Annotated in this window: 49 protein-coding genes (2 of these 49 only partly in view); 26 read left to right on the forward strand and 23 right to left on the reverse strand. The window is 70.1% G+C overall.

From position 1 onward, the window contains the following. The 4 genes from CDN99_RS04890 to CDN99_RS04905 form a co-directional block, all read right to left on the reverse strand. Positions 1-1099: the 5' end (the start) of a 3-hydroxyacyl-CoA dehydrogenase/enoyl-CoA hydratase family protein gene (locus CDN99_RS04890; protein WP_088383039.1), read on the reverse strand. The gene continues 1298 nt to the left of window position 1, outside the view; the window shows 1099 of its 2397 coding nt (coding positions 1-1099); the start codon lies at positions 1097-1099; its stop codon lies beyond the left edge, outside the window. A 58-nt stretch (positions 1100-1157) separates the two neighbouring features. Further along, complete coding sequence (locus tag CDN99_RS04895) at positions 1158-1613, reverse strand: DUF2147 domain-containing protein (RefSeq protein WP_088383041.1); 456 nt, start codon at positions 1611-1613, stop codon at positions 1158-1160. Between the two features lie 155 nt (positions 1614-1768). Beyond that, a complete protein-coding gene (locus CDN99_RS04900) occupies positions 1769-3559 on the reverse strand; it encodes an acyl-CoA dehydrogenase C-terminal domain-containing protein (RefSeq protein ID WP_088383043.1) in 1791 nt (596 codons plus the stop codon). Between the two features lie 54 nt (positions 3560-3613). Then, positions 3614-4363, reverse strand: coding sequence for a TetR/AcrR family transcriptional regulator (locus CDN99_RS04905; RefSeq protein WP_238139357.1), 750 nt, complete (start codon positions 4361-4363; stop codon positions 3614-3616). Between the two features lie 270 nt (positions 4364-4633). Between CDN99_RS04905 and CDN99_RS04910 the strand changes: the two genes are divergently transcribed. The 10 genes from CDN99_RS04910 to CDN99_RS04955 all read left to right on the forward strand — a co-directional run bounded on the left by CDN99_RS04910 (position 4634) and on the right by CDN99_RS04955 (position 17068). Beyond that, on the forward strand, positions 4634-5128 hold the full coding sequence (locus CDN99_RS04910) for a chemotaxis protein CheW (protein ID WP_088383045.1): 495 nt from the start codon (positions 4634-4636) through the stop codon (positions 5126-5128). Next, on the forward strand, positions 5125-6573 hold the full coding sequence (locus tag CDN99_RS04915; protein ID WP_088383047.1) for a CheR family methyltransferase: 1449 nt from the start codon (positions 5125-5127) through the stop codon (positions 6571-6573). The genes CDN99_RS04910 and CDN99_RS04915 overlap by 4 nt, the downstream gene beginning before the upstream one ends. Further along, entirely contained in the window at positions 6570-7166 is a 597-nt protein-coding gene (locus CDN99_RS04920) for a chemotaxis protein CheW (protein ID WP_088383049.1), read from the forward strand. Before CDN99_RS04915 ends, CDN99_RS04920 begins: the two co-directional genes overlap by 4 nt. Before the next feature lie 14 nt (positions 7167-7180). Continuing rightward, positions 7181-8641 (forward strand): CHASE3 domain-containing protein, encoded by a 1461-nt coding sequence (locus CDN99_RS04925; protein WP_088383051.1) that lies wholly within the window; start codon positions 7181-7183, stop codon positions 8639-8641. Between the two features lie 45 nt (positions 8642-8686). After that, positions 8687-10756, forward strand: a complete 2070-nt coding sequence (locus CDN99_RS04930; protein WP_088383053.1) for a hybrid sensor histidine kinase/response regulator — start codon at positions 8687-8689, stop codon at positions 10754-10756. After that, on the forward strand, positions 10753-11907 hold the full coding sequence (gene cheB / locus CDN99_RS04935; RefSeq protein WP_238139358.1) for a chemotaxis-specific protein-glutamate methyltransferase CheB: 1155 nt from the start codon (positions 10753-10755) through the stop codon (positions 11905-11907). The genes CDN99_RS04930 and cheB overlap by 4 nt, the downstream gene beginning before the upstream one ends. Beyond that, positions 11904-14879, forward strand: a complete 2976-nt coding sequence (locus CDN99_RS04940) for a response regulator (protein ID WP_088383055.1) — start codon at positions 11904-11906, stop codon at positions 14877-14879. Before cheB ends, CDN99_RS04940 begins: the two co-directional genes overlap by 4 nt. Positions 14880-14899: 20 nt before the next feature. After that, complete coding sequence (locus tag CDN99_RS04945; RefSeq protein WP_158218758.1) at positions 14900-15661, forward strand: response regulator; 762 nt, start codon at positions 14900-14902, stop codon at positions 15659-15661. A gap of 191 nt (positions 15662-15852) precedes the next feature. Continuing rightward, positions 15853-16413: an HNH endonuclease gene (locus CDN99_RS04950; protein ID WP_088383439.1), complete on the forward strand. Its 561-nt coding sequence runs from the start codon at positions 15853-15855 to the stop codon at positions 16411-16413. 187 nt (positions 16414-16600) lie between these two features. Further along, positions 16601-17068 (forward strand): outer membrane lipoprotein, encoded by a 468-nt coding sequence (locus CDN99_RS04955; protein WP_088383059.1) that lies wholly within the window; start codon positions 16601-16603, stop codon positions 17066-17068. Positions 17069-17152: 84 nt separating this feature from the next. Here the strand turns inward: CDN99_RS04955 and CDN99_RS04960 are convergent, their stop codons facing one another. The 7 genes from CDN99_RS04960 to cyoA form a co-directional block, all read right to left on the reverse strand. Continuing rightward, complete coding sequence (locus tag CDN99_RS04960; RefSeq protein WP_088383441.1) at positions 17153-17704, reverse strand: response regulator transcription factor; 552 nt, start codon at positions 17702-17704, stop codon at positions 17153-17155. 7 nt (positions 17705-17711) lie between these two features. Beyond that, positions 17712-19118: an ATP-binding protein gene (locus CDN99_RS04965; protein WP_088383061.1), complete on the reverse strand. Its 1407-nt coding sequence runs from the start codon at positions 19116-19118 to the stop codon at positions 17712-17714. 10 nt (positions 19119-19128) lie between these two features. Continuing rightward, positions 19129-19884 carry an SURF1 family protein gene (locus tag CDN99_RS04970; RefSeq protein ID WP_088383063.1) on the reverse strand — a complete coding sequence of 252 codons (756 nt, stop codon included), beginning with the start codon at positions 19882-19884 and terminating at the stop codon, positions 19129-19131. Then, on the reverse strand, positions 19884-20294 hold the full coding sequence (cyoD, locus tag CDN99_RS04975; RefSeq protein WP_088383065.1) for a cytochrome o ubiquinol oxidase subunit IV: 411 nt from the start codon (positions 20292-20294) through the stop codon (positions 19884-19886). Before cyoD ends, CDN99_RS04970 begins: the two co-directional genes overlap by 1 nt. Continuing rightward, entirely contained in the window at positions 20291-20899 is a 609-nt protein-coding gene (cyoC, locus tag CDN99_RS04980) for a cytochrome o ubiquinol oxidase subunit III (RefSeq protein WP_238139387.1), read from the reverse strand. The genes cyoD and cyoC overlap by 4 nt, the downstream gene beginning before the upstream one ends. 38 nt (positions 20900-20937) lie before the next feature. Further along, positions 20938-22929 (reverse strand): cytochrome o ubiquinol oxidase subunit I, encoded by a 1992-nt coding sequence (gene cyoB, locus CDN99_RS04985; RefSeq protein ID WP_088383069.1) that lies wholly within the window; start codon positions 22927-22929, stop codon positions 20938-20940. Positions 22930-22993: 64 nt separating this feature from the next. Then, positions 22994-24070: a ubiquinol oxidase subunit II gene (cyoA, locus tag CDN99_RS04990; RefSeq protein WP_088383071.1), complete on the reverse strand. Its 1077-nt coding sequence runs from the start codon at positions 24068-24070 to the stop codon at positions 22994-22996. Positions 24071-24277: 207 nt separating this feature from the next. On the opposite strand from cyoA, the gene CDN99_RS04995 reads away from it, so the two are divergent. The 6 genes from CDN99_RS04995 (at position 24278) to CDN99_RS05020 (ending at position 31566) form a co-directional block, all read left to right on the forward strand. Continuing rightward, complete coding sequence (locus CDN99_RS04995) at positions 24278-25645, forward strand: MFS transporter (RefSeq protein WP_088383073.1); 1368 nt, start codon at positions 24278-24280, stop codon at positions 25643-25645. A gap of 279 nt (positions 25646-25924) precedes the next feature. After that, positions 25925-26431, forward strand: coding sequence for a MarR family winged helix-turn-helix transcriptional regulator (locus CDN99_RS05000; RefSeq protein ID WP_238139359.1), 507 nt, complete (start codon positions 25925-25927; stop codon positions 26429-26431). A 64-nt stretch (positions 26432-26495) separates the two neighbouring features. Then, on the forward strand, positions 26496-28805 hold the full coding sequence (locus CDN99_RS05005; protein ID WP_375134416.1) for an FUSC family protein: 2310 nt from the start codon (positions 26496-26498) through the stop codon (positions 28803-28805). After that, positions 28802-29020 carry a DUF1656 domain-containing protein gene (locus CDN99_RS05010; protein ID WP_088383075.1) on the forward strand — a complete coding sequence of 73 codons (219 nt, stop codon included), beginning with the start codon at positions 28802-28804 and terminating at the stop codon, positions 29018-29020. The genes CDN99_RS05005 and CDN99_RS05010 overlap by 4 nt, the downstream gene beginning before the upstream one ends. Before the next feature lie 4 nt (positions 29021-29024). Next, positions 29025-30023: an efflux RND transporter periplasmic adaptor subunit gene (locus CDN99_RS05015; protein WP_375134411.1), complete on the forward strand. Its 999-nt coding sequence runs from the start codon at positions 29025-29027 to the stop codon at positions 30021-30023. A 28-nt stretch (positions 30024-30051) separates the two neighbouring features. Further along, on the forward strand, positions 30052-31566 hold the full coding sequence (locus CDN99_RS05020) for an efflux transporter outer membrane subunit (RefSeq protein ID WP_088383077.1): 1515 nt from the start codon (positions 30052-30054) through the stop codon (positions 31564-31566). Between the two features lie 221 nt (positions 31567-31787). Here the strand turns inward: CDN99_RS05020 and CDN99_RS28075 are convergent, their stop codons facing one another. The 4 genes from CDN99_RS28075 to CDN99_RS05040 form a co-directional block, all read right to left on the reverse strand. Next, positions 31788-34259, reverse strand: coding sequence for a CehA/McbA family metallohydrolase (locus tag CDN99_RS28075; protein WP_141100638.1), 2472 nt, complete (start codon positions 34257-34259; stop codon positions 31788-31790). A 100-nt stretch (positions 34260-34359) separates the two neighbouring features. After that, complete coding sequence (locus CDN99_RS05030; RefSeq protein WP_238139361.1) at positions 34360-35058, reverse strand: PEP-CTERM sorting domain-containing protein; 699 nt, start codon at positions 35056-35058, stop codon at positions 34360-34362. 312 nt (positions 35059-35370) lie between these two features. Further along, complete coding sequence (locus tag CDN99_RS05035) at positions 35371-36693, reverse strand: type II toxin-antitoxin system HipA family toxin (RefSeq protein ID WP_088383081.1); 1323 nt, start codon at positions 36691-36693, stop codon at positions 35371-35373. Between the two features lie 32 nt (positions 36694-36725). Further along, on the reverse strand, positions 36726-37028 hold the full coding sequence (locus CDN99_RS05040) for a helix-turn-helix domain-containing protein (protein WP_088383083.1): 303 nt from the start codon (positions 37026-37028) through the stop codon (positions 36726-36728). 242 nt (positions 37029-37270) lie between these two features. Here CDN99_RS05040 and CDN99_RS05045 point away from each other — a divergent pair, with 242 nt between their 5' ends. Next, complete coding sequence (locus tag CDN99_RS05045; protein ID WP_088383085.1) at positions 37271-38335, forward strand: flavodoxin family protein; 1065 nt, start codon at positions 37271-37273, stop codon at positions 38333-38335. Between the two features lie 205 nt (positions 38336-38540). Further along, positions 38541-38828 (forward strand): hypothetical protein, encoded by a 288-nt coding sequence (locus tag CDN99_RS05050; protein WP_088383087.1) that lies wholly within the window; start codon positions 38541-38543, stop codon positions 38826-38828. Between the two features lie 160 nt (positions 38829-38988). On the opposite strand, the gene CDN99_RS05055 is transcribed toward CDN99_RS05050, so the two are convergent. From CDN99_RS05055 to CDN99_RS05065, 3 genes are all read right to left on the reverse strand, one after another. Continuing rightward, complete coding sequence (locus CDN99_RS05055; RefSeq protein ID WP_088383089.1) at positions 38989-40896, reverse strand: S8 family serine peptidase; 1908 nt, start codon at positions 40894-40896, stop codon at positions 38989-38991. An 11-nt stretch (positions 40897-40907) separates the two neighbouring features. Next, positions 40908-41597, reverse strand: coding sequence for a PEP-CTERM sorting domain-containing protein (locus CDN99_RS05060; RefSeq protein ID WP_088383091.1), 690 nt, complete (start codon positions 41595-41597; stop codon positions 40908-40910). A 359-nt stretch (positions 41598-41956) separates the two neighbouring features. Beyond that, positions 41957-43159 carry an AraC family transcriptional regulator gene (locus tag CDN99_RS05065; RefSeq protein WP_088383093.1) on the reverse strand — a complete coding sequence of 401 codons (1203 nt, stop codon included), beginning with the start codon at positions 43157-43159 and terminating at the stop codon, positions 41957-41959. A 135-nt stretch (positions 43160-43294) separates the two neighbouring features. Here CDN99_RS05065 and CDN99_RS05070 point away from each other — a divergent pair, with 135 nt between their 5' ends. Then, positions 43295-44491 (forward strand): MFS transporter, encoded by a 1197-nt coding sequence (locus tag CDN99_RS05070; RefSeq protein ID WP_088383447.1) that lies wholly within the window; start codon positions 43295-43297, stop codon positions 44489-44491. Between the two features lie 121 nt (positions 44492-44612). Here CDN99_RS05070 and CDN99_RS05075 read toward each other — a convergent pair whose 3' ends face one another. The 4 genes from CDN99_RS05075 to CDN99_RS05090 form a co-directional block, all read right to left on the reverse strand. Continuing rightward, positions 44613-46190, reverse strand: coding sequence for a methyl-accepting chemotaxis protein (locus CDN99_RS05075; protein WP_088383095.1), 1578 nt, complete (start codon positions 46188-46190; stop codon positions 44613-44615). 263 nt (positions 46191-46453) lie between these two features. Further along, on the reverse strand, positions 46454-48322 hold the full coding sequence (locus CDN99_RS05080; protein WP_158218759.1) for a sensor domain-containing diguanylate cyclase: 1869 nt from the start codon (positions 48320-48322) through the stop codon (positions 46454-46456). Between the two features lie 28 nt (positions 48323-48350). Further along, positions 48351-48764 carry a response regulator gene (locus CDN99_RS05085; protein WP_088383099.1) on the reverse strand — a complete coding sequence of 138 codons (414 nt, stop codon included), beginning with the start codon at positions 48762-48764 and terminating at the stop codon, positions 48351-48353. Positions 48765-48983: 219 nt separating this feature from the next. Further along, a complete protein-coding gene (locus tag CDN99_RS05090) occupies positions 48984-51572 on the reverse strand; it encodes an excinuclease ABC subunit UvrA (protein ID WP_158218760.1) in 2589 nt (862 codons plus the stop codon). Positions 51573-51928: 356 nt separating this feature from the next. On the opposite strand from CDN99_RS05090, the gene CDN99_RS05095 reads away from it, so the two are divergent. The 7 genes from CDN99_RS05095 (at position 51929) to CDN99_RS05125 (ending at position 57024) form a co-directional block, all read left to right on the forward strand. Further along, positions 51929-52498, forward strand: coding sequence for a hypothetical protein (locus CDN99_RS05095; protein WP_141100639.1), 570 nt, complete (start codon positions 51929-51931; stop codon positions 52496-52498). Between the two features lie 21 nt (positions 52499-52519). Next, on the forward strand, positions 52520-52903 hold the full coding sequence (locus CDN99_RS05100) for a HEPN domain-containing protein (protein ID WP_141100640.1): 384 nt from the start codon (positions 52520-52522) through the stop codon (positions 52901-52903). Between the two features lie 96 nt (positions 52904-52999). Continuing rightward, complete coding sequence (locus CDN99_RS05105; RefSeq protein WP_169727027.1) at positions 53000-53461, forward strand: hypothetical protein; 462 nt, start codon at positions 53000-53002, stop codon at positions 53459-53461. Continuing rightward, entirely contained in the window at positions 53458-54462 is a 1005-nt protein-coding gene (locus CDN99_RS05110) for a DUF2145 domain-containing protein (RefSeq protein ID WP_238139362.1), read from the forward strand. Before CDN99_RS05105 ends, CDN99_RS05110 begins: the two co-directional genes overlap by 4 nt. A gap of 233 nt (positions 54463-54695) precedes the next feature. Continuing rightward, positions 54696-55007, forward strand: coding sequence for a hypothetical protein (locus CDN99_RS05115; protein ID WP_141100641.1), 312 nt, complete (start codon positions 54696-54698; stop codon positions 55005-55007). 10 nt (positions 55008-55017) lie between these two features. Then, positions 55018-55554, forward strand: a complete 537-nt coding sequence (locus CDN99_RS05120) for a glycine-rich domain-containing protein (RefSeq protein WP_088383111.1) — start codon at positions 55018-55020, stop codon at positions 55552-55554. Positions 55555-55800: 246 nt separating this feature from the next. Further along, positions 55801-57024 (forward strand): glycerophosphodiester phosphodiesterase, encoded by a 1224-nt coding sequence (locus CDN99_RS05125; RefSeq protein ID WP_088383113.1) that lies wholly within the window; start codon positions 55801-55803, stop codon positions 57022-57024. A 111-nt stretch (positions 57025-57135) separates the two neighbouring features. Here CDN99_RS05125 and CDN99_RS05130 read toward each other — a convergent pair whose 3' ends face one another. Further along, positions 57136-57671 carry the 3' portion of a M15 family metallopeptidase gene (locus CDN99_RS05130; protein WP_088383115.1) on the reverse strand. Its footprint extends 2146 nt past the window's final position, so 536 of the gene's 2682 nt are visible here — the last part of the coding sequence; its start codon lies beyond the right edge, outside the window; it ends in the stop codon at positions 57136-57138.

Here is a 57671-nt window from a genome sequence, read left to right on the forward strand (position 1 = left end):
TGTCGGCGACGGTGTCCAGGTGCACGGCCACGTACTGGAACGAGTCGCGCAGGATGGACCACAGGAACTGCGCCTGCGGGTTGGTCGATTCGCGCAGCAGCTTGATGCGGTCGGCGGCCGGCTTCTTCAGCATGCGCGCGACGATCTCCTCGGCCTTGCCGCCGCCGGCGACGTATTCACCGGTGGCGAAGTCCAGCCGCTGGATGTCCTTGCCGACCTTCTTGTAGAAGCCGGCGCCGGCCTTCTGGCCCAGCGCGCCCTTCTCGATCAGGCCCGCCAGCACCTTGGGCGTGGCGTAGGTCGAATAGAACGGGTCGTCCTTCAGGTTGTCCTGCATCGTCTTGACGACGTGCGCCATCGTGTCCAGGCCCACCACGTCCGCGGTGCGGAAGGTGCCCGACGAGGCGCGACCCAGCTTCTTGCCGGTCAGGTCGTCGACGACGTCGACGGACAGGCCGAACTTCTCGGCCTCGATCATCGTGGCCATCATGCCGGCGATGCCGACGCGGTTGGCGACGAAGTTGGGCGTGTCGTTGGCGCGCACGACGCCCTTGCCGACGGCCGAGGTCACGAAGCTTTCCAGCTGGTCGATGACTTCCGGGTTGGTGGTCGGCGTGTTGATCAGCTCGACGAGGTACATGTACCGCGGCGGGTTGAAGAAGTGGATGCCGCAGAAGCGCGGCTTGATCGATTCCGGCAGGACTTCGGACAGCTTCGTGATCGACAGGCCCGAGGTGTTGGACGCCACGATCGCGTGCGGCGCGACGAACGGCGCGATCTTCGTGTACAGGTCCAGCTTCCAGTCCATGCGCTCGGCGATGGCCTCGATGATCAGGTCGCAGTCCTTGAGCAGCTCCAGGTGCTCCTCGTAGTTGGCCTGCTGGATCAGCGCGGCGTTCTCCGCCACGCCCAGCGGCGCCGGCTTGAGCTTCTTCAGGCCCTCGACGGCCTTGGTCACGATGCCGTTCTTGGGACCTTCCTTCGCGGGCAGGTCGAACAGCACGACCGGCACCTTCACGTTGACCAGATGGGCGGCGATCTGCGCGCCCATCACGCCGGCGCCGAGCACGGCGACCTTGCGAACTTGGAATCGACTCATGGTTTCTCCAATGAACATCTTGGGAATGCAGGGATTGCGGCGATGACGCGACGCGGCGTCACTCCACGCGGATCCACGTCTGTGTACGGCCGAGCAGTGGCATGCCGATGAATCCACGCACCTCGAGCTTCTGGCCGCCGTCGATCGGACGCAGCCGCACGCGGTAGACCTTGCCGTTGCTCGGGTCGAGGATGTCGCCGCCGTCCCAGAGCTCGGTGTCGCCGGTGTTCTTCTTGACGTTGCGGATGATGGTCAGGCCGATGATGGGCTGGCCCTTGCGATCGTCGGCGCACTCGTCGCACTTGGCGCCCTGCTTGGTGGGGTCGGTGATCTTCTCGATCTTGCCGGTCATGACGCCATTGACCTCGCTGATGCGCACGGTGGAGCGCTCCTGCTTGGACTCGTCATCGATCGTCTTCCAGACGCCGACCGGCGACGTGGCGGTCTGCGCCAGCGCCAGGTTGGCGGACAGGCCGAGGCCCAGGGCGACAGCGGTGGCGAACAACGGTTTCATCGTGTCTCTCTCCAATTTTTCTGTACGGCGGAAGGTGGCGATGTTGCGGGGACCGACGGCGCCGCGTCAAACGCGGCCGGCGGATCCCCGCGCGCCATCAGGGGCGTCGGGGGGACGCGGGCGCCCCGCTCGGGGGACGCCCGCGCCGCTGCGGGTCAGAACAGCGCCTCGTCCATTTCCATCAGCGGGTTCAGGCCGGCCCGGGCGGTGCGGATCAGGCTCGCGGTCTCCGGCAGCAGCTTGGCGAAGTAGAAGCGCGCGGTCGCCAGCTTGGCGGTGTAGAACGGATCGCCGCCGTCCTTCTTCTCCAGCGCCAGCTTGGCCATGCGCGCCCACATGTAGGCGAAGCACAGGTGGCCGACGACGCGCAGGTAGTCCACCGCGGCCGCGCCCACTTCGTCGGGGTTCTGGAAGGCCTTCATGCCGATCTCGGTGGTCAGCTTGGTGACCTTGTCGCCGATGTCGGCCAGCGGGTTGATGAACTCCTGCATCGCTTCGCTGGTGCCCTCTTCCTCGACGAACTCGGCGATCTTCTTGCCGAATTTCTTCAGCGTCGCGCCGTTGTTGCCCAGGATCTTGCGGCCCAGCAGGTCCAGCGACTGCACGGTGTTCGTGCCTTCGTAGATCATGTTGATGCGGGCGTCGCGGACGTACTGCTCCATGCCCCACTCGTGGATGTAGCCGTGGCCGCCGAAGACCTGCATGCAGTGCGAGGTGGCGATCCAGCCGTTGTCCGTGATGAAGGCCTTGATGATCGGGGTCAGCAGCGCGACTTCGTCCTCGCAGGCCTTGGCCTCGTCGGCGTCGTCGCTGGACAGCGCCTTGTCCAGCTGCAGCGCCACGTAGGCCGACAGCGCGCGGCCGCCTTCGGCGTAGGCGCGCGCGGTCAGCAGCATCTTGCGCACGTCGGGGTGGACGATGATCGGATCGGCCGGCTTGTCCGGCGCCTTCGGGCCCGACAGCGCACGCATCTGGATGCGGTCCTTGGCGTAGGCGACGGCGTTCTGGTACGCCACCTCGGTCAGGCCCAGCGACTGGTTGCCGACGCCCAGGCGGGCGGCGTTCATCATCACGAACATCGCTTGCAGGCCCTTGTTGGGCTGGCCGACCAGCGTGCCGACGGCGCCGTCCAGCACGATCTGCGCGGTGGCGTTGCCATGGATGCCCATCTTGTGTTCCAGGCCGCCGCAGTAGACCGGGTTGCGCTCGCCGATGGCGCCGTCCGCGCCCACCTTGAACTTGGGCACGATGAAGAGCGAGATGCCCTTGGAGCCTTGCGGCGCGTCCGGCAGGCGGGCCAGCACCAGGTGGATGATGTTCTCGGCCAGGTCGTGCTCGCCGGCGGAGATGAAGATCTTCTGGCCGGTGATCTTGTAGGTGCCGTCGCCCTGCGGCTCGGCCTTGGAACGCAGCAGGCCCAGGTCGGTGCCGCAATGCGGCTCGGTCAGGCACATGGTGCCGGTCCACACGCCCGAGGTCAGCTTGGGCAGGTACAGCGACTTCTGCTCCGGCGTGCCGTGCGCGTGCAGCGCCTCGTAGGCGCCGTGGCTCAGGCCCGGGTACATCGTCCAGGCCTGGTTGGCCGAGTTCATCATCTCGTACATGCACTGGTTGAGCAGGATCGGCAGCCCCTGGCCACCGTACTCGGGGTCGCAGGACAGCGCGGGCCAGCCGCCTTCGACGTACTGCGCGTAGGCTTCCTTGAAGCCCTTGGGCGCCTTGACCTCGTGCGTGGTCTTGTCCAGCGTGCAACCCTCGGCGTCGCCCGACAGGTTGATCGGCGCGATCACCTCGGCGGCGAACTTGCCGCCCTCTTCCAGCACGGCGTTGATGGTGTCCTCATCGACCTCGGCATGCGCGGGCAGCAGCTTCAGCTCGTCGACCGCGTGCAGCAGCTCGTGCAGCACGAACTTCATGTCGCGCAGGGGCGGGTTGTACTGAGGCATGAGGAACTCTCCTGACGTTGGTTCTAAGGGTGGGATAGCGGAAACTCGGCCGGCTCAGGCGCGCTTGCGGCCCGCGCCCGGCGCGGCCGCGGCGCTCGGCGCCGACGGAGACTTGGGTTGCCGGGCCTGCGCGTCCGCGGTGCGGCCGGCCGGCGTGGCGAAACTGTCGAGGATGCGTTCCAGCCCCGTGCGGGCACGCGCCAACGCGCCCGGGCTGCGCAGGAAACGCGCGTCGTGATGCAGGGACAGGATCAGCCCGTGCATCTCGAACAGGATCTGGTCCGGGTCCGCGCCCGGCACGAGGTGGCCGCAGTCCTGCGCCAGCAGGATGGCCTTGCGGATCGCGGCGTGCCAGTCGCGCACCATGCCGACCAGCGCCTCGCGCACCGGCCCGGGCCGGTCGTCGAACTCGACCGCGCCGCTGATGTAGATGCAGCCCGAGTCCACCTCCAGCGAGGTGCGGTGCACCCAGCGCTCGAACAGCGCGCGCAGGCGCGGCAGGCCGCGCGGCTGGCGGATCGCGGCGTAGAAGACCTCTTCCTCGAACTTGGCGTGATACTCGCGCACCACCGCGATCTGCAGTTCCTCGCGCGAGCCGAAATGGGCGAACACGCCGGACTTGCTCATCTTCGTCACGTCGGCGAGCGCGCCGATGGACAGCCCCTCCAGCCCCATGTGCGACGCCAGTCCCAGCGCGGCGTCCAGGATGGTGGCGCGGGTCTGCTGGCCCTTCTGCAGCGAACGCGTGCCGCGGCGAGCCGTCGCGGCGGGCTTGGAAGCGATGAAGGGGGAGGAGGTGGACACGGTGCCCGGAATAATAAAACGAACGATCGTTCTATTTTGCAGACTTCCACCCCGGAAACGCAATCCTTGACCACCCTTTTTTAGTGTCCGGGACCTAAAAGTCTCGACGAGTGGCGCGACCCGCTCGTGAATCTAGGGTTTACCCACCCCCTGTTTGTGCTGATTCTGCGCGACTCTGGCGAGCCACCTGCCCAGAGGAGGTCCAGTGACCTTCGGCAACGCCCGCGCGGGAGTCGCGGGCATAGACTGGCAAAAAAGGGAGCCAGAAGAATGCACAAGCCATCGAATGGCGTGATTCGGATTCTGGTGTGTCGGGTTCAATCCCGGCTTTGCGGCCTGCCGCTGCAGGATGTGGAGGAGACGCTGCGTCCGCAGCCGTTGCGTCCGCTCGCGGCGCCGGTCGTGCATGTCCAGGGTCTCGCGCGCATCCGCGGCGATTGGCTGCCGGTCGTCGATCTGGCGGGCCTGCTGGGCCTGGCCGCGGCGCCGGTGCATCGGTACGTGCTGCTGCGCGCGGGCGGCCATCGCGTGGTGCTGGCCGTGGCGGAGGTGCTGGGCGTGCACACGCTCCCCGCCGAGGCGGCGCGCGCCCTCCCCCCTTTGTTGCAGGACCGCTCGCATGCCGCCGTGGCAGCGCTGGCGGAGCGCGACGACGAATTGATCGCGGTGCTGGACCATGCCCGCCTGCTGCCCGACGACTGGCTCGCGGCGTTGTCCGCGGCGCCGGCCGCCGCCGCCGGTGCCCGCGCCGGGGCTGCCTCATGACGCGGCCCGAGCCGCTGGACCCCGCCCAGCTGCCGCGACTTCGCGCGTTGCTCGCCGCGCGGCTGGGGCTGCAGTTCGACGAGCGCCAGGACAGTCGCCTGACGACGGCGCTGGGCCGCGTCGCCGGCCCGATCGGCGCGACGGCGTTGCTGGACCGGATGGAGCTGGCGCCCACGCGCGACCAGCTCGACGCGCTGGCCGGCGAGTTGACCGTCGGCGAGACCTTCTTTTTCCGCCACCCCGAGCAGTTCGACGCGCTGCGCTTCGACCTGCTGCCCGCGCTGACGCAACGCCTGGCCGGGGACGCGGCGCTCGCGTCCACGAAGCCGCGTCGGCTGCGCGTGCTGTCGGCCGGCTGCGCCTCGGGCGAGGAGGCCTACACGCTGGCGATCACGCTGCAGCGCGCCGGCCTGGCGGCGCAGGGCATCGACTGGGACGTGCTGGCCGTGGACCTGAACCCGGCGGTGATCGCACGCGCGCTCGATGCCCGATACGGTGAATGGAGCCTGCGCGCGACGCCGCCGGAGTTGCGCCACCTCTGGTTCCGCCGCGTCGACCGGCCGGCCGGTGACCCGCAGGGCGCGACACCGGACGGCGACGCGTGGAGGCCGCTGCCGTCCATCCGCGAGCGCGTGCGCTTCGAGCCCCGCCACCTCGGCCTGCCCGATCCGCTCTTCTGGGCGCCGGGCAGCTTCGACGTCATCTTTTGCCGCAATGTGTTGATGTACCTGGAGCCGGGCGCGCTGAGCCAGGCGATCCGCAACCTCACCGGCGCGCTGGCGCCGGGCGGCGTGCTGTTCCTGGGCCATGCCGAGACGCTGCGCGGCCACACCGACGCGCTGGCGCTGCGGCAATCGCGCGGCTGCTTTTTCTATCAACGCGACGCCGCCCACGAGGCCCGGCGCGAATGGCCGTTCCCGTGGCCGCCGATGTCGCAGGCGGACGTCGGGCGCGAGCACGCGATGCCGCCCGCGCCGCCGGTCGCCCACCGCGTGGCGTCCATGGCGTCCTCCGCCGCGCCGGACACCGAGCCCGGTGAGCTGGCGCTGCTCGACGAAGCGTTGCTGCTGGTCGAGGCGGGCCAGATCGAGGACGGCCTGCGCGCCTGCTCGCGGCTGATCTCGCCGACGACGCCGGCCGGCTTGCAGGCCGAGGTCTTCTTCCTGCAGGCGCTGGCGATGGAGGAGCGCGGCCAACTACCCGCCGCCGAATGGAATCACCAGCGCGCCGCCGCCAAGGATGCCGGCTTCGCGATGCCGCACCTGCGGCTGGGACTGCTGGCGCGCCGGCGCGGCGAGGTCGTCGCGGCACGGCGCGAACTGCGTCGCGCGCTGGAGCTGCTCGACGGCGAATCGGAGGACCGGCTGCGGCGCTTCGGTGGCGGCTTCGAACGTGACGACCTGCGGCGCCTGTGCCGCGACGAGATCGGGGAGGCCCGCGCATGACCGAGGACATCCGCCGGCAGTTGGGCGAATGGCGAGACAACTTCGACCGCGCCTTCGCCGATCCGCAACGCCACCGCGACGACGACGCCGCGGTCGACGTGCTGGGCATACGGATTGCCGGCGACCCGTTCGCCCTGAACTTGGCCGATCTGGCCGGACTGATGCCCGCCATGACCGCCGCCCCCTATCCCGCCACCGCGCCCGGGCTGCTCGGTCTGATCGGCCATCAGGGCCAGGTGTTGCCCCTGTACGACCTGCAGGCGCTGATGGGCCGCGGCCCGGCGCCGACGACGCGCTGGTGGGTGGTGGCGCGCGCGGCGCCGCTGGCGCTGGCCGTCGAGGACTTCGAGGGCCAGTGGCGGCTCGCCCAGGGCGACCGGCTGCAGCAGAGCGACGCCACCGGCACCGGCTGGGCGGTGCGCTGCGGCGGCGCGCTGCGCCCGTTGATCGAGCTGGACGACGTGATCGCCGGCGTGGCGGGCGACCTGAACGGACATCACGACACGGGCCACGAGGCCGGCCGCGCCGTCACCGGAGCGGCCGCGGCGACCTCGGCGACCGGCGACACGATCACCGACAAGATCGACCATTGATAGGGAGAGCGTTCATGTGGACATTCGGCAGAAAGTTGGCGGTGGGCTTCGCCCTGTCCTTCGCCTTGCTGGTGCTGATCGGGGCCCTGTCCTACCGCGGCGTCGAGATCCTGACGCAGAACAGCTACCAGGTCACCCGCACCCATGCGGCGATGGGCCACATCACCTCGCTGCTCAGCGCGATGAAGGATGCCGAGACCGGCCAGCGCGGCTACATGCTGACCGGCGACGACACCTACCTCGAACCCTATCGCACCGCCCTCGCGGACGTGCCCCGCGTGCTGGCGGAGCTGCGTCCGCTGATCCGGGACAACCCCGCGCAGCAGACCCGCCTCAACCAGGCGGCGATCATGATCGACAACCTGCTGAACATGCACAAGGACCGCATCGACCTGCGCAAGAACAGCGGCGAGGAGGCCGCGACGCGGCAGGTCCGCATGGGCGAGGGCAAGCGCCGCATGGATGAGCTGCGCACCGTCATCGCCCAGATGGAGGACGAGGAAGGCGACCTGCTGAAGCTGCGCGCGCAGGAGGTCGAGCAGGCGGCCTCCGGCGTGCGCAATGCCATCGTGTGGGGCACGGTGGCGGGCGCGCTGCTGGTGCTGGTGGCCGCGCTGACGCTGAGCCGCGCGCTGAGCGGGCAGGTCGGGCTGGCGGTGCGGCACGTGCAGCGCTCGTCGGCCGAGCTGCAGGCCGCCGCCAACCAGCAGGCGGCCGGCGCGCGCGAGACCGCCACGTCGATGACCGAGATCGCCACGACCATCTCCGAGCTGCTCGCCACCTCGCGCCAGATCGCCGACAGCGCGCAGCGCGTCGTCGTCTTCGCCGAGCAGACCGCCAGCTTCGCGCGCGGCGGCGACGGCACGCTGCAGGCGGCGCGCGAGACCATCGCCGCGATGCGGCGCCAGATCGACCTCGTGGTCGACCACATGCTGGACCTGGGCCGCAAGTCGCAGCAGATCGGCGTGGTGCTGGACCTGGTCAGCGAGCTGGCCGAGCAGACCAACATCCTGGCCATCAACGCCACCATCGAGGCGACCGTGGCCGGCGACGCGGGCCGGCGCTTCAGCGTGGTGGCCGACGAGATCCGCAAGCTGGCCGACCGCATGACCGCGTCGACCAAGGAGATCCGCGTCCAGATCGACGACATGCGCGGCGCCGTCAACACCACGGTGATGGCGACGGAGACGGGCTCCAAGGCCGTCGACGCGGGCGCGCGCCAGTTCGACGAGGTGGCCGGCACCTTCGGCCGCATCGCCGGCCTGGTGGTGACGACCACCGAGGCGGCGCGCGAGATCGAGCTCTCCACCAAGCAGCAGGCCACCGCCGTCGAGCAGTTGAACGTGGCGCTGTCCAACACCGCGCAGGCCTCGCGCGAGACCGAGGCCAGCTCCGGCCAGACCTCGCAGACCGCGACCGAGCTGGCGGAAATGTCCCGCGACCTGCTGCGCCTGGTCCAGGCCCAGCCGGCCTGACGGCCCGCGTCGCGCCCACCGCCGCCGAACGCAGGAACGCACGCCGTGGCCAAGGACCCCTACCGCTTCTTCCGCGTCGAGGCGCGCGATCTGCTGCGACAGATGGGCGAGGCCGTGCTCGCCGCGGAACACGCGCCGATGCCGGACCTGCCGGCGCGGCTGCTGAGGCTGGCCCACACGCTCAAGGGCGCGGCCAGCGTGGTGCGGCAGCCCGGCATCGCCGCGAAGGCCCATGAGATCGAGGACCTGCTGACTCCGCTGCGGGACGGTGGCGTCACCCCCGGCCGTTCCGAACTCGACGCGCTGCTGGCGCTGATCGACGCGGCGACCGGCGCGATCGCGGGATTGGACCCGGGAGCGCCGGCGAGTCCGTCGACGTCCGCCGTCGGGACCGGACAGACGCCGCGCGCCGCCGCGCCCGCGGGCAACGACGTCCCATCGACCGACGACGGCGCCAACATGCCGCTGCTGGACATCCCGCAGTTGCTGCCGGAGGAGCTCGACGCGGTGCTGGGCAACATCGCGCAGACGCAGGGCCATCTGGCGCCGGTCGAGCGCGCCGTGGCGCTGGTGCGCGAGCTGCGATCGACGCTGAACGGCGGACAGGAAGCCCTGGCCGGACCGCTGGCGCGCATCGAGGATCAGCTCGAACGCGCCACTCGCCAGATCGGCCGCGAGCTGGTCGCGCTGCGCGACAGCGCCGAGCAACTGCGGCTGCTGCCCGCGTCGCTGCTGTTCGCGCCCTTGCAACGCGCGGCCCGCGACGCCGCGCGCTCGCAGGACAAGCAGGTGCGCTTCAGCGGCGTCGGCGGTGAGGTGAAGCTGGAGGGCGCCGTGCTGAACACGGTGCTGGGCGCGCTGGTGCAGATGGTGCGCAACGCCGTCGCGCATGGCATCGAGCGTCCGGCCGATCGCGCCGCCGCCGGCAAGCCGGCGCAAGGCCGCATCGATCTGGGCGTCGAGCGGCGGGGTCGCGAGGTGCTGTTCAGTTGCACCGACGACGGCGCCGGACTCGACCTCGACGGGGTGCGCCGCACCGCTGTCGCCAAGGGCATCGTCGATGCCGAACGGCTGGACGACGAGGCCCTTGTCGCGCGCCTGCTGCGGGGCGGCCTCAGCACCGCGCCGCGCGTGGACGCGCTGGCCGGGCGCGGCGTCGGCATGGACCTGGTCCGCGACACGGCGGACCGCCTCGGCGGCCGCCTGACGCTGCGCAGCCGGCGCGGCGAGGGCACCACCGTCGAGCTGCGCGTGCCGCTGCAGCTCGCGGCGCTGCGGGCGATCCAGGTCCGCGCCGGCGGGCTGTCGGCGTGGATTCCGCTGGAAGCGGTCGAATGCGTGCTGCAACGTCCGGTGCTGAACGGCCAGCACATCGCCGTCGACGACGAGCTGCTGCCCCACCTGACGCTGACCGACGTGCTGCGGCCCGCGGGTGCCGCCGCGGCACCGGGCGCGCCGCGCTCGGCGCTGATCGTGCGTGGCGGCGGACAGCGCGCCGCGCTCGGCGTGGACGCGCTGGACGGCGTGTCCAGCGTGGTGCTGCGGCCGCCGCCGTCATTGCTGCCGGCCGCCCCGCTGATCGCGGGACTGGCGCTGGACGCGGCGCAGCAACCGGTGCCGGTGCTGTCGCCCGAGGGCCTGGTCGCCGCCGCGCGCGGCGCGCGCCCGCGGCCGGTCGCCGCGGTGCCGCGCACCGAGACCATCCTGGTCATCGACGACTCGCTCACCACCCGCATGCTGGAGCAGAGCATCCTGGAGGCCGCCGGCTACCGCGTCCACATGGCCGCGTCCGCCGAGGACGGCCTGGAGGCGGCGCGCCGCGAGCGTTACGCGCTGATCCTGGTGGACGTGGAGATGCCGGGCATGGACGGCTTCGAATTCGTGACCCGCATCCGCCAGGACGACGCGCTGCGGGACATCTCCGCCGTGCTGGTCACCTCGCGCAACGCGCCCGAGGACCTGGCCCGCGGCAAGAGCGTCGGCGCGGACGGCTACATCGTCAAGGGCGAGTTCGCGCAGAACGAGTTCCTGGCGCAGGTCGCGCGGCTCGTGGCCCGCTCGGTCGGCGGCGCGGGCTCGGCCGCCGAGGATCGGGCGGAGGGAGCGCCGGCATGAGTCCAGGCATGGGCATGGGAGCGGGCATCGGCGGCCTGGGCGGCGCGTCCGACACGGGCGGCGACGGACTCGGGCCCGCCGATCCGAGGGCCGGCAAGCCACTGCGGGTGCTCGTCGTCGAGGACTCGATCACGGTGATGGCGCACATCCGCGAGGTGCTGTCCGCGCAGGCCGACATCGAGATCGTCGGCGAAGCCCACGACGGCGTCCAGGCCGTGGCGCTGTGCCAGCGGCTGCGGCCGGACGTCGTGTCGATGGACATGATGCTGCCCGTCATGGACGGCCAGGCCGCGACCGAGGCCATCATGGCCCACTGCCCGACGCCGATCCTGATCGTGTCCTCGTCGACCAACCGCGGCGAGCTGCTGCGCACCTATGAGGCGCTGGCCGCCGGCGCCGTCGAGGTGCTGGAGAAACCCAGCGGCACCCAGCCCGAGGGCGAGTGGGAGCGCCGCTACCTCACGCTGCTGCGGCTGGTGGCGCGCATCCGCGTGATCACGCATGTGCGCGCCCGCATGCCCGGCCGGCCGTCGGTGCCCGCCGCGACGCCCGTGCCGCCGGCGCGGCGCACGCTGCTGGCGTTGGGCGCGTCCACCGGCGGGCCGGGCGCGCTGATGAAGATCCTGCAGTCGCTGCCGCCGCCGGCGCCGCTGCCGGTGCTCATCGTGATGCACATCAATGCGGTCTTCAGCCGCGGCTTCGCCGAATGGCTGGACGCGCAGACGCCGCACCGCGTGCGCTACGCCCAGGGCGGCGAGGCGCTGCGCGAGCTCGCCGGCCAGGTGATCCTCGCGCCGCCGGATTCGCACCTGGTGCTGCGTGCCGGACAACTGCAGCTCAGCCACGCGCCGCCGCGCCACTCCTGCCGGCCGTCGGTGGACGTGCTGTTCGAGTCATTGGCCGCCGAGCTCGGCGCCGGCGTCGCCGCGGCGCTGTTGACCGGCATGGGCCGCGACGGCGCGCAGGGATTGCTGGCGATCCGGCGCGCGGGCGGCGCGACGCTGGCCCAGGACGAGGCCAGCTCCATGGTCTACGGCATGCCGCGCGAGGCCGCCCAGTTGGGCGCCGCCGACCGCGTCCTGCCGCTGAACGACATCGGCCCCGCCCTCATGGGCCTGAGCGGTACGGCCTGGGGAGGGGCCCGAACATGAATGCAAGAACCTTCATCGTCGAGGATAGTCTGACGGTGCGCATGGACCTGCGCGAAGCGTTGGACGACGCCGGCTTCGACTGCATCGAATGCGCGACGCTGGCGCAGGCCCGCGCGGCGCTCGCGCAGGGCACGCCGTCGCTGGTACTGCTGGACAACCTGCTGCCGGACGGCGACGGCGCCGCCTGGCTGGCCGAGTTGCGCGCCGCGCCCGGAGGCGCCGAGTGCGTGGTGCTGATCCTGTCGAGCGCGTCGCAGGCCAGCGACCGGCTGCGCGGCCTCGCGCACGGCGCCGACGAGTACGTCGGCAAGCCCTACGACCGGCTCTACGTCGTCGACCGTTCGCGCGAGCTGGTGCGCCAGCGCCAGGCGCGCCTGTCGACCGCCTGGCCGCAGCAGGCCAGCGTGCTGCTGATCGACGACAGCGAGACCTTCCGCGAAGCGCTGCGCGATGCGCTCGAACCCAGCGGCTATCTGATCCACACCGCCACGCACGGCGAGGACGGCCTGCGGCAAGCCGCCGCGCTGCGGCCCAACGCGGTGATCGTCGACCAGCACATGCCGGGCCTCGATGGGGCGGCCGTGATCCGCCGCCTGCGCCTGGACCCGGCGCTGCGCCACACGCCCTGCCTGCTGCTGACCGCCGACGAGGGCCCGGAAGCCGAGCTGAGCGCGCTGGAGGCCGGCGCCGACGCCTTCGCGCGCAAGCAGGACGACGTGGACCTGATCCTGGCCCGGGTCGCGGCGATGCTGCGCAGCGCCAAGGCCAGCCTGCCGGAGCACGGCGCCAGCCTGCTCGGCCCGAAGCGGCTGCTGCTGGTCGACGACAGCGCCAACGTGCTGGCCGAACTCGGCGCCACGCTGCGCGACGACGGCTACGACGTCATCGCCGCCAGCCATGGCGAGCAGGCGCTGGAGCTGCTGGCGGTGCAGGCCGTCGACGCCATCCTGCTGGACGTGCAGATGCCCGGCATCGGCGGGCTCGAAACCTGCCGCCGCATCAAGGCGGCGCCAGCGCTGCGCGACATCCCGGTGCTGCTGCTGACGGCCTTCGACGGCCGCGAGGCGATGCTCGCCGGGCTGGAGACCGGCGCCGACGACTACATCGTCAAGGCCAACGGCGAGGTCGAGCTGCTCAAGGCCCGGCTGCGCGCGCAACTGCGCCGCAAGCAGTTCGAGGACGAGGCCCGGCGCATGCACGCCGAGCTGCACAACAGCGCCATGGAGGCCGCCGAGGCGCGCGCCGCCCGCGACCTGGCGGACAGCCGCGCCGAGCTGCTGGCCGCGCTGCAGCAGCGCAACGACGCGCTGGAGCAGCTCAACGCGGAGCTGAGCCGCGCCAGCAGCGCCAAGACCGCGTTCCTGTCGACGATGTCGCATGAGCTGCGCACGCCGCTGAACGCGGTGATCGGCTTCGCGCAGCTGATGCGCGACGGCGCCGCCGGCCCGGTCAGCGAGCGCCAGTCCGAGTTCTGCAACCACATCCACAACGCGGGGCAGCACTTGCTCTCGCTGGTCAACGACCTGCTGGACATGGCCAAGATCGAGGCCGGCCGCGTCGACCTGGACATCGAGCCGGTGGACCTGGACGAACTGCTGCGCGACGCGCTGGCGATCGTGCAGGAGCGCGCCCGGCTCGGCGACATCGAGATGACGTTCTTCGGCGTCGGCGGCGGCCAGCGCCTGTGCGTGGACCGGCGCCGGCTGCGGCAGATCATCTACAACCTGCTGTCCAACGCCGCGAAGTTCACGCCCAAGGGCGGCAACATCCGGCTGGAGGCGCGGCGCGTGCCGCGGGCCCGGGCCCGCGAGGCGCTGCCCGGCTTCGCGACCGGGCGGCGGTCCGACCTGCCCGAGAGCGAGTACGACGAATTCGTCCAGATCAGCATCACCGACAGCGGCATCGGCATTCCGGGCGAGAGCCTGGAGCGGCTGTTCCAGCCCTTCAACCAGATCAAGAACGTGCTGACGCACAAGGTCGAAGGCACCGGCCTGGGCCTGGCGACGGTGGCGCGGCTGGTGCAGTTGCACGGCGGCGCGGTGGCGGTGAGCAGCCAGCCGGACACGGGCAGCTGCTTCACCTGCTGGCTGCCCTGGCGCGAGCCGGTGATGCCCGACGTCGTCCTGCCGGACGAGCAGGGCGAGCGGCCGCTGGCCCTGGTCATCGAGCACAACCCGCAGGCGGCGGCGCTGATGCAGTCGCAGCTCAAGTCGGCGGGCTTTCGCGTCCGGCATGTCGGCTCGTCCGAGGAAGCGCTGCGGCTGGCCCACCAACTGCGGCCCGACCTGATCACGCTGGAGGTCAACCTCCCCGGCCTGGACGGCTGGGAGCTGCTGTCGCGCCTGAAGAACCTGCCGGGCTGGGCGCACATCCCGGTGGTGGTGGTGTCGGTGGACGCGGGGCAGGAGGTGGCGCTGTCGCTGGGCGCGTCGGCGGTGCTGCACAAGCCGGTCAGCCGGCAGGCGCTGACGCAGGAGCTGGAGATGCTCGGCTTCAAGCCGACGGCGACGCGCAAGTTCCTGGTGCTGGCGATCAGCGAGGCGCCGGGCGAGCTGCAGTCGCTCAGCGCGCACCTGTCGCAGCCGGGGTTCTCCGTGCTGCGCGCGACCGGCGGCAAGGAGGGCATCGAGCTGGCGCGGCGCCATGTGCCCGACCTGATCGTGCTGGACCTGCTGATGGCGGAGGTCGACGGCATCGGCGTCGTCGAGGCGCTGCAGCGTGATCCGCTGACGGCGGCGATCCCGGTGATCGTCGTGGCCGCGTCGCAGCTCAGCGTGCGCGACCGCGAGCTGCTCAACCGGCATGTGCAACGCGCCACGGCCCGGCAGGCCGCCGATGCCGCGGCCGGCCCGGCGCCGGTGCTACCCTCGGGCGAGCGCGCCGCGTCCGGTCCGCAGGGGCACTTCATGGACGAGGTCAAGCGCGCGATCAGCCGCACCAGCTGGGGCGATCTCGATCCCCTCGACGATTGATGCCTGACACCGGGAGCCCGATGCCACCGATCCTTGCGAACGCCCCCCTGTTGACCGTGGTCCTGGTCGAGGACTCGCTGACCATTCGTCGCCAACTGCTGCACCGGCTGGACGCGGTCCCCGGGCTGGCCGTCGTCGGCGAGGCCGGCGACGAGGCCACCGCGATCGCGCTGGTCGCGCACCTGCGGCCCGACGCGGTGCTGCTGGATCTGTCGCTGGCGCAGGGCGGCTCCGGTCTCGCGGTGCTCAGGACGCTGCGCCGGCAGGGGTATGCGGGTCAGGTGCACGTGCTCTCGCACCAGACCGAGGCCTACCGGCCGGCGGTCCTCGCGGCCGGCGCGAACGGCTTCTTCGACAAGGCCGAGGAGCTGGACGACATGCTGCGCCAGCTCACCGGCGCCGAGTTGCCCGCGCCCGCGCCGCTCGATCCGCTCGCGCTGCGGGAGCGGCTGGCCCAGACGGTGAGGTTGGCGCTGCGGGACGGCTCGGAGGTGATCGTCCATGCCGTCGTCGGCCCGCCCGCGGAGTTGGCCGCGCTGGCGGCGCAGTTGGCGGTGGTGCTCGAACCGGGCGACCTGATCGGCTGGACCGGCTCGCCCGAGAACGGCTGCCTGTGCGTGGTGCTGGTCGATCCCGACGAGGCCCTGCCGCTGCGCGAGCGCCTGGACGCGCTGGCCCCCGGCTCCCGCCGAGGTCGCGCGTTGCTGCCCGACGATGCGTTGTCCGCGGGCGGCCTGATCGCGCTGGCCGAACTGCGTGCGTTGGGGCTCGCGTCCGCGTGACATTCGCGTGTCGCGTCGACTGATCCGATCGAGCCTGCAACGACAGGCTGTTCGTTCAAAAACCTCGCCGAACGGGCGCCGATCTGCGCCGAACAGGCAAAAAAGCGTGTCTGCGGCACCACCCGCGCAGATCTGGCACTTGAGTTGCCCCTGACGACTGGATTACCCTTTGTCGCTGGAGGTCAATGACCGTGGACGTTCTGCAATTGGACATCTCGGGCCGACCGCAGGCCTGGATCTCGACGAAGGAAGCAGCGGTGCTGTACGCCAGCGACGCTGTCGCATGGACGTTGGGCGAGCCGTGCCATGTGCTGCGCGGGGGCTATCAACGGTTGACGGGGCTGCAATCGCTGATCTCGCTGCATCCCATCATCGCGGTGCGCGGCGCCATTCCGACACGCGCGTGGCGGCAGGCACCGGCGCTATCCAACTTCAAGCTGTTCGCGCGTGACCGCTATGTCTGCGCCTACTGCGGGCATCGCGTCCACATGGAGTTGCTGACGCGGGAGCACATCCAGCCGGTGTCGCGCCGCGGGGTGGACTCGTGGATGAACTGCATCACCGCCTGCCGCGCCTGCAACGGCCGCAAGGGCAACCGCACGCCGGAAGAGGCCAACATGGCGCTGCTTTACCTGCCCTACGTGCCCAGCCTGCACGAGGACATGATCCTGCGCGGCCGGCGCATCCTGGCGGATCAGATGGAGTTCCTCCTGGCCAGCGTGCCCAAGTCGTCGCGCCTGTACGAGTCGTAGGCGGAATCCGCGCCGCCGGCAGTGACGCTGCCGGTGGCCGCGGGACGACGTCGACGACTCCTGTACATTGCCGCCATGGGCCTTTCGCGCCGTCTGTCGGCGGGCGACGCGGTCGGTAAAGAGTTGTTGCGCAGTCAACGGCACGCATTGCGAACTCGTTGGGCTGCCTATCGATGTGGAGACTGAAATGAAGAAGCTGCTGATTGTCACGATGGTGGCGGCCCTGGCCGCCTGCTCGACGACGAGTCCCGACGTGATCCAGCGCGGTGACGCGCAGCGCATGTCGCAGGTGCAGGACGCGACCGTGTTGTCGGTCCGTCCGGTGACGGTGGATGGCAGCCAGAGCGGCGCGGGCGCGCTGACCGGCGCGGTGGTCGGCGGCGTGGCCGGCGGCAGCGTCGGCGGGCATCGCGAAGGCCTGGTGGTCGGCGTGCTGGGCGCGGTGGCCGGCGCGGCGCTGGGCAACGCGGTCGAGCGCGGCGTGACCAAGGAGCAAGCCGTCGAAATCCTGCTGCAACTGCGCAACGGCGAACGCCGCGCGATCGTCCAGGCGCAGGGCAACGAGAACTGGATCTCCGGCGAGCCGGTGATCATCGTTACCACCGGCGGCAAGGCCCGCGTGGTGCGCGCGCCGCAGGCGACGCGGACGAACTGAGTCCACGGACTCGCGGACGACGAAGAGGCCCTCGGGCCTCTTTCTCTTTTCGCGATCCTGTCTCGTCGCGCGAGCGCACGACGCTCACTTCACCCGCTGCTTCTCCAGCTTGCGCGCCAGTGTGCGCCGGTGCATGCCCAGCCGCCGCGCGGTCTCGGAGATGTTGAAGCCCGTCGCCGCCAGCGTCTCGTGGATGTGCTCCCACTCCAGCGTCTTGATCGAGGTCGTCGCGCGGTCCGTGACCTCGACTTCCGCGTCGCCCTGCGCGCGTGAGAACGCGGCCTCGATGTCGTCGGTGTTGGCGGGTTTGGCCAGGTAGTGGCGGGCGCCCAGCTTGATCGCCTCCACCGCCGTGGCGATGCTGGCATAACCGGTCAGCACGACGATCACCATCTCCGCGTCGCGCTCGTGCAGCGTCTGCACGCAGGACAGCCCCGAGCCGCCGCCAGCCAGCTTCAGGTCGACCACGGCGTACTCCGGCGACTCCTCCGGCCCGCGCTCGTCGAGCAGCTTCTGCACCTGCTCCAGGCTGGTCGCGCGCAGCACCTCGTAGCCGCGGCGCTCGAAGGAACGCGTCAGCGTGCGCGCGAACGCATCGTCGTCCTCGACGATCAACAGCAGGCGGTCGGTATCCACGGCAAGGTCATCCGGCATCATGGGCAGCATTGTCAGGGAGTCCTTGCGGGGCCAGCGCGGACAGCGGCATGCGGATCTCCACCGCCGCGCCGCCGCCCTCCTCCGCCAGGCGATTGCGGGCGTGCAGGCGCCCGCCCAGCGAGCGCACCACGTTCAGGGCCAGGAACAGCCCCAGCCCGCCGCCCGCGCGCCCCTTGCTCGATTGATAGGGTTTGCCGAAGCGCTCCAGCATCTCCGGCAGGAAGCCGTCGCCGCGGTCTTCCACGCACAGCACCAGCTCGCCGTCGTCGGCGAACGCACGCAGCGACACCGGCTGACCCGGCGCGGCCTCCAGCGCGTTGTCGAGGATGTTGTCGATCATCTGCTTCAGGCCGACATCCGAGACGATGCGCACGCGCGGCAGCTCCGGATCGACGCGGTAGTCCAGGCCGTGATGCGCCCGCGTGCCGCGCCAGTGCTCGACGAGATCGTCCAGGAAGGCCTGCAGCGTGGTCACCACCGGCGACTCGCCGCGCAGCTCGCCGGCCGACATCAGGATGCCGCTGACGATCGCCTTGCAGCGGCGCAGCTGGACCTGCATCTCCTCGATCTCCTCGCGCAGCTCCGGGTCGCCGGCGAAGGGCGCCATGCGCGACCAGTCGCCCAGGATCACCGACAGCGTCGCCAGCGGCGTGCCCAGCTCATGCGCCGCGCCGGAGGCGAGCAGGCCCATGCGGACGATGTGCTCCTCCTCCGCCGCGCGCTGGCGCAGGTCGGCCAGGCGTGCGTCGCGCTGGCGCAGGTTGCGGCCGATGCGCTGGATGAAGATCACCAGCAGCCCGGCGTTGATCGCGAAGCAGATCAGCAGGCCGCCGATGTAATGCGGCGGCAGCGACAGCCCAGCCAGGTCCGGCAGTTGCAGCGGCAGGTGCCACTGCGTCAGCGCGGTGAAGCAGCCGCCCGTCAGCGCCACCATGAACCAGATGTAGCGCGACGGCAGCAGCACCGCCCCCACCGCGATCTGCAGCAGGAACAGGAAGATGAAGGGATTGGTGACGCCGCCGCTGTAGTACAGCTGGCCGCTGAGCACCGCCACGTCCACCAGCAGGCCGGCGAAGAGCTCGGCGTTGCGCACGCTCGGCGTCCAGCGGGTGCGCAGCCAGCAGGCGACGTTGAACAGCGCCAGCACCGCCAGCAGCGACAGCATCTCCGGCAGCGGCACCGCGATGTGCAGCGCGTAATGCACCGACAGCACCGTCGCGAGCTGCCCGACCGCCGCCAGCCAGCGCATCTGCACCAGCTGCAGCAGGTTGTTGCGCCCGGCCTCCAGCGCCTGACCCGGGCCCGGCGCCGTCAGCGCGGTGCCGCCGGCGTCGTCCAGGTAACGGCTGTCGTCGGGGTGGTCGTCGTCCGGATCGGCGGCGCTGAGCGGCATCGTCGCGACCTCAGTCCCGGCCGCGACGCCGCTCGACGCGCCACAGGTACACCGCGATGCCGGCCGTCATCGCCGCCATCGCGAACCAGGTCAGCGCGTACTGCAGGTGATGGTCGTTGAAGCGCACCACCGTCAGCCCGCCGCGCGGCCACGCGGTCTTGTCGTCGGCCGCCGAGGCATCGACGAAATACGGCGCGACCGGGCCCTCGACGATGGCCCGCGCCTTCGCGATCGCGGCCACGTCGCGCGAGTACCAGCGGTTCTCCGCCGGCACGTTCTCGCGCAGCACGCGGCCGCCCGGCTCGGTCAGGCGCAGCAGGCCGACGACGTCCACGTCGCCCTGCGCCTCCGACGCCGTCCGGGACACGCGGGTCTGGAACTCCGGCGGCACGAAGCCACGGTTCACCAGCACCCAGTCGCCCTGCGTCGTGCGCAGCGGCGTCAGCACCCAGTAGCCGGTGCCGAGCTCGGTGCTCGCGCCGACCAGCGTCTCGCGCGAATGGTCGAAGCGACCGATCAGCTCGACCCGCCGGTACTCGTCGTCGGCCTTGTTGACCGCGGCCCAGCGCGAGGCGTCGGGCGCCCGCACCGGCGCGGCGGCCAGGCGCTGGTCGACGCGCGCGATCAGGTCGCGCTTCCACGCCAGCCGCTCCAGTTGCCAGACACCCAGCGCGACGAAGCCCGCAAACGAAAGGGCCGCGCCCAGCAGCAGCGCCCAGAAGGCACCACCGCGGCGCGGCCGCAGGTCCTGCATGGCGTCGGCCATCAGGGCATGTTGCGCATGTCGTGGACCGGCATCATGTTGGCGTTCAGGTGGAACATGACCCAGATCGAGCCCGCCAGCATGATGACCACGACCGCGATCGTGAAGATCATCGACAGCATCGACCAGCCGCCCTCGACCTTCGAGTTCATGTGCAGGAAGTACACCATGTGCACCACCATCTGCACCGCCGCGAAGCCCAGCAGCACCAGGCCGGTGGTGCTGGACGACGGGATCACCTTGGCCATCACCAGCCAGAACGGGATCACGGTCAGGACGACCGCCAGGATGAAGCCGATCACGTAACCCTTGACGGTGGCGTGGTAGCCCACGTCCTCGTGGTCGTCGTGGCCATGGCCGTGGTCGTCATGGCCGTGGCCATGCGAATCGTGCTTGTGGTTGTGGTCGCTCACGGCAGCACTCCCATCAGATAAACGAAGGTGAAGACACCGATCCAGATCACGTCCAGGAAGTGCCAGAACATCGACAGGCAGATCAGGCGGCGCTTGTTTTCCTTGGTCAGGCCCAGCTTGGCCACCTGCACCATCAGCGTCACCAGCCAGATGCAGCCGAAGGTGACGTGCAGCCCGTGCGTACCCACCAGCGTGAAGAACGAGGACAGGAACGCGCTGCGCTGCGGACCGGCGCCCTCGTGGATCAGGTGCGCGAACTCGTAGATTTCAACGCCCAGGAAGCACAGGCCCAGGATGCCGGTCACCGCCAGCCAGCCCAGCACGCCGGCCTTGCGGCCCTTGAGCATCGCGATCATCGCGAAGCCGTAGGTGATGGAGGACAGCAGCAGGAAGCCGGTGTTGATCGCCACCAGCTGCAGGTCGAAGAGATCGGCGCCCGACGGACCGGCCGCGTAGCTGCGCCCCAGGACCGCGTACGTCGCGAACAGCGTCGCGAAGATCAGGCAGTCGCTCATCAGGTAGATCCAGAACCCGAGGAGCGTGCCGTGCTGCGGATGGTGGTCGCCGTTGTCGTAGAACACCGGCGTGCCGGTGTTGTTCGTCATGGTCGTTGCTTGCATGTTGGATATCGCTCGCTGCGGATTCAGGCCTTCGCCAGCACCTGGGTGCGGACGTCCTCCGTGCGGCTCACTTCATCCGCGGGGATGTAGTAGTCGCGCTTGTAGTTGAAGGTGTGGACGATCGCGACGATCACCGTCACCGCGAAGGCCACGCCGGCCACCAACCACATGTGCCAGATCAGCGCGAAACCGAACAGCGTCGACAGGCCCGCCAGGATCACGCCGGCGCCGGTGTTCTTCGGCATGTGGATCGCCTTGAAGTTGGCCACCGGGCGCTGATGGCCGCGGGTCTTCATGTCGTGCCAGGCGTCATGGTCGTGCACCACCGGCGTGAACGCGAAGTTGTACTGCGGCGGGGGCGACGAGGTCGACCACTCCAGCGTGCGGCCGCCCCACGGGTCGCCGGTCACGTCGCGCAGCTGGTCGCGCTTGAGGTAGCTCACCACCAGCTGGATCAGGAAGCAGCCGATGCCGGCGGCGATCAGCAGCGCGCCGAAGGCGGCGATCTGGAACCAGATCTGCAGCGACATGTCGTCGAAGTGGCTCATGCGGCGCGTCACGCCCATCAGGCCCAGCACGTACAGCGGCATGAAGGCCACGAAGAAGCCGATCTGCCAGAACCAGAACGAGCACTTGCCCCAGAACGGATCCAGCTTGTAGCCGAAGGCCTTGGGGAACCAGAAGGTGATGCCCGCCAGCAGGCCGAACAGCACGCCGCCGATGATCACGTTGTGGAAGTGGGCGATCAGGAACAGCGAGTTGTGCAGCACGAAGTCGGCCGGCGGCACCGCCAGCAGCACGCCCGTCATGCCGCCGATCACGAAGGTGATCATGAAGCCGATGGTCCAGTACATCGGGACCTCGAACTTGATGCGGCCGCGGTACATCGTGAACAGCCAGTTGAAGATCTTCGCCCCGGTCGGGATCGAGATGATCATCGTCGTGATGCCGAAGAACGAGTTGACGCTGGCGCCCGAGCCCATCGTGAAGAAGTGGTGCAGCCAGACGAGGTAGGACAGGATCGTGATCACGACCGTCGCGTAGACCATCGACGCGTAGCCGAACAGCTTCTTCTGGCTGAACGTGGACACCACTTCCGAGAAGATGCCGAAGGCCGGCAGCACCAGGATGTAGACCTCCGGGTGACCCCAGATCCAGATCAGGTTGACGTACATCATGGCGTTGCCGCCCAGGTCCGTCGTGAAGAAGTTGGTGCCGACGTAGCGGTCCATCGACAGCAGCGCCAGGGCCGCCGTCAGGATCGGGAACGAGGCCACGATCAGGATGTTCGAGCACAGCGAGGTCCACGTGAAGACCGGCATCTTCATCATGGTCATGCCCGGCGCGCGCATCTTGATGATGGTCGCGATCAGGTTGATGCCCGAGAGCGTGGTGCCCACCCCCGCGACCTGCAGCGACCAGATGTAGTAGTCGACCCCCACCCCCGGACTCGCCAGCAACCCCGACAGCGGCGGATACGCCAGCCAGCCGGTGCGCGCGAACTCGCCCACGAACAGCGAGAGCATGCACAGCACGGCGCCGCCGGTGGTCATCCAGAAGCTGAAGTTGTTCAGGAACGGGAAGGCCACGTCGCGCGCGCCGATCTGCAGCGGCACGACGTAGTTCATGAAGCCCGTGATCAGCGGCATCGCCACGAAGAAGATCATGATCACGCCGTGGGCGGTGAAGACCTGGTCGTAGTGATGCGGGGGCAGGAAGCCCATCTGGTCGCCGAAGGCGATGGCCTGCTGGGCGCGCATCATGACCGCGTCGGCGAAGCCGCGCAGCAGCATGACCAGGCCCAGCACGATGTACATGATGCCGATCTTCTTGTGGTCGATGCTGGTCACCCAGTCGCGCCAGAAGGGGCCCCACAGCTTGAACTTCGTCATCAGCGCGAGGACGAAGAGGCCGCCCAGGGCGACGGCCGCGAAGGTGCCGATCAGGATCGGCTCGTGATAAGGAATCGCCTCGAGGGTGAGGCGCCCGAAGATGAGCTTTTGAGCGTCAATCATCTTGGATCTCGGTGGTGCTTGCGATCGCGGCGCGGCTGGTCACAGCGTGCGCCGGGGATGCCAGTCAGTTACGGGTGGCCGAGGCCTGCCACTGCGAGGCGTACTGCCCGGCGTTGTCAGGCGTGCAAAGCGCGGCCACGAAGATCCGCTTCTGCTCGTTGCTCCAGGGCTTGCTGGCCAGGCCGTCGATGGCACCCTTGCCGCCGCCGCCAGCCGCGTCGATGGCCATCATCTGGCCCATGCACATCTTGCTGCCGTCGACGCAGCGGTTCACGACCGCGTCGAACAGACCCGGGGCCACGCTCGCGAAGCGGCGCACCGGCGCGCGCTCGGAGGGCTTCTCCAGGTCCAGGTAGAGCTCCTTGGTGAGCGCCACGCCGTCGGCCTTGTTGCGCTCGACCCAGGCGGCGAACTCGTCGTCGCTCAGGCCGTGGAACTTGAAGCGCATGTGCGAGAAGCCGTCGCCGCTGAAGTTGGCGGAGAAGCCGTCATACACGCCGGGCTTGTTGATCACCGCGTTGAGCTGGCTCTGCATGCCGGGCATCGCGTAGATCATGCCGGCCATCGCGGGCACGTAGAACGCGTTCATCACCGTCGACGAGCTGATCTTGAAGTGGATCGGGCGATCCACCGGCGCGGCCAGTTCGTTGACCGTCGCGATGCCTTGCTCCGGATAGATGAACAGCCACTTCCAGTCCAGCGCCACCACCTCGACCGTCATCGGCTGGACGCCGACGGGGATGGGGCGCTGCGCGTCCAGGCGCTCCAGCGGCCGGTACGGGTCCAGCTTGTGGGTGCTGATCCAGGTCATCGCGCCCAGCGCGATGATGATCAGCAGCGGCGCGCCCCAGATCACCAGTTCCAGCCGGGTCGAGTGGTCCCACTCCGGCGAGTAGGTCGCCTGGGTGTTGGCCGCGCGATAGCGGAACGCGAACACGAGCGTCAGGATGATCACCGGGACGATGATCAACAGCATCAGCAGCGTGGAGGCGACGATGAGTTGCGCCTGCTGGTTGGCGATGTCGCCCGAGGGCTTCATCACGACCAGGTTGCAGGCGGTCAGTGGCAACGCCAGCGACACGAGACCGAGACGGGTAAAGGTCCGGGCCAGGCTTGTTTTTAGAGATGCTTTGAGGTACATGGGACTTCAGCAAACCAGCAAGGCGTAGTTCACGCGGGACCCCCTTCAAGCCTTCCGGCTCCTGTGTCGCGACCCCCTTGGGGGTTTCCTCCGGAGGGAAAGCGATAAAGGGGAAAACGACACTTGTCGACCGTTGCACGCCGGGCGCAGATTTTGCCCGATAGACTCAAAACCACTATTGGACATTTTGTCCCAGGTAGGAGACGTATGAACAGCAGCACCCTTTCGACATCCGGGACAGTCGGGCAGCCCCTCTCCACCGTCGGTCAGCCGTTGCCGCGCGGCAGCGGCGTGGCCACGCAGGAAGAGCAGGACGCGATCGCCCCGGGCGACATCGCGGTGGGCGTGGTGATCGGGCGCGCCTCCGAGTACTTCGACTTCTTCGTCTACGGCATCGCCTCGGTGCTGGTCTTCCCGTCGATCTTCTTCCCGCACCTGGACCGGCTGGAGGGTACCTTGTGGGCCTTCGCGCTGCTGGCATTGGCCTTTGTCGTCCGACCGATCGGTACCCTGGCGGGCATGGAGATCCAGCGGCGCTTCGGCCGCAGCGTGAAGCTGACGGTGGCGCTGTTCCTGCTGGGCGTGTCGACCTGCACGATCGCGGTGCTGCCCGGTTACAACACCTGGGGCGGTGCGGCCATCGCCCTGCTGGCGCTGTGCCGGATCGGGCAAGGCCTGGCACTGGGCGGGTCCTGGGACGGCCTGCCGTCGCTGCTGGCGCTGAACGCGCCCGAGGGCAGGCGCGGCTGGTACGCGATGCTGGGGCAGCTCGGCGCGCCGATCGGCTTCCTGATCGCCAGCGCGCTGTTCGCCTACCTGTGGGCCAGCCTGGCCACCGTCGACTTCCTGAGCTGGGGCTGGCGTTATCCGTTCTTCGCGGCGTTCGCGATCAACGTGGTGGCGCTGTTCGCGCGGCTGCGCCTGGTCGTGACCCACGAGTACGAGAAGAACCTGGAGGAGCATGAGCTCGACCCCAGCGACACCCGCGAGCTCTTCGCGCTCCAAGGTCACAACGTGTTCATCGGCGCGTTCGCGGCGCTGGCCAGCTACGCCCTCTTCCACATCGTCACGGTGTTCCCGCTGTCGTGGGTGATGCTGTACGGGGACCAGGGCGTGGGCCAGTTCCTGTCGGTGCAGATCGCGGGCGCGCTGCTGGCGGCGGCGGCGATGCCGATCTCCGGGATGATCGCGGACCGCATCGGCCGGCGCAGCACGCTGGGCATGCTGGCGACGACGATCGGCATCTTCAGCCTGTTCACCCCCATCCTGCTGGACAGCGGCAGCATGGGCCAGAACATCTTCATCCTGGTCGGCTTCGTCCTGCTGGGCCTGTCCTACGGCCAGTCGTCGGGCGCGGTGACGTCCAACTTCCTGCCGCGCTTCCGCTACACCGGCGCGGCGCTGACCTCGGACCTGGCCTGGCTGATCGGCGCCGCCTTCGCGCCGCTGGTGGCGTTGGGGCTCTCGGCCCACTTCGGCCTGTGGGCGGTGACCGTGTACCTGCTGTCGGGCTGCGCCTGCACGCTGGTGGCGCTGCGCACCAACCGCATGCTCTCCATGAAAGACAAAGACTGACGGGCGGCGCGGCCCGGATTGCCGGCTGCGCGGGTCGATCTCGCGCCTGCGGTGCTCGCCGCACGGGCGTACGGCTCCGCGCCTCGGTGCAAGCCCGGTCCCGCTCGCTTCGGCAATCCGATACCGCGCCAGCGGCGTTGACCGCTCAAGACATCAACCTGCACGGCCGATCGGGAGATCGGCCGTTTCGTTTTGGCGCACGGTGGACGGGAGCGGTCGGCGAGCGTGGCAATAACCCCACTAAATTAGATAGCAAGCTACCTATTTAGAATCGCGGGCATGACTGAATCCGTCGACAAGCCCGCCCGTGGGCTGACGCGCAGCGCGCGCGAGATCGCCTTGATGACCATCGGCGTGACGCTGCCGGTGCTGGAGCGGGCGTACCGCGCCCGCGCGAACCTGGCGATGGCGCACCTGGGCATCTCGCAGGCGCTGGCCTGGCCGCTGGTGATGATCGGCCGCCAGGGCGACGGGCTGCGCCAGGGCGAGCTGGCGGCGCTGCTGGCCATCGAGGGCCCGTCGCTGACGCGATCGCTGGACCAGTTGATCACCGGCGGCTTCATCGAGCGCAACGAGGATCCCGACGATCGCCGCGCCAAGACGCTGCACCTGACGGCCCTGGGCGCGGACGTCTGCGAGCAGATCGAGGACACCCTGCGCGATCTGCGCAACGAGCTCTACCAGGGCATCCCCGACACGGACATCCAGGCCGCGCTGCGCGTCTTCGCCACGCTGGCCGAGCGCGTCGGCGCGCCCAAGCCGATCGTGCCGCCGCGGCGCCGATAGGACCGCCTTCCTCGGTACGACGCCTGCCATGAAGTTCCCCAGCCTCCCCCGCCTGCCCGCCGCGATGCCCGCGCTCACCGCGCGGTGGTCATGGCCCGCGTTGCCGGCCCTGCCGGCGTTCCTGCGCCCCGGCTTCACCCGCGCCGAATGGCTCTTCTCGGTCAAGGCCTTCGCCGCCGCGATGCTGGCCGTCTTCCTGGCCAGCTGGGCCGGGCAACCGCGACCGTTCTGGGCGCTGATGACAGCCTACATCGTCGCCCACCCGATGGCCGGGGCGGTGCGCTCCAAGGGCCTGTTCCGTTTCGTCGGCACGCTGATCGGCAGTGCCGCGGCGGTGCTGATGGTGCCGCGCTTCGCCAACGCGCCGGAACTGCTGAGCCTGGCGCTCGCGCTGTGGGTCGCGGGTTGCCTGTGCCTGTCGCTGCGCGACCGCACGCCGCGCGCCTATGCCTTCATGCTGGCCGGCTACACCGCCGCGTTGATCGGCTTCCCGGCCGTGGACACGCCGTTGGGCATCTTCGACACCGCCGTGGCGCGCGTCGAGGAGATCGGCCTGGGCATCCTCTCGGCCACGCTGGTGCACAGCCTGGTGCTGCCCAACAGCCTGGCCGCGTCGGTGCTGGGCCTGCTGGACCGCACGCTGGCCGACACGCGCGCCTGGCTGACCGACATCGCCGCGCGCCGCGACGGCGGCGCCGATCGTCGCCGCGTCGCTGGCGACATCACCCAGTTGCGCCTGCTGTCCATCCACATCCCCTTCGACACCAGCCACCTGCGCTGGACCGCCGACGCGGTGCACGCGATGCAGGACCGCGTGGCCGCGCTCACGCCGCTGCTGGCGGGCGTCGAGGATCGGCTGCGGGCGCTGGAGGCGCACGGCGGGATTCCGGACGACGTGCGCGCGCTGCTGGCCCGCTTCGGGCCCTGGCTGAGCCTGCCGGCGGACCAGGCGCAGGCGGCGCTGCCGGAACTGCGCGCCGAGGTCGCATCCCTGACCGGCGAGGCGCGCCGCCGGCAGCTCGCGGACGACCCTTGGGCCCGGCTGCTGCGTGTGGCGCTGGCCGAGCGTCTGGACGAGTTGCTCGACGGCTGGCTGCACTGCGTGCACCTGCGCGCCGACATCGACCAGGGCCTGGGCGGCGCGCCGATGACCGCCCGGCCGGCGCCCGTGCTCAGCGGCCCCAAGCTGCATCGGGACATGGGCATGGCGCTGTGGTCCGGCGCGGCCGCGCTGATCGCGATCCTGGTGTGCTGCGCGTTCTGGATCGTCACGGGCTGGCCGATGGGATCGGCGGCCGCGATGATGGCCGCGATCTTCTGCTGCTTCTTCGCGGCGATGGACGACCCGGTGCCGGCCATCAACGGCTTCCTGACCTGGACGGTCTGGTCCATGCCGGTCGGCGCGCTCTACGTGCTGGTGCTGCTGCCCCTGGTGCGGGACATGTGGACGCTGATGGCCGTCTGCGCGCCAGTGTTCCTGATCCTGGGCGCCTATGTCGGCCGGCCGTCGACAGTGGGCGCGGCGCTGCCCTTCCTGTTCGGTGTGATGGGCACGCTGGCGATGCACGACACCGCGCAGGCGGACCTGACGAGCTTCCTGAACTCGATGCTGGGGCAACTCGCCGGCGTCTTCGTCGCGGCGCGGGTGACGCGCCTGATGCGCTCGGTCGGAGCGGACTGGAGCGCCCGGCGCATCCAGCGCGCGACCTGGCGCGAGCTGATCGACCTGGCGCGCCTGCCCCGGTCCGCGAGCCGCGGTCAGGCCTACCTGCTGCGCATGCTGGACCGCATCTCGCTGCTGGCGCCGCGCGTGGCGCAGTCCGGCGGCGCGGTGCCGGGCGTGCCGACCGACGACGCGCTGCACGACCTGCGCGTCGGCGCGGACCTGGTCGCCCTGCAGGGCGTGCGCGCACGGCTGCCGGCGGTGCCGCTGCGGCCGCTGCTCGATGAACTCGCCGCCTGGCTGCGCCGCCGCATCGACGGCCGCCTGGACGCGCCGCCGGCCGCCTTGCTGGCGCGGCTGGACGACGCGCTGAACCGGCTCGTCGCCGCTTACCCGCCGCTGGCGCCGCTGCCGCCCGAGGCGCGTCCCGCCGCCAGCGCGCTGCTGGGCCTGCGTCGCAATCTGTTCCCGGATGCGCTCTCGGCGCGATTGTTCATCGCGGCCGATTCGTCCGATGACGACATGCATCCTGGCCACGTCGGCACCGTCGACGCCAGCGATGGCGATGGCGATGGCGATGGCGATGGCAATGGCAATGGCAATGGCGACGGCGACGACGGCACTGGCACTGGCGACGGCAATCACGTCCGCGCCGCTCCCTCCGAGGGCGGCGCGCCCCCTTTCTCTCTCAACGCGGAGACCCGGGCATGACCGGCGCACTGGATTTCTTCGGGCTGTACCTGCCCTGGCTGATGCCGCTGGCCGGCGCCGCGCTGCTGGCGCTGGCGCTGGTGCGGCGCCTGCTGGCGTGGGCCGGCGCCTACCGCTGGATCTGGCACCCGGCGCTGTTCGACATGGCCATGTATGTGCTGCTGCTGTGGACGCTGAGCGCCGTGTCTCCAATGATTTTTCTCTCCAGGACCTGACGACATGATGTCCTCCGCCTCCCCCTTCACCTGGCGCCGCGCGGCGTCGATCCTGGTGACGCTGCTCGCGGTCGCCGCCGCCCTGTGGGCGGCGCTGCGCCTGTGGGACCGCTACGAGCTCCAGCCCTGGACCCGTGACGGCCGCGTGCGCGCCAACGTCGTGCAGATCGCACCGGACGTCTCCGGCCTGGTCACCGCGGTGCCGGTGCAGGACAACCAGCAGGTCGCCGCCGGAGCGCTGCTGTTCGAGGTCGACCGCGCCCGCTACGAGCTCACGCTGCGCCAGGCGCAGGCCCAGCTGTCGGCCCAGAAGGTCGCGCTGGCGCAGGCGCTGCGCGAGGCCGACCGCAACAGCGGCCTGGGCAGCCTGGTCTCGCAGGAAGCCCGCGAGCAGACCTGCAGCCGCGCCGACCAGGCCCGCGCCGCCGTCGCGCAGGCGGAGGTCGCCGTCGACTCGGCCAGGCTGAACCTGGCGCGCGCCGAGATCCGCGCGCCGTCGTCCGGCACCATCACCAACTTCGACCTGCGCCAGGGCGCCTACGCCACCGCCGGCCATCCGGTGCTGGCGCTGGTGGACGCGCAGTCGCTCTACGTCGAGGGCTATTTCGAGGAAACCAAGCTGCCCCGCATCCACGTCGGCGATCCGGTCGAGATCCAGCCGATGGGCGCGAGCCACGCCTTGCGCGGCCACGTCGAGAGCTTCTCCGCCGGCATCGCCGACCGCGACCGCAGCACCAGCGCCAACCTGCTGCCGAGCGTGAATCCCAGCTTCAACTGGGTCCGGCTGCCGCAGCGCGTGCCGGTGCGGGTCAAGCTGGATCCGCTGCCGCCCGGCGAGCGGCTGGTGGCCGGACAGACGGTGACGGTGCAGGTGCTCCCGGCATCGACGACGGCAACGGCCCAGACAACGGCGACCGCCGCGCCCGCCAAGACGCAGGCCGAGGCGCCCGTCGCATCAGCGCCGCGACACGCGCAGCAGACGCCGTCGGCGAAGCGGGGTTGAGGCCATGACATCGCGCCGCCCTGCCCTCATGCGCGCCGATCGACGCGGTCCGTCCCTCGCGCTCGTCACCGTAGCCGCGGCCCTGGCCGCGTTCCTGGCCGGATGCTCGACCGCGCCCAAGGGTCCGAACTATCAGGTGCCCGAGGACGCCGTCGCGCTGAAGCCGCGCGCCGCCCAGTCCTTCGCCGAGCAGCAGCGCGCCGCCAGCGATGCCGGCGCCGACGCGCCCGCCGCGCCCTTCAACGCCGAGCCGCTGCCGCCGCACTGGTGGCGGCTGTTCCAGGACTCGCGCCTGGACGCGTTGATCGAGAAGGCGCTGATCCACAACACCGACCTGCGCCAGGCGGCCGCGAACCTCGAACGGGTCCAGGCCCTCGAGTCCGAGGTCGCGGGCGGCGAGAAGCCGTCCGTCAGCGTCAACGGCGGCCCCAGCTACGGCCACCCGTCCGGCCTGTCGATGCTGAAGAAGGACTACGTGCCGCCGGACACCTACCGGTACAGCGCCGGCGTGGGGCTGTCCTATCAACTGGACCTGTTCGGCCAGATCCGCCGCGCGATCGAGTCCTCGCACGCCAGCACCGAGGCCGCCGCCGCGGCGCTCGACCTGGTGAAGGTCACCGTCGCCGCCGGCACCACGCGCGCCTATGCCGAGGCCTGCGCGACGGGTCAGCGGCTCGATGCCGCCAGGCAGTCGGTCGAGCTGCAGCGCCAGGCGCTCGGCCTGACGGAGCAGCTGCAGCGCGCCGGCCGCGTCGGCGAGATCGATGCCGCCCGAGCCCGCAGCCAGCTGGGGCAATTGCAGGCCGCGTTGCCGCCGCTGCTGGCGCAGCGCCAATCGGCGCTGTACCGGCTCGCGACGCTGACCGGCGACCTGCCCGAGGACTTCCCGCGCGAGCTGGCCGAATGCCATGTCGCGCCGCGCGTGGCCGGCGCGATTCCGGTGGGCGATGGCGCGGCGCTGCTGCGTCGCCGCCCCGACATCCGCCAGGCCGAGCGCGAGCTGCACGCCGCGACCGCGCGCATCGGCGTGGCGATCGCGGACCGCTATCCGAAGATCTCGCTGGGGCTGTCGGCGGGGTCCGCGGGCACGCTGGCGGGCTTCGGGCGCAGCGACACGCTGAGCTGGAGCCTGGGCCCGCTGATCTCGTGGACGCTGCCCAACAACGGCGTCGCCGATGCCCGCATCGCGCAGGCGCAAGCCGGCACCCGCCAGGCCGCCGCGCGCTTCGACGGCGTCGTGCTGAACGCGCTGCGCGAGACGGAGACGGCGCTCAACCAGTACGCCCGCGAGCTGGATCGCCGCGCGGCGCTGCAGTCCTCGCGCGACGAGGCGTCCATCGTGGCCGGCCAGGCGCGGCGCCTGTACCAGGGCGGCAAGGTCGGCTACCTGGACGCGCTGGACGCCGAACGCGCGCTGGCGACGAGCGACGCCGCGCTGGCCGCCTCGGAGGCCGCATTGATCGACGAGCAGGTGCAGCTGTTCCTGGCGCTCGGCGGCGGCTGGGAGCCGGTCGCCCCGCCGGTGGCGAACGCGGGACGCTGAGCTGGCATGTGCCGTCGGGTCGCGCGGCACGGCACGGCGCGTTGTGACAGGCCGCGGCCGGCCCCTGCGCCAGGCAACGCCCGGCGATGCGACGCACCAAGGACAACGACCCCTCGCGGGGCCGTTGCTTCTTCTGCTGGTGGTTCTCCCGCCGGTGACGGATCACCGGCCGCCGGGCGGACCGGGATCAAGCCCGATCGCGCCCGGCGCTCCTCTCGTCGTCAGGGGTAGCTGATCGTCAGCTTGTAGCTGGCGGTCGCGCTGGAGCCGCTGTACGACTGGACCTTGATGTACACGGTCTGCGGCGTGGCGCCGTTCTGGTACGTCAGCGACTCGGTGCTGCCGGCGGCTTCCGAGCGGGCCAGGCCGGCGCCGTTGGACTTCACCAGGTAGAGGTCGTAGTCGATGTTGGCATCGGTCGGACCGGTCATGTCGACGCGCAGGCGCTGGTTGGCGGCCAGGTCGACCTTGAAGAAGTCCTTGTCGCTGTCGGTGCTGATGAAGCCCGTGATCGAGGTCCGGTCGCCGATGGCGTTGGCGGTCGAGATCGCGTTGTTGGGCTCCACCTCGTCGGCGGCGTTGACGACGTTGTTGACGGTGAAGGTCACCGGCTGCGACGTCGCGGTGTTGCCGGCCGCGTCATAGGCCTTGGCGACCATGATGTGGCTGCCGTTGGCCAGTTGGACCGAGTTGACGCTCAGCGTGTACGGCGCGGTCGCGACGATGTCCTTCAGCACGCCGTCCAGCCAGAACTCCACCTTGGTCACGCCGACGTTGTCGCTGGCGTTGGCCGAGAAGGTGATGTTGCCGCTGGTGCCGGAGACGGCCGCGGTGACGGTCGGCGGCACGGTGTCGCCGCCGCTGACGCCCTGGTTGACCCAGATCGGCGCGGACCACAGCACCTTGCCGTCGTCCTGCGTGACCTTGGCGTAGTAGAAGTGCTTGCCGTTGGCCGGCGTGATCGTGGCCGTCGGGCTGGTGCCCAGCAGCGTGACCGTGCCGTTGCGGCCCGGCACGCCTTCCCAGATCTCCGTCGCCACCACGGTGCGGCCGTTGGTGTTGTAGAAGCCGACGTTCATGGACAGCGCGCCGGCGTTGTCGAAGCGCTCGCCCATGATCTTGCCGTTGGCGCTGAAGATCAGTTGCGAGTTCTTGTCCATCGTCGCGAAGACGCGGCGCGCCTTCAGCGCGTCGACCATCGCGGCCTTGCTCAGGGGCGTGCCGGTGGGGATCAGGACGCCGGTGCGGTTGGTGTAGGACGCACCCCAGTTGGCGCAGTGGTTGTCCTGGTTGGTGGCCGGGGCGACGTGGAAGCCGCGCTCCAGCAGCTTCTTCCAGGAGCCTTCGTACGAGCTGCGCGAGGACTCGGTCTCGGTCGTGTTGGACGAGAACGCGGAGGTGTTCATCACCTCGGACATCACCATCACCTCGTCGCCGTCGGCGCTGTAGGCCATGTCGGTGCCGTTGATGATGAACTGGCCGCTGCTGTCCGGATGGTTGAACTGGCCGATCAGGCCCTGTGCGCGCATCACCGAGTACAGCGTCGCGTAGTCGCTCTTGGCGATGTAGCGATCACCGAAGAGCTCGTTCTGCGCGTTGTATTCCCACGAGAACAGCTCGTTGCTGTTGAAGATGTTCAGGTGGCCGCCGTTGCTGATGACGCCCCACTCCATGCCGTAGACGGCCAGGAAGCCGGGGTTGGCCGCGCTGAAGTCCGACGCGATCTGCAGGCCGCGCTGGTAGCGGGCCTTGGCCGCGGTGGCGCTGCCGCTGGTGTTGGTGCCGGACGAGCCGTCGAAGTAGTGGTTGTGGTCGGTGTTGGCGAAGATGTCCAGGCCCGCGTTCTTCGCGTACGGGAAGGCCGCGTCGGGGCCGTAGGCACCGCTTTGCGCCGGCTGGGACGAGTTGCAGCTGCCGATGGCGCCGCCGCCGTCCGAGTCGTTGGTCTGGCCGTGGAAGCTGCCGTAGTAGACGGTGTAGGGCCAGGCACCCGCGCCGGCCGAGGCGGACTGCGCGCGCACGCGCTGGTCGGCCTCGCCGGACGCGCCCATCGCCAGCGGGCGCAGCGTGCCCATGGTGATCTTGGCGGGCTTGCCGATGGCGAAGTTCCAGCTCTGCTCGACGGCGTGGCCGCGGCTGTCGTCGGCGGTCTGCGCGGCCAGGAGTTCGTCGAACTGGGCGTCCGTGCCCGAGCCCTTCAGCACGGTCGAGGCCGAGGCGGTCACGGCGACCAGGGTCGCGGTGTAGACGCCGTCCGCCAGGCCGCTGTCGCCGCGGCCGGCCCAGCTCAGGGGCACGCTCTTCACGTCGCCGGCGTACTTCTCGACGCCGGTCCAGCGCTTGAGCAGGGCGCCGCTCGGGCTGCGCAGCTCGACGCGGTAGGCCAGCAGCGTGCCGGCGGGCGCGCCGACGTAGTCCATGTGGACGGTGAAGTTGCGGGCGCCGGTGGTCTCGGCGCCGTTGAACGGCACGTCCAGGGCGGCGTCGAATTCGTGGTGGTCCGGGTACTTGGCGGACGGGTCGGCGGCCAGCGCGCCGGCGCGCTCGTCGGCGGCGGTCTGTTGCGACTGGGCCTTGTTATCGCCGGAGAGGCCGCCGCCGCAGGCGGACAGCACCACGACCATGGCGCTCAGCGTGGTGACGCGCAGCACGGCGCCGCCGGTGAGCGGGAAGAGGGAGCGGAAGGGGCTCATGAGAGGCTCGCTTTGGCGCGCGGGGCGCGCCGGTGGAATCGGGGGGCGGAGACGCCGTGGGCGCCCCCGGGGAGCTCCGGACGGAGCGGAACGTGGACGCTCAGGCCTGCTTGCGGTTGCGGCGCACCAGGGCCATCACGCCCAGGCCTGCCAGCAGCAGCGCCAGGGACTCGGGTTCCGGCACGGCGGCGGCGACGATCTCGGTGCCGGAGAAGGTCACCATGTCGTAGCGGATCGTGCCGGCGGCGCCGTAGCTGCCGCTGCCCGTGGCGGCGTAGGCACTGGTGCCGGGGGCGAACATGCTGACCAGTTGCACCGCGAACGACTCGTTGTTGGCGACGCCGGCGATGTTGGAGAAGTCGAACGTCAGGCCGTTCACGAAGACGCTGTCGCGCAGCATGCGGAAGGTGGTGGCCTGCAGCCAGTTGTCACCGTCGATGGTGTACAGCAGGGCGGTCCAGGCCGACGCGGTGGCGCTGTTGCGCTGGTCGAAGGTCAGGACGATGTTTTCGTAGGCGGTGGTGTCAACCGAGAACTGCACGCCGCGGGTCATGTTGCCGGTGCCCTGGGTGCCGTAGCCGGCGGTGTTCAGCGCCTGGCCGGTGCCGTTGCGGTCGGACGAGCCGGCCTGGCTGACGAAGGTCGTCGTCACGCCGTTGAGCGTCTCGAAGAACGCGCCGTTCATGCTCGACGTGTGCTTGGTGCTGCCCTTGTTGAAGTCCCAGAGCGCCACGGTGTCGGCGTACGCGCTGGAGGCGAGGAAGGCCGCGGCGGCCAGCAATGCAGGTTTGAATTTCATGGGGGCTCGGCTGTCAATAGTTAAAACGAACGTTTGCGCAAACGTTTCCGGCAAAACTTTGTCAGAAGTTGCGTGAATTTGTGGGCTTGACTTCGCCCTCGTTAGGAACGCGCGAAGCGTAGGGTTGCTTCGTGACAAGCAGGTTGCGGGGAAGCCCGAACTTCGGGATCTTCTGCCCCCTCGTTCGAGGGGGACGATGCGGGGCGGCCCCATGCGGGCGGTGCCGAAGGGGGGGATGTGCCGGTCCGCGATGCGGGCTGCACCGGGGAAGTGGGGATGCCGGGACAGCGCCGGGCGAGCGCCCGGCCAGGTTCAGGCCGCTTGCGGGGTCAGGCCGCTGGCCTCGTCCAGGAACTGCGCGGCATGGCGCCGCGTGCCGCTGGCGATGGGGCGCCAGGTGGTCTCGGGGAAGCCCGCGGGGAGCAGGCGCTCGACCGCGTCGAAGGCCTCTGGAATGCGACGGGCCATGTCGATCATCCGCGCCCAGGTGTCCCCGCCCGCCTGCCGCGCCAGCCCCAGCCAGTGGCGTGCGTGGATCTCGCTCAGGCGGTCATGCATGTTGCGGGACTTGATGCCCATGGCGAGCTTGGCTTGCTTGTAGGCGATCTGGTTGGACCCGATGCCGATGATGGGCCAGACCGACAACACGTCATAGAGCGGCGTCATGGCATACCGGCCACCGCGCAGATGCTGGATCGAAAAGTTCTTGGAATGGCCGTCGGTCGCCGCGAGCAGCCAGAACACAAATTGGGCGCTCGCAAATACGCTCGCATCCCCCTGGCGCTCGCTGAGGAGGAGCCGTTGCAGGCAGTCCTGCATCGTGGGCCCGCCGTCCGACTGGTACTTGCGCTCGGGCGCTAAGCCCATGGCCTGGCAGAAATCCTCCTGGGGAAGTCGAAGGATCCACGGGTCGCGGTCGCCTTGCCATTGCCGGTCGAAGCGCTCCACCACCAACGCCTTCATGTCGCCAAACGTCCCGATCTCGGTCTTCGCCACGGGAAATCCCAGGACATGAAGCAGTTGCGCACACAGCCATTCATTCTCGACCGACGCCGTCATGTCGGCACGCATGTTGCCCACCAGCCCCTGCGGCAGCTTCAAGATGTGTGTCGTCGGCGTGGCGCCCCTCGGGCGATGCCAGCGGCCGTCGATCCTGAGCAGCGCGGTTTTCTCCTGTGCACCCGCGATGGAAATGCGAAATTCCTCGTCGTCCTGATGGCCCAGCACCGAAGGCGACGTGACAGCCGCCAGGATGCGAGCCACGTCGCTGTCAACCAGCGGCTCCGATTCGATGTGATTCCACCCGTCGGGCCCCATGCCGGGCGGCAGGATTTGGAGTGCGCCGACGCAATCGCGGCCGATCGCCTTGAGCAGATCGAAGGCCCGATCCGTTGGGGTGAGGAAACGCTGGCGGATACGCCTGCGGATATGAGCGCTGTCCGGCAGCAGGTTCTCGAAGTAGTTGACCACCGTTTCCGAGCGGGGATCGGAGTCGAACCTCAATGAAAGCGACAACGGCCGCCCTTGAGGCGAATCCATCCACGAGCGTTCGTAGACGAGCGACGAGAGGCCGGATCGTTGCTGCGTCCACACGCCCACGGCCTGACCGTTCATCCACAGGTGAAGTTCCGACATCGCTGCCTACTCGCTGTCAAAGTGCTCCGCTGCTACCAGGGCTCATCCAGCGCCGAACCACTTCCACTCGAAGGGTCGCCGTCGTTCGGGGGCGCTGCGGTCCCCTTGCGGAAGCGTCGATCATCCGTCTCCAGGACGACCTCGGTTCCAAGCACGTGGAGCAGATGCAACAACTGGTCAAAGCTGACGCTTGACGGGTCGTTTTCGATGCGTGCGAAGCGGCTTTGGCTGACGCCCATGCGTTGCCCCACCTCAGACTGGCTCAGGCCTTGACGCCGACGAAGGGCCCGCAGATGAGCGGCCAACTGATCTGGTGTTTGCAACCGGAAATTCATGGCTGACCTCAATATGCTCCCTTTAGCATAGGGGAAATTTATGCCTTATTCAGCATAATTTTGATTCATGCCGTATTTGGCATAATCAGAATATATGCTGGATCAAGCATAAACACAAACTATGCCAAATTAAGCATAAACACTGCCGTAGGACAACCCCTTCCCCACAACCCTCCCCCGTCCGACCCTCGGGTCCACCGGCGAGCCCGAACATCGTCCCCACCGCCACCCCAGGGGCCGCCATGACCGAGATCCGCAAGGGCCAACAGCCGGCGGAGTTGACCCGCGAGCAATTCCACGAGCGCTTCATGCGGCGCTTCCACGACCCGGCCTTCCTGACCGAGCACGAGGCCATCGCGCGGCTGGAGACCATCGCGTGGCAAGCGATGAAGGAAGGCCGCAAGGCGCCCATCACGCGCCCGGCCGGCAACGGCTTCAAGGATCCGGCCTACGAGGTGTCGGTCGAATGGCTGGACGCGCATCAGCGCCTGAAGCTCGCGCAGCAGCGCTGGGCCGACCCCGCCACCCGTTCCCGCATCCTGCTGGTGTGCGGCAGCGATCGCAACGACGGCACCTGCCCCGGCGAGATGTCCAAGACCTGGCGGATGACGCAACTCGCCAAGGAGCAACTCGGCCGCCGCGACGTCATCGTCGACGTGCTGGACCTGAGCCTCATGACCTCCGAATACGGCCGTGAGATCCACCCCTGCAAGGGCTGCGTCTCGACCGCGATGCCACTGTGCCACTGGCCCTGCAGCTGTTATCCGAATCACGCGCTCGGCCAGGGCAGCGACTGGATGAACGAGATCTACGAGCGCTGGGTTTCCGCCCACGGCGTGATCCTGCTGACCCCGACCTACTGGTACCAGTCGCCGAGCGCGCTCAAGCTCATGATCGACCGCCTGGTCTGCGCCGACGGCGGCAATCCCGATCCGACCAGCACCCACGGCAAGACCGTCGCCGAGGCCAAGGCCCTGGAGGAAAAGGGCTGGGACTATCCCAAGCACCTGGACGGCCGCGTCTATGGACTGGTCGTGCACGGCGACGTCGCAGGCGTCGAGGTACAGCGTCGCAACCTGGGCGACTGGCTCGACTGGATGGGGCTGATCGACGCCGGCAGCCAGGCCAGCCTGGACCGCTATGTCGGCTACTACCAGCCCTACTTCGACAGCCACGAGGCCCTCGATCGCGACGAGGCCTTCCAGCGCGAGGTCCGCGCCGTGGCCGACGCCGTCGGCGACGCGGTCCAGCAACTGCGCGAGGGCCGGCTGAGCCGCCCCGAGCGCAAGCCGGTCCGGCCGAAATGAGCGCCCGGCGCGGGCGCGGGCGCGCCATGTGCCCCGCCTTTCACCCCGCCGCTCACCCCGCCAGGGCGCGCGCCAGTCCGCCCGGCGACGCCCTGGCGGGTCGCCCGCGCGCCCGGCCGCTGCCGCGCGTCGATGACGCTGGGAACGAGGCTTGCTCGCTTCCCGCTCGGTCCCTTGCCCTTCCCTTCACCGACAGGAGATTCCGATGGCCGCTCGACACGCCCAGTCCCAGTCCCAGTCCCAGTCCCCAAGCCGCGCCACGCCGCCGCGCGCGAAACTCCAGCCCGAGTTCCCACCGGACGCGCCGCCGGTGCCAACGTCCGACACGGATGTCGACGCGGACGACCTCGACAGCATCTACGGCCAACTGGTCAAGGGCGTCGGGCACGAGTTCGTGACCGACGCCAATGTCGACGAGCTCGCCAGCCGCGCGGAGCAGGACGGTCACCCCATCCTCGCCACCGAACTGCGCGAGTGGAAGGCACCCTGCTGATCCAGGCCGATTCAAGTCGCGCCGCATCCGGCGTCTTGCCCCGCGCCGCGGGCCGGCCGACATGAAAAAAGGCCGCCGTCCTCGCGGACGGCGGCCTTCCCAAGACGTCCCGCGGTCAGTCGCCGCCGGATCGATCGGCGGCGCCTGACGGCGCGCCCGTTCAGGGCAGCTTGTTCAACGCGTTGACCGCGTCGATCAGGCCGAAGCCGTCGAACAGGCTCCAGCCCTTGACCGCGGCACCGCCCGAGTACGGGATCACGCGCGCCGACGGCGTCGTCTGCAGCAGAGTCTTGATCTGCTTGGGGGTGAGCGTGCCGGGGCCGCCCGCCTTCTGCAGCATCAGGGCGGCGACCGCCGCCGCGTGCGGCGCGGCCGCGCTGGTGCCGAAGAAGTTGGGGAAGCCGTCGCCCTCGTAATCCGAACCCGGATAGAAGAACGTCGTGTTGCCGCCATCCGGCGCCGCGAAGTCGGGCTTCTTGCGCGTCTCGGCCACCGGCAGGCGATTGCCCGCGGCGTCCAGCGCGATCGTCACCGGGCCGGGGCTGCTGAAGCTCTCGAAGGCCGGAATGATCGCCGAGGCCGACGTGGTGTAGCGATATGCCGCCACGCTGTTGGCCGCCGCCGCCGCGCTGTGACCGAAGGTCGTCGGGCTGCTGCGCACCTGGAAGGCCGCGCCACCCCAACCACCCAGATTCACCAGGCGAACCCGCGATGCCTGCTTGGTGCCGCTGCTGGTGCGGCCCACCATGATCCGGTAGGCGCCCGTCGCGCCGCCGGACAGGCTGACCGACTCCATGCCGTAATCGCCGGCGATGTTGTTGCTCGCGAACGTGAAGACGCAGTTGCCGGCCGAATTGATCAGGTAGAAGTTCAGATCGGTCGTGACCTTGCCTTGGTAGAACGCGTCGTCCCACTGCATGATCAGCTTGGAGCCGCTACCGTTGTACGTCACCGGCAACGCGTAGGTGCCGCCGCCGAAGTCCAGGAAGCCACCCGCGACGTCGCCCTTGGTGCTGCCCGCGGACGGCGAGCTCGTGCAGCCCGTCAACGTCGTCAGGTTGATGTTGCCCAGCCCCGTCGGCGCGGTCGAGAAGGTGGCGTTCGGCACGTCGACCGAGCCATAACCGCCAGCCGAGCCCTGGTTGCCCGCGGACGAGAAGTACGACACCTGCTTGCCCGCCAGCGTCGTGCTGTTGACCACGTCGTTGACGGCCTGCGCGACCTGGCCGTCGGAGTAGAACGGCTCGTCGAAGTAGAAGACGTCGTCGACGATGATGTCGGCGTTGCAGGCGGGGTTGGTGCGCAGCGTGCGGATGTTGGCCGCGAAGGCGGCCTCGCCGGCGAAGGCGGTGGCGAAGCACTGGTCCGCGCCGGGCGCCACGTCCTGAACGATCTGCATCATCGCGCGGCCTTCGTCGGTGTTGCCCGACGCGACCGGCAGGTCGATGACGAACTTCGGCGGACGCAGGTCGCCGCTGGCGATGTCGTTGGCCGCGCGCACCGTCGTGAAGCTGGTCGGCGAGCCGTCGTACGAGTCGGACAGCACACCCACCGTGATGCCAGTGCCGAGCCAGCCCGCCGCGTTGGCGACGTTGCTGCGCAGCGTCAGCGTGCCGCCCGAGGTGGTCAGGCCGACGTTGCGCTGCGGGCGCTTGGTCAGCTTGGCCAGCTTCAGGCCGTTGGTGGCGGCCAGGCCCGCCAGCGCGGAGGTCGGCACGTAGGCCGAGATCGCGCCGTTGGCGAAGGCCGGGTTCACGCCGGTCACGTTGGCGCCGGCGGCGATCAGCGAGGCCTTGAAGTCCTCGATGGAGCTGCTGCCGTCGAGGTAGATGTCGACGAGCACGCGGCCCTCGCTGTCGGTCAGCTGGTCATAGCTGGCCTGCGGCGCGTCGGCGTCGGCGGACAGGGAACGCAGCTGGCGCTTGAATTGGCCGGCTTGCTTGGCTTGTTGCGCGTCGAGCAGGTCCGACAGCGCGCCGTCGAACTTGACTTGCTGCGCGTTGGCGGCGCCGCAGGCGGCCAGGGCGACCAGGGCGCTCAGCAGGCGGAGGCGATGGATGGATTTCATCGTTCTGATCCTCAGACGGTGGCAGGGGTGGACGAGGCCGCGGTCTTGCGGCGACGGATCAGGCCGACCGCGCCCAGCGCGGCGCCGACCAGCAGCAGGCTGCCGGGCTCCGGCACCACGGCGCTGGCGCCGGTCAGGACGATCTCGTAGCGGCCGGACTCGGCGCTGGTGCTGATCCAGTTGGTCAGCGGGCCCGCGCCCGGATTGGCGGCCACGTTGCCGCCCTGGCCCAGCAGCGACGGGAAGATCGCCGAGGTACCGCTCACCGGGGTGTAGCCGGCGCCGGTCACGGCCAGGTAATACAGGCCGGACACGGTCGGGATATAGCCGCTCAGCGTCGAGTACGGGCCGCCGACATCGCCGTCGTCGTCGTTGGCGATCAGGCCGCGGCCGAACGCGTCGAACAGGTACAGCACCGAATCGAAGTTGTTGAACGCGATCGACGATTCGGTCAGCGTCGCCGAGAAGGCCGTGCCCGCGGTCAGGTAGATCGCGAACATGTCGGCGGAACTGGCATCCAGCGTGCCGCGGATGGCGTCGATGCTGCCGGTGCCCAGCAGCACCTGCGCGGTGGCCAGGGTCTGGCCGGCGTCGCCGACCTCGTTGTACACGGCGGCGGCATGGCCGGACGTCGCGGCGCCCAGTGCCAGCGCCGCGATCGGCAGCCACTTCTTCTTGAAGCTAGAGACTCGCTTGAACATGGAAACCCCTCACGGTGAATTGTTTGGGCACACCGCGAAAACCTGTCCTGGCCGACCGCGATGTGGCACGGCGTGACGTAATGCACAACTTGTGCCAACTGGTTTTTCGAGCGTGGCCGATCGGTAAAGAAGTGCGATGGCACGCGGGCTTGGACGCTGTCGTGCCCTGTACACCCTGAATCCGGGTGGAGCCCCTCGAAGCGGGGATGTAAAAAGCATCGACTCCGGGTTAGCCAGGAGGCGGCTCGGCCGGGACCGCCCGCGGCCGCGTCGACCACGGCCCGACGACCGTCCCGGGAACGGTCCCAGGACGACATCGCGGACGGCACCGAGAACGGCGCCTGCGCGAGCCCCGTCGCTCAGCGCGTGGCCGCGCGCCGCATCGTGCCCGGAGACTGGCCGACGATGCGCTTGAAGGCGCGGCTGAACGAGGCCTCGGAGTCGTAGCCCAGGCGGTCCGCCGCCACGGCCACGCGCATCCCCTCCTGCGCGATCCAGCGGCGGGCCTGGAACATCTTCACCTTGGCCACGTATCGGGCCGGGCTCTCGCCGACGGTGCGGGTGAAGGCCGCCGCGAAACGCGAGCGGGACGCGCCCATCAGGTCGGCGAGCATGGGCACGGTCCAGTCCCGCTCCGGCTCGGCATGGATGGCGGCGATGACCTTGCCGATGCTGGGGCATTGCACCGCGGCGATCCAGCCGCTGGAGTCGCTGCAGGCGCATTCGACCCAGGCGCGGATGATGCTGGCGGCCAGCACGTCGGCCATGCGGGCCAGGATGCCGCAGGCGCCGATGCGGTCCAGCGCCACCTCGCGCTCCATCGCCTCCAGCAGCGCCGGCACGGTGGGATCGCGCTGGGCCAGGTCGTTGGCGCGCATTGCGTCCGGCATCATCGACAGCAGCGGGTGTAGCGGGTCGAGGTTGAAGCGCATCGCGCCGCAGAACAGCACGTCGATATCGACATCGACATCGGCATCGACATCGGCGGCGGCCTCGTCGTCCGTCGCCGCCCCATCGTCGCCCGCGCCCGCGCGCGGGCCGTGCGTGCCTCCGCGCGGCGCGATGCCGCGCTGCTCCGCGCCGACCAGATAGATGTTGTCCGCCACCGGCCGGCGGGCCAGCGTGTCGATGTCGACGGTGGGCACGTCGGGCGCGCTGGCCAGGATGTGCAGGCTGCCGCGTGGCAGCAGCACCGCGTCCCCGGCGTTGAGCCGCACCCACTCGCTGCCCGGCGTGCGCAGCCAGCAGCCGCCGCGCGCCACGAAATGGAAACGCGCCTCCGCCCGCGCCGGGAAGGCCACGGCCCAGGGCGCGCGCATCAGGCAGCGGCCGTACTCGACACCCTCCAGCCGCAACCCCAGCAGGATCTGTGTCAGCAGGTCCGCCGGGCGCAGCACCGTCGCCGGCAAGGGCGGTTGAACGGGCGGGAGCGGCGGCCGGCCCTGCGCGGCGGCCTTCAAGGACGCCTGGGACTCGGTCTGGGAGGACGCGCGCGACTGCCCTCGTGCCCTGGGCGCAGCCAGGTCCTGGGCGGGCACGAGCCTGGAGGAATCGTCAAGCATTCCGGCTCTTCCGACATGGAAACGCCAGCATGCTACCCCTAAGCTGACAGCCATTCCCGACTTCTCCTCACTGCCACCGTGACCCCTTCCTGCACCGATTGCCTCGATCCCCGCGATGCCGCCCAGGCGCCGCCCATCGGTTCCGCCTCCACGCCCCAGTCCACGTCCTCGCAGACACCGACGGCCGGCCAGGCTCGATGGGGGGCCGTCGCCGCGCTGACGCTGGGCGTCTTCGGCCTGGTCACCGCCGAATTCCTGCCCGCCAGCCTGCTCACGGCGATGGCTTCCGACCTGGGCATCAGCGCCGGCGCCGCCGGACAGACGGTGACCGCGACGGCCCTGGTCGGCGCGGTCGCCGCGCCCTCCATCCCGCTGCTGACGCGACGCTTCGACCGCCGCGTGGTGATGATCGCGCTGACGCTGCTGCTGCTGCTCTCCAACGCCATGGCGGCGACGGCCTCCAGCCTGCCGGTGCTGCTGTCGGCGCGGGTGTTGCTGGGCGTCGCGCTGGGCGGCTTCTGGTCGATGGCGGCGGCGCTGGCGATGCGGCTGGTGCCGGACCACCTGTTCGCGCGGGCGATGTCGTTGATCCTCACCGGGGTCTCGGTGGCCACCGTCTGCGCCGCGCCGATCGGCGCCTGGATGGGCGAGCTCTGGGGCTGGCGCAGCGCCTTCGTGGCCGCCGGCGCGGTCAGCGTGCTGACGCTGGTCGCCCAGATCCTCACCCTGCCCCGGCTGCCGCCCAAGGACAACCCCGACCTGCGCGTGCTCGGCGAGCTGCTCACCCGTCCCGGCGTGCGCGTGGCGCTGATGGCGGTGCTGCTGGTGATCTCCGGCCACTTCGCCGGCTTCACCTACATCCGGCCGCTGATGGAGAACATCACCCACCTGCCGGTCACCGCCGTCTCGGCCATCCTGCTCGGCTACGGCATCGGCGGCTTCTTCGGCAACCTGGCCGGCGGCTTCATCGCAGAGCGCAGCGAGCGCCGCGCCATCGTCGCCGGCGGCACGCTGATCGTGGTGCTGGCGGCGGCGCTGCTGCTGGCGGGCAGCTCCGCCTGGGTCACCGCCGTGGCGGTGGTGCTGTGGGGCTTCGCCTTCGGCGCCTTCCCGGTCGGCTTCCAGACCTGGATCGTCCGCGCCGCGCCCGATCAGGCCGAAGGCGCCGGCGGGCTGATGGTCGCCGCGTTCCAGATCGCGATCGCCAGCGGCGCCATCGGCGGCGGCATGCTCGTCGACCGCATCGGCGCGCTGGGTGGCCCGGCCTTCGCCGTCGCGACGATCACGCTGGGCACCCTGCTGACGCTGCGCCACGGCCCGCGGACCGCCTGATCGATCCCCGCCCATCGGCCGCCCCGTCGCCCCACCGTGCCGTCCCTGCCCGGCGGTGGTCGGTGGTCGGTGGTCGGGGCGAAGGGCCGAGGCGGGAGGACGAAGGCGGGGGCCGAATCGGTCACCGCAGGCCCGGTGACTCCTCCAGCCGGAAGCGCGCCACCGACGCCACCAGCGCCTGCGCCTGCTGCCGCAGGCTCTCCGCGGCGGCGGCGGATTCCTCGACCAGCGCGGCGTTCTGCTGCGTGACCTGGTCCATCTGGCTGACCGCCTCGCCGACCTGGTTCACGCCCTGGGACTGCTCGCTGGTCGCGCCGCTGATCTCGCCGACGACTTCGGTGACACGGCCGATCGCGGCGACGATCTCGTCCATCGTCTCGCCCGCCCGCTCGACCAGCCCCGAGCCGTGCTCGACACGCTCCACGCTGGCGGTGATCAAGGTCTTGATCTCCTTGGCCGCCCCGGCGCTGCGCTGCGCCAGCGACCGCACCTCGCTCGCCACCACCGCGAAGCCGCGGCCCTGCTCCCCGGCCCGGGCCGCCTCCACCGCCGCGTTGAGCGCCAGGATGTTGGTCTGGAACGCGATGCCGTCGATGACGCCGATGATGTCGGCGATGCGCTGGCTGCTGTCGTTGATGCCCTTCATGGTCTCGACGAACTGCGACACCACGGCGCCGCCGCGCTGCGCCACCTCGCTGGCGGTGCGCGCCAACTGATCCGCGCGCTGCGCGTTCTCGGAGGTCTGGCGCAAGGTCACGCCCAGCTCGCTCATCGTCGAGGCGGTTTCCTCCAGCGCGGCGGCCTGTTCCTCGGTGCGCTGGCTCAGATCGCCGTTGCCCATCGCAATCTGCGCGCTGGCGCTGGCCACGGACTCGCTGCCCTGGCGCACGCCGCCCACCACCTGCCGCAGGCCCTCCTGCATCGCCTTCAGCGCGGCGATCAGGCTGCGCTGGTCGCCGGGGCGGACCTCGATGTGGCCGCTCAGGTCCCCGTCGGCCACCTGCCGGACCAGGCGCGCCGCGTCGGACGGGTCCCCGCCCAGGATGCCGCGCACATGGCGCATCAGCAGCCACGCCAGGCCCACGGCCACGAGCAGCGCCATCAAGGTCAGCGACACATTCAGGCCGCGCCCCGTCTCGTAGTTGCGCGCCGCCGCCTCGCGCGAGCGCTGGCCGCCGGCGGCGTTGTAATCGGCGTTCTTCTCGATCGCCTGCACCCAGTGGTTGAAGGACGCCCGCGAGTCGCCGCGGAAGAAGTCCCGGGTCGCGGGGTCCACGCCCTCGACGGCCCGGGACAACTTCAGCAGCTTCTCCTGCGTCGAGAAATAGGCCTCCCGCGCGGCGACGATCTCGGCGTAGAGCCGGCGCTCCTCGTCGCTGCTGATGAAGGGCTGATAGGCCTTCTCCGCGAGCAACAGCTCCTCGCGGGCGGCGGCGATCGAGCGTTCGATCTGGTCCATCTCCCGCTCGTCCACGGACATGATGTGATCCGGCTCCATGCGCCGGATCTGGTTGGCCTTCACCCGGATCGCCGCCATGCTCTGGATGCTGGGCATCCAGTCGTCGGCGATCTCGGTGGTGTTGCGGTGGATTTCGCTCATCTGCATGAGCCCCATGCCGCCGACCAGCGCGCACAGCACCACCAGCATGACGAACGACGCGGCCAGCTTGGTAGCCAAGCGCCAATTAGCGATATTCATTGATTTTTTCTCCCTACGAACTGTTGTGACTCGCGCGCTCTCTTCGGCACGGTCGGACCGTGTCCGCGACAGTCGCACCCCGGGAAATCGGCAGATCGGCCGGCGGAGTTGAGGGAAACCGCCCGAAAGATCGCCCCACGGTCCCCAAGCGTGGCCCCTCGACGACGTGCGCACAAGCCCCGCGAACGCGCGGCGGCCTTTCCATGGGGCCTGTCACGCCGACATCGATCGGTTCTGGCAGGAGTGGCCGGAAGCCCGCCCGCTCAGGCGGCGACGGCCCACTCGGAATGCGGATGCTCGACCACGTGGATCTGGCCCTTGCCGCTGCGCTTGACGGCGTACATCGCCTCGTCGGCGGCGCGCAGCAACTCGCGGCCGGTATCGCCGGAGGTGCCCAGCACCGCCCCCATGCTGGCGCCGACGGTGACCTTCTCGCCGCTGTCCAGCGTGATCCGGCGCTGGATGGAGAACAGGCAGCGCTGCAGCAGTTGCTCGACGTCCTCGGCGCGGTGCGTGCCGGAGAGCAGGATCGCGAACTCGTCGCCGCCCAGGCGGGCGACCACGTCGTTGGACCGCACCAGTTCCTGCAGCCGACGCGCGACCTGGGTCAGCACCTCGTCGCCGGCTTCATGGCCGTGACGGTCATTGATCAGCTTGAAGCCGTCCAGATCCAGGTAGCAGACCGCGAAGCCGCGGCCGGTGCGGCGCGCGGTGTTGAGCGCGTCGCCCACCTTCTCCTCGAACAGACGGCGGTTGGGCAGGTTGGTCAGCACGTCGCGCAGCGCCAGATGCTGGGCCTGCTCCTCGCTGCGCTTGAGGGCGTCGATGTCGACCAGCATCCACATCGATTCCGTCTCGGACGCGACGGTGCCGTGCAGGTCGACCCAGAACTCGGAACCGTCCTTGCGCCGCATCCGCAGCTGGGTGTGGAAACGTCCGTCGGTCCGGATCGTGGCGCGGGAGACGTCGCGGGTGTGCGCATGCTCCTGGGGGCTGAGGAACAGCATCTCGGCGGGCTGGCCGACGATCTCGCCGGGGCCGTAGCCGAACATGCGCTCCAGCGCCGGATTGCCCCAGACCGCGCGGCTGTCGCGCACGCGCACCATGCCGATCAGGTCGTTCTGCAACATCGCGTCCTGCTCGCGGGCCAGCCGCTGCAGCGCGATCTTCGAGCGCCGCTCGCCGCGATGGATGCGGTGGATCAGCCAGGAGACCGCCGCCACCGCCAGCGCCACCAGCGCCGCGAGCAGCGATTGCTGCACCACCTGGTTGCGCCAGCCGGCGAGGAAATACTCGCTGCTCATGCCGGTGAACAGCGTCATCGGATACCCCGACACCTTGCGGTAGGCGGTGATGCGCTCGACGCGGTCGAGCGCGGTCGGGGTCACGTAGACGCCTCGCTCGGGGTTCTGGCTCAACGCGCGTTGCGACTCGCCCGACAGCAGCCGCTCGCCGAAGCCCTGGGTCGAGGCCGGCTCGATGGCGGAGTAGCGGGCCACCAGCCGCATCCCGTCGGAGCGCAGCGAGACGGCGCCGGACGGGCCCAGGGAGACGCCGCTGAAGCGGTCGACGAAGTGCTGCGCGGTCACCACCGCGTAGACGACGCCGTTGAAGCGCCCCTCATGGTCGATCAGGCGGCGGGCCAGGATGATGCACCAGTGGCCCTGCGTGCGGCTGTTCACGGGCTCGGAGATGACCATCGCGTCGGTCTTGCGCGCCTGGATGAAGTAGTCGCGATCGCCGATGTTGAACGGGCGCTCGCCCCGCGTCAGGCCGCGGGTGACGGTGCCGTTGACGTCCGCGATGCGCAGCGCCGCGATCTGCGGCAGCAGGCCGTGCTGCTCCTCCAGCAGGCGCGCCACCATCTCGTCCTGGCCCAGCGACTGCGGCGCGCTGCGATAGCGCAGCGCCACGGTGGCCAGCGCGTTGTCGGTGTTGCGGAGTTCCGCGCCCACGTCGCTCGCGATGCTCTGCGCCAGGTTCTCGACGACGTCGCGGGCCCGGTCGGTCTCGGTGCGGCGATGGCTCCACAGGCTCAGCGTCGTCATGGCGACCAGCGCCACGACCATCAACGCGTTGCCCAGGATCAACCAGGTGGCCATGCGTCCGGGCGGGTTCCAGGCGAGCTTCATGGCGGTCCTCCGTGAGACGGTGGGGCGGTCAGTCGTTGAGCGGGATCTGGGCGGGCGCGCCCGTCGCCCCATGGGCGGCGGCGCGGCGGCTCAGATCGTTCAGGTCGGCGAGCAGTTGCTCGAAGTCGAACGCCTTGTCGTAGAAGGCGTCGGCGCCGCGGCCGCGGCACAGGCCGGCATAGAGGGCGCTGTCCTCGGAGCTCAGCACGAAGACCCGGCCGGCGAAGTCGCGGCGGCGGATCCGCGACAGCACCGACAGGCCCGTGCCCTGCGCCAGCTGCAGGTCCAGCACGACGACGTCGGGCGCGGTCGCCATGACGGCGTCCACGGCCTCGTCCTCGCCGGAGGCCTGGGCGACGACGGTGATCCCGTCGAGCTTCTCGGCGCGCCGAACCAGGAGTTGGCGCACCGGAACGTTATCTTCGATGACAGCGACTTTCATGGAAGCAATATTCGGCGCGGGTGGCCTTCGGCGCCACCGCCGCGCTGCCCCTCCGACTGAGCGCCGGTTGCGACAGCCGGTGTAGGCGCTTGACCTACAGCCGCGCGAACAGACGGGAGCCGGGGTCGATCAAGGCGGGAGCCGACATCGCCGCCGCCACGTCCGACGACGTTCCGTGACGGCCTGCGTGATCGGCGCTGTCGGCGCTGTCGGCGCCGCTCAGCGCGCCCGGAGCGCGGCGGCCAGGTACGGCGCCGTCCTCGATCCGCTCCCGGCCGGGCTGGCCGCCACCTGGGCCGGCGTGCCCTGGGCCACGATGCGTCCTCCCGCGCCGCCGGCGCCGGGGCCCAGGTCCACCACCCAGTCGCTGCCGGCGACGATGCGCATCTCGTGCTCCACGACGATCACCGTGTTGCCCGCGTCGACCAGGTCCTGCAACTGCGCCATCAGCTTGTCGACGTCGGACGGATGCAGCCCGGTGGTGGGCTCGTCCAGCACGTACAGCGTGTGGCCGCGCTGCGCGCGCTGCAGCTCGGTGACCAGCTTGATGCGCTGGGCCTCGCCGCCGGAGAGCTCCGTCGCCGGCTGCCCGAGCCGCAGGTAACCCAGGCCGATGCCGCGCAGCAGCCCCAGCGGCCGGGCCAGCGCGGGCTCGTCGGCGAAGAACTCGGAGGCCGCGTCCACCGTCATGCCCAGCACGTCCGCGATGCTGCGCCCGCGATGGCGGATCTTCAGCGTCGCCTCGTTGTAGCGCGCGCCGTGGCAGGTCGGGCAAGGCGCGAAGACGCTGGGCATGAACAGCAACTCCACGCTGACGAAGCCCTCGCCCTCGCAGGTCTCGCAGCGGCCCTTGGCGACGTTGAACGAGAAACGCCCCGCGTCGTAACGCCGCTTCTTCGCCTCCGGCGTCGCGGCGAAGAGCTTGCGGACATGGTCGAACAGCCCGGTGTAGGTCGCCAGGTTGGAGCGCGGCGTGCGGCCGATCGGCTTCTGGTCGACCTGCACCAGGCGGCGGATGGACTCGGCGCCGGCGGCGATGTGGCCCCCGGTGAGCCGCATCGTGTCGGGTTCGGCGTCCTCGTCGTCCTCCGCCGCCGGCGGCTCATGGCCGAGATGGGCGCCGACCAGGTCCACCAGCGCCCGGCTGACCAGCGACGACTTGCCCGAACCCGACACCCCGGTCACCGCGGTGAACACGCCCAGCGGGAAGGCCGCATCCAGCCGGTCCAGGTTGTTCTGCGTCACGCCCGCCAGCCTCAGCCATCCGGTCGGCGCGCGCGGCGCCGGCCGCGCGGGGGCGTCGTCGCTGAACAGGTAGTCGGCGGTGCGGGAAGCCGCGACCGCGCGCAGGCCCGCCGGCGGCCCGCTGTAGAGCACCTGCCCGCCGAGCTCCCCCGCGGCCGGGCCGACATCGACGATCCAGTCGGCCGCGCGCATCAGGTTCAGGTCGTGCTCGACGACGTAGACCGAGTTGCCCGATGCCCTCAACTGCCGCAGCGATGCCAGCAGCGCCTCGCCGTCGGCCGGATGCAGGCCGGCGGACGGCTCATCCAGCACGTAGATCACGCCGAACAGGTTGGAGCAGATCTGCGTGGCCAGCCGCAGCCGCTGCAGCTCGCCGGGCGACACCGACGGCGTGGTCCGGTCCAGCGACAGATGGCCCAGCCCCAGGGACAGCAGCGGGCGCAGGCGCATCAGCACGTCGTCGACGAGGCGCGCGGCGGCGAGCCGCTTTTCCTCGCTCAGCTCCGACGGCGTGGCCCGCGCCAGCCGATCCGCCAGGTGCCCCAGCGGCAGTTGCGCCAGCGCCCCGATGTCCATGCCGCCGAAGGTGACGGCCAGCGCCTCGCGCTTGAGCCGCTTGCCGTCGCAGACCGGGCAGGCCCCGCCGACCATGTAGCGCGACACGCGCCGCTTCATCAGCGCGCTCTGCGTCGTCGCGAAGGTATGCAGCACATAGCGGCGCGCGCTGGTGAAGGTGCCCTGGTAGCTCGGCTCCATCTTGCGGCGCAGCGCGTCCTTCGTCTCTTCCGGCGTGAAGCCGGCATAGACCGGCACCGTCGGCTGCTCCTCGGTGAAGAGGATCCAGTCGCGCGTCTTGCGCGGCAACGCGCGCCAGGGCTTGTCGACGTCGATGCCCATCGTCACCAGGATGTCCCGCAGGTTCTGCCCGTGCCAGGCGGGCGGCCACGCGGCCACGGCGCGCTCGCGGATCGTCAGCGAGTCGTCGGGCACCATCGACGCCTCGGTCACCTCGTAGACGCGGCCCAGGCCGTGGCAATGCGGGCACGCGCCCTGCGGCGTGTTGGGCGAGAAGTCCTCGGCGTACAACATCGGCTGCCTCGCCGGATATCGGCCGGCGCGCGAATAGAGCATCCGCAGCAGCGACGACAGCCCCGTCACGCTGCCCACCGACGAGCGCGCGCTGGGCGTGCCCCGCTGCTGCTGCAACGCGACGGCGGGCGGCAGGCCGTCGATGCTGTCGACGGCGGGCACTCCGACCTGATCGATCAGGCGACGGGCGTAGGGCGCCACCGACTCGAAGTAGCGCCGCTGCGCCTCCGCATAGATGGTGCCGAAGGCCAGCGAGGACTTGCCGGAGCCGGACACGCCGCTGAACACCACCAGCGCGTCACGCGGCACGTCGACATCGACGTTCTTGAGGTTGTGCTCGCGCGCGCCCCGCACCTGGACGAAGGCGGCGCGACCATCGCCGGCGCGGGTCCCGGGGCGGGTATCGGAGGAAGGAGCGGAAGCAGGTCGTTTGGGCAAGTCATCACCTCGGAGGCAGCGCGCGGCAAGGCGCATTCCCAGGGCGGGCCCGCGACGCCATCGATGCGCCCGCCGGGCCCCGGGTCGGCGGCGATTGTCCTTCGCCGTCGGCGTCGTGCCGGGCGCTCGGCGACCGCTTGCCGCTGGCTTGCCGCTTCGCGAAACGCGACTCGGTTGTCATGCAGGCACAACCTGACCCCGGAGGCGATGCCTCGTCGGCCTGGCCGAGCCAGCGAACGTCGACCCCCTTCATCAGTTGGAGTGGGGGGACTGACCTACTGGCACTGATTCCCCCATCGGGAACGCTCTTCGGGGGGAATCGGAATCGGCCTCCTCAGGCAGACACTGGTCGCCATCGATTCAAACGACGGACGTCGGAAAGGATGGGCGACATGGATGCTCTGATGAACGTGGATGTGGAGCCGCCGCTGGCGGCGGGCCCGGGCTTGAGGAGCCCGGCGCGGACGATGCCGGGGCTGGACGAGTTGGTGCGGGTGCTCAGGAATCCGGAGCTGGTGTTCGGCGCCATGAGCACGCATCCTGCGTGCTACAGGGAAGATCCGGTGGACTGGGCAGTGGTGCCCGCCGAGATCCAGCGGATTCTCGAGGTTGACGGCTGCACCTGCGACTCGGTCCTCCGCGCCTTCCAGGTCGCTGCGGAGGTTCTGCGGCGGCACGGGGTACTCACCTGCCACGGGCCGGTGGACCTGGCATTCCTGGAACACGACGACTGCACCTGGAGCCTGCGTGCCCACGTGACCCTGGACGCAGACCACGACCTGACTTTCGATCTGACAGCCGAGTTCTATCGCCAGTTGAGCGAGCTGGACGTGCTGCCCTTTGTTTTCCACATTTCGTTCGACTCCTGCTGGCCCTTCGACGAATCGAGGTTGGCCAGTCTTGAGTTTCTCTATGACAACGATGCCCAGGATGAGCCCGCCAGCGACGGCGTCCATCGCTGAGGGAGACCAGGAACTACTGTCATGGCAATCACCCATCGAGACCTGCTGCGTCTGGCTGTCCGACAGGCCATGACCCCGACGGAGCCGTGGCGTCGTTCGGCCATTTCGCGTGCCTACTACGCGGCATTCCATCGTTGCCTGCTGTGGGAGAAGGCGTTGCCCCACAAGAGCAGGGTCAAGACATCCGGCGGCGCGCACAAGCAACTGATCGATCGACTGTTGGCGCCGCATCCGGCATGCGGGCCGCTCGTGGCGAAGCGCTCGAAAGACCTCGGTGAACTCCTGGCGGTTCAGAGAGATCGACGCGTCGACGCGGACTATCGCTTGAAGAAGCAGATCAGCGCCACCGATCTCGCGCGGCAGATGGCGCAGGCAGCGGCGGTACTGAAGGCGTGCGAACGCTGATCCCGCATACGCCAGCGGACAGGCGTCCGCCGTCCCCTTGGCCTATGCTTGCGCCACCCCGCCCCGGGCCTCGCCCGCCATGCTCAAGGATCCCTCATGCGCCAAGCCTTCCGCCGTTCCATGATCCTCGCCGCGCTGACCGGCGCCTGCGTCCTGCCCGCGCTGGCCGACAGCATCGCCACCTCGGCCTCCAGCGCCGGGTCCGTGTCCTCGCGCACGCTGTCCGACTCGATCGGCCAATCGAGCGACAGCTCCAGCCGTGACCGCAAGGTCGCGCAGGGCGAGTACCGCGTGCTCGCCGTCGAGCAGGCCGCCGGCCGCGCCGACACCACCCGTTTGCGCCTGCAACCGGTGCGCGCCGAGGGCGGCGAGGAGTTCTTCCTCTTCGTCCCCGACCGCGCCATCGAGGCCAAGCCGCTGCGTGTCGGCGACCACGTGCTGGCGCGCCAACGTGCCTACGGTTTCGAATTCGCCCGCGCGGAGAACCAGGAAGCCTTCCTGCTCGCGCTGCGTGACGACTGGCATCGCGAGCTCGAATCGCACCCGGTGACGCTGTGATCCGCGCGGCGCGGCTCGCCGCGCTGCTGACAGCCGCCACCGTGACCGTCGCCGTGCCCGCCTCGGCCCACGCGGCCACGTTCTGCGACCGGCCCGCCGAGATCAACGCGTCCGAGCAGGACCGCCAGCTGCAGGTCGTCGCCGCCGTCCGCGACGAGCTCGACCGCATCGGCGGCGCGGCGGTGCTGGTGTCGCGCTCCGGCACCGACCTGAGCCGTTTCAAGATTCAGTACTCCCACAGCGGCATCGCGCTGCGGGACAGCCGCAACGGGCCGTGGTCGGTGCGGCAGCTCTATTACGCCTGCAGCGAGTCGCAGGCGCGGCTGTTCGACCAGGGCCTCGCCGGTTTCCTGCTGAGCGCCGGCAACACGGCGCCCACGCGGATGTCGCTGGTTGCGTTGCCCCAGAACGGCGGCGACCGGCTCGCCGAAGCGGCGCTCGACAACCGGCTCGCGCTGGCGCTGCTGTCGCCGCGCTACAGCGCCAACGCCTACACCTTCTCCACGCGGTATCAGAACTGCAATCAATGGGTCGCGGAGATGATGGCGTTCGCTTGGACGCCGCACGCGGCGGCATCTTCGGCTTCGGCTTCGGCTTCGGCTTCGGCTTCGGCTTCGGCTTCGGCTTCGGCTTCGGAGTCAGCATCGCCCGGCGCCGGGACCGCCATCGCGGCGCCGACGCGCGCGCAGGCGCAGCACTGGCTGGCGGCGCTGGGCTACGACCCGGCGCCGGTCGTCGTGCCATCGCACGCGATCATGTTCGCCGCCCAGTTCGTGCCGCTGATCCACACCGACGATCACCCCGTCGACGACCTGTATGCGATGCGACTGCGCGTCTCGACCCCGGCCGCGCTGGAGACCTTCGCGCGGCGGCAGTGGCCGCGCGCGCGGCGCGTCGAGTTCTGCGCGGTCGACCGGCGCATCGTCGTGCGCCGCGGCTGGGAGCCGCTGGGCGCGGACTGCCGCCCCGGCGAAGCGGACGAGGTCATCCCGCTGATCTAGGACAGGTCCGCGCAGCAGGGACCGGTCCGCGCCGCCAGTGAGTCGGTGCCGAAAGCCGCCGACTCGTCGCCGTTGCCACGGCTTCGGCGAGCGAGGCAGACCACTCCTAGGGGGTGCCCCCCACTTGTTGGGATGTCCGGTCCCTCGCCCCTGCACGAATCTGAGGCCGGACGCGTTGTCCGCCGCATGTCGCGGCGCTGGCGGTCGCGTCCCGCATCGACAGGGAGATGACCATGAACGACCCGAGACCCCATGGCGCGGCCATGGACAGCGGCGCGCACGCCGGCGCCACGGCCGGTTTGACGATGGAGACGGTATCCCAGCTCCGGCTGGAGGCGCTGATGTCCGAGTTGACCCGGCGCGTGATGGTGGTGCAGCCGAACGCGATCGACCACCTCGTGCAGCGCGGCGTGCTGGCGCCGCTCGCCCGCGACGGCTGCTGCAAGCCGGACGGCGGCACCTGCTGCCCCAACGCCAAACGCCTGGGCGCCAACGGCCCGGGGCCCGTGATCAACCCGGGCCTGCCCGGGCCCACGCTGCGCTGAGCGTCGCGCCATGATCGCCAACGCCGCGCTGCGCGAGGCCTTCCTCGACGACCCGATGCAGCACTACTTCGCGTGCAAGCTGGCGGGCGTCGAGGCGCACGAGCGGCTCGCCCGCATCGAGGAGACGCTCAAGTTCCTCTTCATCGCCTCCGAATGCACCGGATCCATCCCGGTCACGAAGGAGATCGACGAGGTCTGGCACCTCTGGATCCTGCAGACCCGCGAGTACATGGCGCTGTGCGGGCGCCTGCCCTCGGCCGCCTATATCCATCACAGCAGCAACGACTACCTGCGCTGGTCCGACCCCTTCGTCGGCGAATCCCAGCCGCTGCGCGAGGACGTGCGCATGCTCGCGCTCTATGTCCGCAACTTCGGACCGTTCCGGGAGGACCGGGTCCGCTACTGGCTGCTGCCCTCGCATCTGGTCGGACGACGCGGCTGGAGTGTCGCGACGCTGAACGAATGGCTGGTGCTCGGCGCCTTCGACTGCGTGACCGACCGGGGCGCGACGGCCGCGCCGCACACCCCCGAGGTAGCGATCGTGTAAGAGCTGTTTCAGCAACCCCGCCGCGCGCGGGGCATCATCAAAGCTTCATCTGTCAGGACCTACGCTGCGATCGCCTCACGGATTCATGACACACGCCTCACGCGTGCTTGACGAATCGAGGCGCCCGCCGCATCGCCCGCAGTCCGGCGATGCCGTCCCGTTCGACCCATTCGACCGCTCGGCCCGTTCGACCCCTCCACCGCTCAACCCGCGCGGTCGAACCGCCCGACCGAAGGAAAGTCCCGCATGAAGCTGCTTCGCAACATCCTCTTGTCCGCCACGACCCTCGCCATGGCGGCCACCGTCACCGCCGCCGTGGTGCTGCCGATGTCCGCCTTCGCCCATGACGCCAGCCAGGCCCGCTCCCGCGAGCCGCTGCTGATCGCGCATCGCGGCGCCAGCGGCTACGTGCCCGAGCACACGCTGGCCGCCTACTGGCTGGCCATCGAGCAAGGCGCCGACTACGTCGAGCCCGACCTGGTCCTGACCAAGGACGGCGTCCTTGTGGCGCGGCATGAAAACGCGATCGCGATCCTGAACGCCGACGGCTCGGTGCGCGAAGCCACCACCGACGTCGCCGAGCGGCCCGAGTTCGCGTCCCGCAAGACGACCAAGACCATCGACGGCACGGCCGTCACCGGCTGGTTCACCGAGGACTTCACGCTGGCGGAGCTCAAGACGCTGCGCGCCCGCGAGCGCATCCCGCAGATCCGGCCGGCCAACGCGCGCTTCAATGACATGTTCGAGATCCCCACCTTCGAGGAGGTGCTGCAGTTGGTTCAGCAGGCCAACGAGCGCCGCCGCGAGGCCGCGCGCCGCAATGACGGACGCGACGACCGCCATGGCCACGGCGGCCATGGCAACGGCAAGCCCAAGCCGATCGGCGTCTATCCGGAAACCAAGCACCCGAGCTACTTCGCCGGCATCGGCAAGCCGCTGGAGGAACCGCTGGTGCGCCTGCTCGACCGCTACGGTTATCGCGGCGCCGACGCACCGGTCTTCATCCAGTCGTTCGAGGTCGGCAACCTGCGCAAGCTGCGGCGCATGACGCGCGTGCCGCTGGTGCAGTTGCTCAACGGCTCGGGCCGGCCTTACGACTTCGTGCTGAGCGGCGACCCCCGCGGCTACGCGGACCTGGCCAAGCCCGCCGGCCTGGCGGAGATCTCCGGCTATGCGCAAGGCATCGGCGCCAACACCAACCTCATGATCCCGCTGGTGGCCGGCCGCCTGGGCACGCCGACGACGCTGGTCAGGGACGCGCACGCCGCCGGCCTGATCGTGCACGGCTGGACCTTCCGCGCGGAGAACGCCTTCCTGCCCGACGATTTCGACAGCAGCGCCGATCCCACCGCGCACGGCGACCTGGCCGGGCAGATCCACGCGTTCCTGAAGCTCGGCATGGACGGGCTGTTCAGCGACCAGTCGTTCCTGGCGCGCAAGGCCATCGACGCATATCGCGCCAAGCCCTGAACGCGGCGGGCGGGCAGGCGTCCGCCCTGCCCGCCGGGCCGGGCCCGGCCGGAATCCGCCTTCGGCGGACCTAGGGCCACTTCGGACCTGCGCGGGTCCGTTCGAGGGCCTTCACGGCTGGCGCAGCGCCAGCTCGAAGTGCATGCCGTCCGGCCCGCCGTTGCGGAAGTCCCCGCCCCATGCGAAGCCGTGCTTGTTGAAGATCGGCACGAGGTCCAGCACCGAGCCGGGCGCGCCCTCGGGCGCGGGTGTGTTGCCCTGCTTGTTCTGATCCGCGTTGAGGTCGATCGCGATGCCCCAGGTGTGGCTGCTCAAGCGGTTGACGGGGTTCCAGCCGATGTGGCGTTCGACGACGGTGCCGTTGCAGCGCAGGATCTGGTCGGCCAGGCCCGGCGTCGCGTCGATCTCCTGGAGCACCGCTTCCAGGTGCGGACGCACGCGCTGGTGGATCCTCAGGCCGGCCGGGAACTTGCCGGCCAGCGAGGCCGGCACGGTCAGCGCCTCCAGCACGCGCTGCGGTCCGCCGGGCTTGCCCTCCGCGACGACCTTCACCGTGCCCGCCTGCGCGCCCGCGTCGGTGTTCTCCACGGTGGCGATGTCGCCGTAGAGATCGCGGATTTCCTGTTCCGTCAGCGGGGCGATCGAGC

This window comes from Roseateles aquatilis, from assembly GCF_002205645.1.
GTDB classification, from domain to species: Bacteria; Pseudomonadota; Gammaproteobacteria; order Burkholderiales; family Burkholderiaceae_C; genus Roseateles; species Roseateles aquatilis.

Bases quoted from the DNA above. Each gene is read 5' to 3' on its own strand.
- CDN99_RS05060 (WP_088383091.1), bottom strand. From the start codon at position 41,597: ATGTTCAAGCGAGTCTCTAGCTTCAAGAAGAAGTGGCTGCCGATCGCG.
- CDN99_RS05040 (WP_088383083.1), bottom strand. From the start codon at position 37,028: ATGAATTTCCGGTTGCAAACACCAGATCAGTTGGCCGCTCATCTGCGG.
- CDN99_RS04955 (WP_088383059.1), top strand. From the start codon at position 16,601: ATGAAGAAGCTGCTGATTGTCACGATGGTGGCGGCCCTGGCCGCCTGC.
- CDN99_RS05050 (WP_088383087.1), top strand. From the start codon at position 38,541: ATGGCCGCTCGACACGCCCAGTCCCAGTCCCAGTCCCAGTCCCCAAGC.
- CDN99_RS05115 (WP_141100641.1), top strand. From the start codon at position 54,696: ATGAACGACCCGAGACCCCATGGCGCGGCCATGGACAGCGGCGCGCAC.
- CDN99_RS04920 (WP_088383049.1), top strand. From the start codon at position 6,570: ATGACCGAGGACATCCGCCGGCAGTTGGGCGAATGGCGAGACAACTTC.
- CDN99_RS04945 (WP_158218758.1), top strand. From the start codon at position 14,900: ATGCCACCGATCCTTGCGAACGCCCCCCTGTTGACCGTGGTCCTGGTC.
- CDN99_RS05120 (WP_088383111.1), top strand. From the start codon at position 55,018: ATGATCGCCAACGCCGCGCTGCGCGAGGCCTTCCTCGACGACCCGATG.
- cyoA (WP_088383071.1), bottom strand. From the start codon at position 24,070: ATGTACCTCAAAGCATCTCTAAAAACAAGCCTGGCCCGGACCTTTACC.
- CDN99_RS04895 (WP_088383041.1), bottom strand. From the start codon at position 1,613: ATGAAACCGTTGTTCGCCACCGCTGTCGCCCTGGGCCTCGGCCTGTCC.
- CDN99_RS05075 (WP_088383095.1), bottom strand. From the start codon at position 46,190: ATGAATATCGCTAATTGGCGCTTGGCTACCAAGCTGGCCGCGTCGTTC.
- CDN99_RS05045 (WP_088383085.1), top strand. From the start codon at position 37,271: ATGACCGAGATCCGCAAGGGCCAACAGCCGGCGGAGTTGACCCGCGAG.
- CDN99_RS04940 (WP_088383055.1), top strand. From the start codon at position 11,904: ATGAATGCAAGAACCTTCATCGTCGAGGATAGTCTGACGGTGCGCATG.
- CDN99_RS04910 (WP_088383045.1), top strand. From the start codon at position 4,634: ATGCACAAGCCATCGAATGGCGTGATTCGGATTCTGGTGTGTCGGGTT.
- CDN99_RS04965 (WP_088383061.1), bottom strand. From the start codon at position 19,118: ATGCCGCTCAGCGCCGCCGATCCGGACGACGACCACCCCGACGACAGC.
- CDN99_RS05080 (WP_158218759.1), bottom strand. From the start codon at position 48,322: ATGAAGCTCGCCTGGAACCCGCCCGGACGCATGGCCACCTGGTTGATC.
- CDN99_RS05125 (WP_088383113.1), top strand. From the start codon at position 55,801: ATGAAGCTGCTTCGCAACATCCTCTTGTCCGCCACGACCCTCGCCATG.
- CDN99_RS05005 (WP_375134416.1), top strand. From the start codon at position 26,496: ATGCCCGCGCTCACCGCGCGGTGGTCATGGCCCGCGTTGCCGGCCCTG.
- CDN99_RS28075 (WP_141100638.1), bottom strand. From the start codon at position 34,259: ATGAGCCCCTTCCGCTCCCTCTTCCCGCTCACCGGCGGCGCCGTGCTG.
- CDN99_RS05030 (WP_238139361.1), bottom strand. From the start codon at position 35,058: ATGAAATTCAAACCTGCATTGCTGGCCGCCGCGGCCTTCCTCGCCTCC.
- CDN99_RS04900 (WP_088383043.1), bottom strand. From the start codon at position 3,559: ATGCCTCAGTACAACCCGCCCCTGCGCGACATGAAGTTCGTGCTGCAC.
- CDN99_RS05090 (WP_158218760.1), bottom strand. From the start codon at position 51,572: ATGCGCCTTGCCGCGCGCTGCCTCCGAGGTGATGACTTGCCCAAACGA.
- CDN99_RS05015 (WP_375134411.1), top strand. From the start codon at position 29,025: ATGATGTCCTCCGCCTCCCCCTTCACCTGGCGCCGCGCGGCGTCGATC.
- CDN99_RS05010 (WP_088383075.1), top strand. From the start codon at position 28,802: ATGACCGGCGCACTGGATTTCTTCGGGCTGTACCTGCCCTGGCTGATG.
- CDN99_RS04995 (WP_088383073.1), top strand. From the start codon at position 24,278: ATGAACAGCAGCACCCTTTCGACATCCGGGACAGTCGGGCAGCCCCTC.
- CDN99_RS05065 (WP_088383093.1), bottom strand. From the start codon at position 43,159: ATGCTTGACGATTCCTCCAGGCTCGTGCCCGCCCAGGACCTGGCTGCG.
- CDN99_RS05085 (WP_088383099.1), bottom strand. From the start codon at position 48,764: ATGAAAGTCGCTGTCATCGAAGATAACGTTCCGGTGCGCCAACTCCTG.
- CDN99_RS04970 (WP_088383063.1), bottom strand. From the start codon at position 19,884: ATGGCCGACGCCATGCAGGACCTGCGGCCGCGCCGCGGTGGTGCCTTC.
- CDN99_RS05095 (WP_141100639.1), top strand. From the start codon at position 51,929: ATGGATGCTCTGATGAACGTGGATGTGGAGCCGCCGCTGGCGGCGGGC.
- CDN99_RS05000 (WP_238139359.1), top strand. From the start codon at position 25,925: ATGACTGAATCCGTCGACAAGCCCGCCCGTGGGCTGACGCGCAGCGCG.
- CDN99_RS04915 (WP_088383047.1), top strand. From the start codon at position 5,125: ATGACGCGGCCCGAGCCGCTGGACCCCGCCCAGCTGCCGCGACTTCGC.
- CDN99_RS05035 (WP_088383081.1), bottom strand. From the start codon at position 36,693: ATGTCGGAACTTCACCTGTGGATGAACGGTCAGGCCGTGGGCGTGTGG.
- CDN99_RS05100 (WP_141100640.1), top strand. From the start codon at position 52,520: ATGGCAATCACCCATCGAGACCTGCTGCGTCTGGCTGTCCGACAGGCC.
- cyoC (WP_238139387.1), bottom strand. From the start codon at position 20,899: ATGACGAACAACACCGGCACGCCGGTGTTCTACGACAACGGCGACCAC.
- CDN99_RS05055 (WP_088383089.1), bottom strand. From the start codon at position 40,896: ATGAAATCCATCCATCGCCTCCGCCTGCTGAGCGCCCTGGTCGCCCTG.
- cheB (WP_238139358.1), top strand. From the start codon at position 10,753: ATGAGTCCAGGCATGGGCATGGGAGCGGGCATCGGCGGCCTGGGCGGC.
- CDN99_RS05020 (WP_088383077.1), top strand. From the start codon at position 30,052: ATGCGCGCCGATCGACGCGGTCCGTCCCTCGCGCTCGTCACCGTAGCC.
- CDN99_RS04925 (WP_088383051.1), top strand. From the start codon at position 7,181: ATGTGGACATTCGGCAGAAAGTTGGCGGTGGGCTTCGCCCTGTCCTTC.
- cyoB (WP_088383069.1), bottom strand. From the start codon at position 22,929: ATGATTGACGCTCAAAAGCTCATCTTCGGGCGCCTCACCCTCGAGGCG.
- CDN99_RS05105 (WP_169727027.1), top strand. From the start codon at position 53,000: ATGCGCCAAGCCTTCCGCCGTTCCATGATCCTCGCCGCGCTGACCGGC.